The following is a 57671-nucleotide window of genomic DNA, read 5'->3' on the forward strand; positions in this document are numbered from 1 at the left end:
GCAAGGTAGACAACACCGCAATCAAGAGAAAAAGCCGGGTTGAGATCTTAAAGTTTTTCATCTGCAGTCCTGGGTAACTCGATAAGGTTTCGGAGTCCACGGTCGCTGTCTTTCCAATCATGGGTGAAGGAATGGCTGTTCAAGGTGGACAAAAATGACAAAAGCTTCCCAATCAGAGTGGGATACAGCCTCGGAATTTACCAAGGAGAAATATGGTACGGCAGTGTATCTTAATGAAATGTCTTAATCAAGATGACGTCATTTGGTAATGAAAAATTGGTACTCATGAATACGATAATGTGGCACACTGTATTAAATTTTAACCAATAACCGTTTTGGAGAGCCATTTCATGCGCGGACCAGCAGCGTCTATAAAACAAGCCAACATGGCAGTCGATATCAGTGGCAAGGATGACAGCATTGTCGTCAAGAGCTGGTTCGTTGTAGGATGTGGCTTTCTGATCTTCATGGCCTACGTTGCCTACCAATGGGTGACAGCGCCCGGTTTCGGTCCCACGCAACTGCCTCCTGGCGTGGACGTGCCAACTCAGTTCAAGATTGGTGTCAGGGCCGTCGAAGTCGGCATGAGCTTGGTGTGGCTGTATTTCATCTACACGCAGTTGGTGAAGCCGATTCGCCAGACGGGGCAGCCCAATACGCTTGGCCTCTGCGGCATCGGTTTTTTCTTCGCCATTTTCTGGGATCCGTCAATGAACTGGATCCAGCAAGGGTGCGTGTACAACCCCTATGCGTTTAACCTGGGCTTTCTTTCCAACCACATTCCTGGCTGGATGAGTCCGCGCGCGGAATTGCTACCCGAGCCTTTGGTCGCCTGGTCCGGCGGCTACCCAGGCTTTCTGGTCTGGGGATGCCTGTTTGGTTTGGCGGCGATGCGCTGGGTCAAGGCCAAGTTCCCCGGCATCAACAACCTCAAACTTTCCATTGCTGGCGTTCTTGCCGTCATGGTTTTCGACATGGTTCTGGAGAGTTTTCTGATCCGTTTCACCGGCATTTACGCGTACCCGGGCTCGATTCGTGCCCTAAGTCTCTGGGGTGGGCATTGGTATCAGTTCCCGATTTATGAAGCCATCTTTTTTGGCGGCTGGTGGGGCTTGTGCGCGGTTCTGCTGTACTTCAAGGACGACAAGGGGCTGACCTGGGTGGAGCGCGGTGTTGAAAAAATCGACATGTGCAAGCGCTCCAATTTCAAGAAGGGCATGATGCGCGCGATCGCCGTGATTGGCTTCTGTCAGACCGTCGAACTTTTCATCTACGTGCTGCCCATGCCGCTGATCACCGCCAATGCCGATCCATTTCCCGATGACACCCCCGCCTTCTTCACCGTCGGTACCGGCATGTGTGGGCCGGGTACCGGTCTGGCCTGCCCGCGCCCGGATCTGCCAATCATGCGCCGCAACGATCTGAAAAAATTTGAAGATTCACCTCGTTTTTCTGATGAGCAGGCGATGCAGCGTGTTGAAGAGAACAACAGCAAAAAGTAATCGTACCCCTGGCTATTGTGAAAACAGGAAGTTCAATGATGAATGCCGAGAATAAGCCGTTGCCGCCCGGACAGTTCGAATTTCCCTCATTTGACCGTTTCGGGCTCGGTCTGTTTGCCAAACGCTTTCCCGCGAATCCCGATTCAATTGCGTTCACCATTGGTGGCGATGTTGGCCAGTCCATCAAAGTTGGCAAGGAGTTTGCAGCCCTTCCGCGTGTCGAGCAGATGTCGGATTTTCACTGCGTTACCACTTGGTCGGTGCTTTCCGTGCGATGGAGCGGCGTGCGCTTTTCAGACTTTTATCAGCAGGTGGTAGTGCCGTTGGCGAAGCCTCAGGGCGGCGCAAATTTTGTTGTATTTCGCGGAGAGGACGGCTTCTCCGTCAGTATGCCGTTGGACGACCTGATGGCATCGGACGTGTTGCTGGCCGACAGTCTGGACGGTCACGGGCTGGGCATCGAACACGGTGCACCGTTGCGCCTGGTGGCGCCTGCCCACTATGGCTACAAGAATGCCAAGCACATCAGCGCCATTGAGTTCTGGTGCAACCCGCGCAACTACCGCTTTCCATTTCCCTATCCGAAGTTGATGGATCATCCGCGAGGGCGGGTGGCCTTGGAGGAGCGCGCCCGCTTTTTGCCACTGTGGCTCATTCGTCCCCTCTATCGGGCGCTGATGCCGTTAGCGAGATACAAGATGCGCAAGTCGCTGGAGACGTATCGGGCCAAGGGCGGCCGCGGCGCATAAGGCAAGATCCGCTGCCGTCAATGGGTCTGCCTTCGTATTTCGGTTGAAATTAATCTGCAGCACTAATCTTCTATGTGCTTGCAAAACATCTGCTCCCCAATTCCGTTGATCCACATCAAAGGAACTTGAGTTGCTTCGTTTGAGGGGCGAATTCCATCCTTTTGATGGGGGCCGCATCTTTCCAATCTCTATAAATTCAGCAACAAGGCTGCCCTGCACAGACAAAAAGTGCAGGCATAACTTCAACCTGATAGGAGACAAAAAATGCGAAGTTCACATGTCAAGAATATAGAGGAGTACCTGAATCCTGCGCTTGCCAGCTGGAGGAAGATCCCGGCCAAGGCCCTGGATTTGATTCCCACACCACTTGGGATGCAACCGACGGAGTACATCCAGAAATCGTGGGAAGCGCGGCCGTATGGGAAAGCCAAGACGGTGCATGTGGCGAGCGTGCACGATGGACGCACCTGGGCGATGAGAGCCAGTTGGGCGGGCGTATCTCCGGCGGGGACGGACTTTCCCGACGCCCTGGCGGTGGCCTTGCCGGTGCGCGGCAAGCCGGCGCTGGTTCTGATGGGCGCACCGGATGCCCCCATTCATTTCCTGCGTTGGGCGGCGAACAAGGAGGGGGTACGTTCGCTGCTCGCGACCGGAATTGGCCAAAGCGGACCCGGTCCAGAGATCAAATGCAACGCCCAGGCTCACGCCGACGGGGATATCTGGAGCGTCGTCATCACTCGGGCGCTGGGTAGTGGCAAAGACGTCGCCCCACTGCTGGCTGGCAAGAAGACCGGCATCGGGTTTGCCGTCTGGCACGGAGGAAATGACGAACGGGCCGGCATCAAGGCCTTCTCGATTGACTGGGCCGAACTGGTCCTTGAGGCCTAAGGAGCGCGAAGATGAGTAAACGTCAAATCGCCATGGTCATGGACCTCAACAAGTGCCTCGGCTGCCAGACCTGCACCGTCGCCTGCAAGCGACTGTGGACCAAACGGGACGGCATGGCCCACATGTTGTGGAACACCGTCAGCACCCAGCCCGGCACCGGTACGCCGCATGGATTTGAAGCCATGGGCGGTGGTTTTCGCGACGGCGTGGCCCAGCCTGGCCACCGTCCCAGCGTCGACGAGTTTGGCAAGGCCTGGGACTTCAATCACCAGGAAGTCGCCTTTGGGGGCAATCCCGATGTCTCACTCGTGGCCGACGGTGGTCATGCCGGCAAGGGCCCCAACTGGGACGAAGACATTGGTGGCGGCGAATACCCCAATAGCCACTACTTCTACTTGCCACGAATCTGCAACCACTGCACTCACCCCGCCTGTCTTGAAGCTTGCCCGCGCAAGGCGATCAGCAAGCGCGAGGACAACGGTATCGTCCTTATTGATGAAGACCGCTGCCGTGGCCACCGTTTCTGCCAGGAAGCCTGCCCCTACAAAAAAATCTATTACAACGAAGTCGAAGAAGTCTCCCAGAAATGCATCTTCTGCTTTCCGCGCATCGATGAAGGCGTCACCACGGCATGTTCGCGGCAATGCCCCGGGCGGGTGCGCTTTGTTGGGTACCTGGACGACCCGGCCGGTCCGATTCACAAGCTCGTTAGCCAGTACAAAGTGGCCTTGCCGCTGCATGCTGAATACGGCACCCAGCCCAACGTTTTCTACGTCCCCCCGATGTCACCGCCGCGCCTGGACGCGGAGGGCAATCCGACTGACGAACCTCGAATTCCCACCGACTATCTGGTCTCCCTGTTCGGGCCGAAGGTGGTCGACGTGCTGGACACGCTCAAGCGTGAACGCGAGCGTGTGCAGATGGGGGAGACTTCCGACTTGATGGACTTGTTGATTTCGCGTAAGTGGCAGGATCTGTTCGGCCCCTTCACCAAGCACCCGCGTGAAGTTGCCCAGACGCCAATCAAGTTCTACAAGAAGGGGGAACGGCCATGAGCGTCAATTTTGATCGTCGCAGCTTTCTCAAGTTAGCCGCCGCATCCGCTAGCGGCCTGGCGTTGCCGAATTTCATTGTCGAGGCGGCGGAGGTGCTGGTCGGCAAGAATATCCCTGCCTATGTCTCCTGGAAGGACGTCTACCGCAGCCAGTGGACTTGGGACAAGGTGGTGCGCTCAACCCACCATCTGAATTGCTGGTACCAGGCGCACTGCTCGTGGGACGTCTATGTGAAGGACGGATTGGTGTATCGGGAAGAGCAGGCGGCAGAGTACCCGCAGGTCAATGCCAAGCTACCGGACTTCAACCCGCGCGGTTGTCAGAAGGGCGGCTGCTTCAGCGAGCGGATGTACGACCCGACCCGGATCACCCATCCGCTGCGCCGGGTGGGCCCGCGCGGTGGCGGCAAGTGGGAGCGCGTGACCTGGAAAGAAGCCCTTGACGACATCGCCGACGCCTATCTTGACGTCACCGTCAAGGAAGGAACCGATGTCACTATTTGGGATCTGGGGCCCGGGATTGATCTCGGCGTTTCGATGGCCGCCCAGGCGCGCTTCAGCCAGCTGACCCAATCCATCAGCCTCGACATGGATGGCGAAATCGGAGATTCCCGACGCGGCACCCTGGAAACCTTCGGGAAAATCGTATTCGAGCGTTCGGCTGACGACTACTTCAATTCAGACCTGATTCTGTTTTGGGGTGGCAATCCCGTTTACACGCAGATTCCACAAGCGCATTTCTACATCGAAGCGAAATACAACGGAACGAAGATCATCTCCATTTCGCCCGACTACAACCCCTCGGCCACCAAGGCAGACCTCTGGGTTCCGATCAAGTCCGGCACGGATGCTGCGCTGGCACTGGCAATATGCCACCTGATCGTTGCAGAAAACCAGCTCAACCAAGCCTTCGTCAAGGAACAGACCGACCTGCCACTGTTGGTGCGCAGCGATACGCGTATGTTTCTCAAGCAGGCTGATGTTGAGATCGCGGGGCACGACAGTCATCACATGCTCTGGGATGAGAAAACGGACACGCTTAAGTCCGCCCCTTTTCGCAGTTTGGCGCTGGACGGTCTCGACCCGGCACTGGACGTGAAGCGGACCGTGACGCTCAAAGACGGCGCCCGTGTCGAGGTGCGCAGCGTGTATTCCTTGCTGCGCGACCGCCTGGCCGACTACACCCCTGAGAATGCTTCGAAGATGTGCGGCGTATCGGTCAAGATGATCCGGCGCCTGACACAGGAAATTGTCCGCGCCAAGGCGGTGTCGAGCATCGCCCAGACGTCCATGTGCAAATACTTTCATGGGAATCTGGCCGAACGCAGTGTGGCACTGGTGTTTGCGTTGACCGGCAATATAGGTCGAAAGGGCGCAGGTTTTGCCGGCTTCCCACTGTTGACGATGGACGGTGCCGACAAGTTTGGACTCCCGCCTTCGCTGAAGGAGGCCGAGCAATACTTCTCTGTCCTGCAGCCGATGATCGACAAGCGCGTGGCCGATGGCGACACCCAGGAGATGATTGTTACCAGTCTGGGTCGTCTGCTTTACATGCCGGGAAATGGCGTCCTGCGCACCCCGGTGTGGACTTCGGGGACGCTGTTCTGGTCCGTTCATGGTGGCATTGGTGAACTGTCGAAGCACGCGGAGTCCTGGCAGCTTGGAAACAAGCGACCGATCGCCGACTATCTGGACGAATCGCTGAGCAAGAAGTGGCAGCCGCTGTCCCCACCGCCAGGCAAGGATCCGCGGATCATGATTTCACTGGTCAGCAACCCGCTACGCCGCGCCCGCGGCAGCGAGAAACTGCTGGAGGTTTTGTGGCCGAAGTTGAAGAAGATTGTTGTGCTCGACTGGCGTATCAATTCCACCGCCCGCCATGCTGACATCGTCTTGCCGTCCGCGCCGTGGTACGAACACACCAATTTGAAATGGGTAACGCCGCTTTCTCCGTACCTGACCACCACCGACCAGGCAACACCGCCCTTGGGCGAGTCGAAAAGCGATTGGGACATCATCGTCCTGCTTTCCAAGCATATTCAGGAACGCGCCATAGCCCGCAAGATTGGCACCGTCAAGAGTCCGCAGGGCCTGGATGTCAAGCTCAACACCCTCTACGACGATCTCACGATGGACGGCGAGTTCAAGGAAGGCGATGACGACAAGGTGGCCAAGGCGATCTACGACATGAGTACCTCGCACAAAAAACTCACCTGGGAAGAGGTCAAGCAGAAAGGCTTCGCCCGGTTCGAGAAGCTCCCCGAAGACCCGGCGTCTATCGGCAACATGTGCGACTTCCCCGAGAATGACACCATTGTTCCTTTGACATTTCATGTCCGCGACAAGGTGCCGTATCCCACCGCAAGCCGGCGCATCCAGTTCTACATCGACCATCCACTCTATGACGAACTCGATGAACTCTTGCCGCGTTTCAAGGAGCCGCCGTTGATCGGCGGCAACTATCCGCTGATGATGAATGGCGGCAAGACTCGGCAAAGCATTCACTCGACCTGGCGCGATAGCCCGCTTATGATGCGTCTGGACCGCCCCGAGCCTTACATGCTGGTCTCCATGATCGATGCCAGCAAGCGTGGCATCCAGGATGGCGACATGGTGCGTGCCTTCAATGACGTGGGATCGTTCAACGTCAGTGTCAAGGTTTCGCCGAGCCTGCGTCCGGGACAGACCCTGATGTATCACGCGTGGGAGCAATATCAGTTTCACGGCAAGGGAGACATGAACAGCGTTTCTCCGTCACCCTTGAACCCAGTGGAGCTCGCGGGCGGACACCCGCATTTGACGGCCGGAATACTGCAAGGTCAGTCCTCGGTATTCGACCGGGATACGCGCATTGAGATTCAGCTCCTTCATGAGAAAGCGAGTGCCTGACTATGGGAATCAATATGGAATTTTCAGCTGTGCGCAGCTCGGTCTACCGTACCTTGGCCGAGGCATTTACTTATACGAGGGCTGGAGCGGGTCCGTTCGGGATCAGCAGCGCCGACTACAACGAAGCCTTCGACCCCTCCCTGAGTCCGCAGGCTTGTTCACTTCGTGAGCGAGCCCACGCGCAGGAGGACCAGAGCTCCATCTTTGAGGAGCTCATGCGTTTCTACGAGTTTTTTGGCCTCAAGCGGGACGAAAACGCCGAAATGCCGGACCACCTCGGCGTGGAACTTGAATTCATGCATTTTCTGACCCACCTGGAGAGTCCGGTGGCGGATCAGCCCGATGACTTGGCATCAATACGTCGGGCGCAGCATGATTTCCTTACCCGCCATCTGGGGCGTCTGGTGAAGGGTGTGCATGGTGGGCTAAAAAGCCAGAACCCGCAATGTTTGGAGCTTGTCGAGACGACGTTCGACTTTATCAACACCGAGCTTGCCCTTGTCAAGGAGCGTGCGCAGGCTTGAGTCGGGTATTCATCTGCCGGCCTTTGCCGCAGCGAAAAAACTATAACGAGGAGATATGCATGAAAGTTGTTGTGATTGGTGGCGGTCCTGCGGGCTGTGCCGCGGCCTACATCTTGAAGAAGAATGGCCATGAGGTCCGACTTTTCGAGGCCACGGATTGCGTCGGTGGACGCACGAAACAGCTCAAGCGGGATGGCTTCAGTCTCGCCACGGGCGCACTATTTTTGATGGGGGGAATTTATCCCCGCACGTCGGCACTGCTCAGGGAGATGGGCCGCTATCAGGAACTTGTCCCCTGGGGGGGAGCGGCCCAGTTGGCCGACAAGGACAACGCGCGGTATCCAGTGAGCTTTGTTTCGCTGCCGAGCTACCTGCGCATCCCCGTCCTCAGCCTGGGTGACAAGTTTCGCGTGGCCATGGCGGGCATACGACTTCTTCTCAGCCCCGGTGTGAAGAATCCTTTCAATGGCAGTGAACTGTCGGCTTTCGACAAGGGCGAAAACCTGGAAGACTGGTCGCGCAAGCACCTGGGGGACCGCGCCTACGAATACATCATGCGTCCACTGATGGACTTCCTGTATGCCGTCCCGGCAAGTTGGCTTTCCACGCCGTTTCCTCTGGCGATCATTCAACAGGCCCATAAAATGCAACTGTCGGTACCTCCGGGTGGCGTCGGCCAAGTGAGCGAATGGTTCATCCAGGGCAGCCCAGGTGTGCAAGTTCACCTCTCAAGCCGCGTTGAACGCGTCGAGCGCAATGGCAAGGCCTATACGGTTTTTGCCAAGGGTGAGAGTTATGAAGCAGATGGGCTGGTCATCGCGACGGAGGCTTTCGTGGCGGCAGACCTGCTCAAACAACTGATTCCTGCCGACGCGGCCCAGAAACTGCTCAAGACGCCTTACACCGATTACGCCCATGTGGCGATTGGCTATCAAAAGAACCCCTGGCCCGACTTTCCGGCGGATCTGGTGTTGCCGGTGGGGGTGCGCGAGGTGCGCAAGGTCGGCGCCATTGTTCTGCACAGCCGCCGTCACCCCAGTTCTGTGCCGAAGGGGGGCGAAGTGGCCGGGGTGTACTTCAACACCCCGCCGCTGGCCACCATGAGCGACGATGACATCAAGCGTGACGCGCTAGCGGCAGTGGCGCAGTCCTTTGGTTCGGCGCCACCCCCGTCCTTCGTGCATCTTTTTCGCTACGATCGCGGCCTGACCATTGCGGGCCCCGGTCACTACGGCACGCTGGATTCTGTCCACAAGGAAATGCCCAAGGGGGTTTACCTGGCGGGTGATTACTTCTCGCAAGCCGGTGTCGAGGCCGCCGTGTTCAGCGGCGAGCGCGCCGCCCTGATGCTGCACAACTCGCGCGGATAGCCTAAGCGATGCAAGTTGCGCTCAACACTCCCGCCGCGAATTCGGGACACCCTTACTACCTACCCAGTGCCAACGAAGTCGACGTGTTTCGCGCCGCCTACCGGCAACAGCTGCCACTCATGCTCAAAGGACCGACGGGCTGCGGCAAGACACGCTTTGTTGAGCACATGGCCCATGCGCTCAAGGTGCCGCTGATAACCATTGCCTGTCACGAAGACATCACGGCTGCCGACCTCGTGGGGCGCTATCTATTGACCGGTGGTGAAACAGTCTGGCTCGATGGGCCGCTGACACGCGCGGTGCGCGAAGGGGCGATCTGCTATCTGGATGAGATCATCGAAGCCCGCGCTGACACCACCGTCGTCATCCATCCCCTTGCCGACCATCGACGCGAACTGCACATCGAGCGTTTGGGCGAGTCCCTGTGTGCCCCAGACGCCTTCATGCTGGTTGTTTCCTACAATCCGGGCTACCAGAGCGTGCTCAAGGATCTCAAGCAGTCGACCCGACAGCGTATGGTCGCCATCGAGATGAACTACCCGGTTGCGGAAAAAGAAATCGAGATCGTGATGCAGGAGTCGGGCATCGACAAGCCGCGTGCGACCGATCTGGTCAAACTGGCTAACGCCATCCGCAAGCTCGATGCGAGCAGCCTGCCCGAGGTATCGTCGACCCGCACGCTGGTCAGCGCCGCGCGATTGATGACAGAAGGATTGTCGCCCCGCGCGGCCGCCAACGCCGCGATATTGTTGCCACTCACCGACGATCGCGAAATCACGCGCGGCTTGGGAGAGATCATTGCCACCTACCTCCGGAATTGAAGCGCTACCGGCAATCAGCACCTTGGTCGCGCAGAGCCATCCGCTTCGGCTGCTGGCCGGCGCTGTGGTGGGCTACCCGGTCGCCATCACTTATTTGTTGCAGGACGGCGCGCGCAGCTATACCGACGGCGAGCGGATCTATCTGGCAGCCCACGAAGGCGTCGAGGACCGGCGTCTGGAGTTGATGGTGCAGGGCGCTTTAATCTGCGGGCGGGCGCTGGGTGGCAAACAGCTGCGCGCCATCGTCGGCCGGATCGAGTTGCGCCAACGCTATCTGGTGCTGGAGGTCGAGCGTTGCTGCAAGGCAATCGAGGACCGGCTGCCGTGTTTCTTCCTGGCGCAACTGGCGCATTACCGTACTGGCTTTTCTCCGCAAAGTCCGCAGGAGTCGCTGACCATCGCGCGCGGGATGCGCCGCCTGCCGGATCCGCCCGCGTGGTACGGCACACTGCAGGCCTGGAAAGTATTGCGCAAGGGATTGCCAGGCGATGGGCGAGGTCTGACCGACAACAGGCTGGCCCAACTCGAGGCGCAACTGGCGAAAGTAGAGGCAGACGGGGATGACGAGGAAGACGATTCGCTGAGCAAGAGTTCCTTCTGGAAATTTCTCTCATCCCCGTTTGGACGCGACAATTTCTTTTCGCGCTTCATGCAGGAAATTCTTGACATGAAGTCGTCACCCGACAAGGATGCGGCCGATTCGGGCATCGAAGGTTCGTCCGAGTTGGTCAGTGGACGCATTTCAAAGCACATTCGCGATATTACCCAGGCCGTCCGTTCCAACATGCCGGTATGGATTCCCAGCAGCTTTGTCCAGTCGGAAACGGGTGCTCACAGCTATTGCGAGTGGGACTGCGTCGCAAAACGCTATCGGCAGAATTGGGTGAGTGTGGAAGAGGTCGATCCGCACGCGGAAGAACCCAATTTCGAGGCCGGTACCTTGCATACCGGCGGCGATCGCGCTTTTCAGCGCGCTCTGGCCAGCCTGTGTCTTGGTTTTCAGCGGCATAGTGGGCAGCCCCAGGGCGATGATTTGGTACTCGACCGGATGATTCGGCTCGCCGTCGATCTGCGCTCCGGGCACAGCGGCGACGATCGTGTCTATTCAGCCAACCTGCGCATGCGGCGTGATCTGGGGGTTCAGATTTTGCTCGACGCCTCCAGTTCGACGCTGGAGCGCGGTGCCGACGGAACGCGCGTTTTTGACCTGCAGGTCCAGGCGGGATGGCAACTGTGTCGCGCGCTGGCCTTGCTGGGCGACCGCGTGGCGATGCACGGTTTCAATTCCTGGGGGCGCACCCTGGTGCGGTTCCAGACTCTGAAGACTTTCGATGAACCGATCGGAGCCCAACTTGAGCAGCGTTTGCGGCGGCTGGCGGTGGCCGGCTATACCCGCTGTGGCGCGGCGATACGGCACGCCACGGATCACCTAAATGTGAATTCCGGCACGCCGTTCAAGCTGCTGGTTTTGATCTCGGATGGTTATCCTTACGACGACCAGTACGAGGGCAAGTATGCGATCGAGGATACGCGAAAGGCGATTGAAGAAGCCCGGACAAAAGGTATTGCCTGCATCTGCATCAGCGTCGGCGGCGATGCTGACGCGGAGCGACTCGAACAAGTGTACGGCGCTGCCAACTACCTGGCGATCAATCAGACCGAGCAGATGACCACGCGCCTGCGTTACCTGATGGAGAGCGCCATCGGCTCGACCGCCCGAGGCGCATCTGCGGCCCGGAAACCGTATGGGCGCAACCCCTAGTCAAATTTGGAAACTCAGTTTTTCGGCAGAAGCTTTGCCGCGCTCCAGATCAAAAGCAACGCAAAGAAAATACTGATGGCCGAGCAGAGCGTGACAAGCGTTGGCGAGGGCTTGTCAAGATGCAGGGAAATGATGAGAGGCGCGCCGGCGCCGAAGTTGACCAGATAAAAGGTACAAGGGAATATCACAAATAAGCCAAGCAGGGGCACTGTGCCACTGGTGCGCCGGCGCAACTCCGAGGCGGCGAGGCTGAAGCAGATGACCTGAGCCGATTCGAGTACGCCGACCGCAAGGGGGTAATCAAAGATGCGAAAAGCGTGGGGCCCCCAGTACGCATAGGCGTCACCCTGAATGCCGATGATTTCGAAGGCGACAGACATCAGCAAGGCGAGGCCCGCCCAGCCATAGAGGCCCTTGGGTGTCAACCCCTTCTGTATTTGTTCGCAGATGAACATCGCCGTGCCGGTATAGAGCACGACGTAGCCGCTGTAGGCCCAAACCGGCTGCGGAATACCGAACGCCGAAAACGTGCTCCAGATGCCTGGCACGTAAAACAACAGCATGAAGCCTACATCGTAAAGTGGTTCAGCCAAGGCGCCGACCATGCCGGCAAGAATGAGAAAGGAGAAAAATGGACGGCGGTAGCGAACATCCTTTTTCACGGCAATGGCGAATAGCACCGCCGTCAATGCCCAGCTTCCATAAGTAAGTACGGCCTGGGTCGTGAGGTTAAGCGGGTGATCGTAGGGTGCGGTGAGCATAAAGTTTTGTCTCGCAAAAAACGGGTTTCCTCGCTTCCAGGCTCTGGCGCATTTGGTCGCAGGACTGCCGGTGTCCGGGTCAACAACATTCAATGTTAAAAATGTTGTACAGTAGTGTATCTTAATAAGATGTATATATCGTCCGGGCGTTAAGCTCGTTCATTTTGGAAGGCAAATCTTCATGACTACCCCATCATCCATCCGTTTCGAAATGCAGGGGGGGCTGGCCATCGTCAGCTTGGCGCAGCCAACGCGCGGAAACCCGTTTGACGGTGATTTTTCGCGAGACTTCAAGCAAGTATTCTCAGAACTCTGGGATACCCCGAATTTACGCGCGGTGCTGCTGCGCGCAGACGGTGATAACTTCAGTTTCGGTGGCGACTTGAAGACCTTCTATCCGTTGCGCGCCAACCTGGCGCCCTTGGTGCGGCGCTGGACCGCCGACCTGCACATGGGCCTGCAGCGCGCCTGGCAGTTGCCCGTTCCCGTTGTGGCTGCCGTGCAGGGCTGGGCAATGGGGGGGGCTGCCGCCTTGCTGGCCGGTTGTGATGTGGTGCTGGCTGGGGAATCAACCCGCATCGGATCCGCTTTTGCCAAGATAGGGTTCAGCTGCGATTCAGGTTCCAGCGCCACCTTGACGGCGCGCATGGGCCCTGCGCGTGCTCGCCGCTTCGTGCTTTTGGGCGAGGTATTGAGCAGCCAGGAGGCGCAGCAAGCCGGTCTGATAGACCGCATCGTGCCGGACACTGAACTGCAAGCTCATGCGATGGCTTTGGCCCTGGAGCTGGCTGAAGGTCCGACCGTTGCCTACGGCGAAATCAAACGCCTGTTTTTGCGGGCGGGGTCTGCGCACTTGGAGTCCCAGCTTGAAGACGAGGCGCTGACGCTTGCGCGGGTGTCGGCTACCGCTGATGCCCAAGAGGGCATTGCCGCGCAAGTCGAGCGTCGCAAACCGGTGTTTCGCGGCTGCTGAGTAAGCGCTCGTCACTGGGCAGCATGCGTGCCATTTATTAACTATTCCTGAGACACCCCCATGACCGACCTGTCCGCCGACTTCAAGGCGCTCGCCAACTACCGCCCTGTCAACAAGGTGCGTTTTGTCACCGCCGCCAGCCTGTTTGACGGACACGATGCCGCCATCAACATCATGCGCCGCATCCTGCAGGGCATGGGCGCCGAGGTGATTCACCTGGGCCACAACCGCAGCGTCGACGAAGTGGTGACGGCCGCCCTGCAGGAAGACGCGCAGGGCATCGCCATCAGCTCCTACCAGGGCGGCCATGTGGAGTACTTCAAGTACATGGTGGACTTGCTGAAAGAACGCGGCGGCGCCCACATCCAGGTGTTTGGCGGCGGCGGCGGCGTCATCGTCGGGCCGGAAATCCGGGAGCTGCAGGCCTATGGCGTGGCGCGCATCTTCAGCCCGGAAGACGGCCAGCGCATGGGCCTGGCCGGCATGATTGGCGAGATGGTGATGCGCTGCGACCAGGACCTGTCCAGCTACGCCCCGACCGACATCAGCGCCATCCAGGGCCACTCCGAGATGAGCTGGCGCGCGCTGGCGCAGCTGATCACGGCGCTGGAGAACGAAAAAGCCTCCGGTGAGGCCAAGGCCGCACCGTCCGAACAATTAACGGCGCTGACCCAGGAGATACGGGCGCTGGCTGCTACCAAAAAGATACCGGTGCTGGGCATCACAGGCACCGGTGGCGCCGGCAAATCGTCCCTGACCGACGAGCTGATCCGCCGCCTGCGGCTGGACCAGGACGACAGCCTGCGCGTGGCCGTGATCTCCATCGACCCGTCAAGGCGCAAGAGTGGTGGCGCCTTGCTGGGCGACCGCATCCGCATGAACGCCATCAGCCCCTGGAGCCAGGGTCCGCGTGTCTTCATGCGCTCGCTGGCAACACGCGATTTCGGCAGCGAGATCAGCGCCGCCCTGCCCGACGTGATTGCGGCCTGCAAGGTGGCCGGTTTCGACCTGATCGTGGTGGAAACCTCGGGTATTGGCCAGGGTGACGCCGCCATCGTGCCGCATGTCGATGTGCCGCTGTACGTGATGACGCCGGAGTTTGGCGCCGCCAGCCAGCTGGAAAAAATCGACATGCTGGACTTTGCCGAGTTTGTCGCCATCAACAAATTCGACCGCAAGGGCGCGCTCGACGCCCTGCGCGACGTCGCCAAGCAGGTGCAGCGCAACAAGGAGGCCTGGACCACGCCGGCCGATCAAATGCCGGTGTTCGGCACCATGGCGGCGCGTTTCAACGACGACGGCGTCACCGCCCTGTACCAGGCCTTGAAAGCCCGGCTCGCCGAGCTGGGCATGAAGGTGGCTGAAGCGGGTCAGTTGCCGAGCGTGTCGGTGCGCCACAGCACCAATCAGACCCCGGTGGTGCCCCCGGCGCGCACCCGCTACCTGGCCGAAATCAGCGACACCGTGCGGGCTTACAAAAAGCGCGCCCGCAGCCAGGCCCGGCTGGCGCGCGAAATCCAGCAGCTGCGCGAATCCGGCCGCATGCTGCAGGAGGACGACGCCAACAAGGTCAATGCCTGCCAGGCGGTGCTGGACCTGGCGGCGCAACGCGAAGCGCATCTGGGCGCGGCGGAAAAGAAGCTGCTGGCGCAATGGCCGCACATGCAGGCCGCCTACGCCGGCGACGAATACGTGGTCAAGATGCGCGACAAGGAGATCCGCACGGCGCTGACCTCCAAGTCTTTAAGCGGCACCACCATCCGCAAGGTGGCGCTGCCCACTTTCGAAGACCACGGCGAGATCCTGAAATGGCTGACCCTGGACAACGTGCCCGGCAGTTACCCCTACACCGCCGGCACCTTCGCCTTCAAGCGCGAAGGCGAAGACCCGACCCGCATGTTTGCGGGCGAGGGCGATGCCTTTCGCACCAACACCCGTTTCAAGCTGCTGAGCTCGGGCATGGCGGCGAAACGCCTGTCCACCGCCTTTGATTCGGTCACGCTGTATGGCAACGACCCCGATCCGCGGCCCGACATTTACGGCAAGGTCGGCAACTCCGGCGTGAGCATTGCCACCTTGGACGACATGAAGGTGCTGTACGGCGGCTTTGACCTGTGCAGCCCATCGACCAGCGTCAGCATGACCATCAACGGCCCGGCGCCCAGCATCCTGGCCATGTTCATGAACACCGCCATCGACCAGAACATCGACAAATTCAAAGCGGACAATGGCCGCGAGCCGACCGACACCGAGCTGGAAAAGCTCCGCGAGTGGGTGCAGGAGAACGTGCGCGGCACGGTGCAGGCCGACATCCTGAAGGAAGACCAGGGCCAGAACACCTGCATCTTTTCGACCGAATTCAGCCTGAAGGTGATGGGCGACATCGCCGAGTACTTCGTGCACAACCGGGTGCGCAACTTCTACTCGGTCTCGATCAGCGGCTACCACATCGCCGAGGCCGGCGCCAATCCGATCAGCCAGCTGGCCTTCACGCTCAGCAACGGCTTTACCTTTGTCGAGGCCTATCTGGCGCGCGGCATGCACATTGACGACTTCGCGCCGAACCTGAGCTTCTTCTTCTCCAACGGCATGGACCCGGAATACACCGTGATGGGCCGGGTCGCGCGCCGCATCTGGGCCGTCGCCATGAAGGAGAAATACGGCGCCAACGAGCGCAGCCAGAAGCTCAAATACCACATCCAGACCAGTGGCCGCAGCCTGCACGCGCAGGAGATCCAGTTCAACGACATCCGCACCACCTTGCAGGCGCTGATCGCGATCTACGACAACTGCAACAGCCTGCACACCAACGCCTTCGACGAAGCCATCACCACGCCGACCGAGGACTCGGTGCGCCGCGCCATGGCGATCCAGCTCATCATCAACCGCGAATGGGGCCTGGCCAAGAACGAAAACCCGAGCCAGGGCGCCTTCATCATCGAGGAGCTGACCGAGCTGCTGGAAGAAGCCGTGCTGCTGGAGTTCGAGCGCATCGCCGAGCGCGGCGGCGTGCTCGGCGCCATGGAAACCGGCTACCAGCGCGGCCGGATTCAGGACGAGTCCATGCACTACGAGATGCTGAAACACACCGGCGAGCTGCCCATCATCGGCGTCAACACCTTCCGCAACCCGCACGGCGACGCGGTGCTGGACAAGCTGGAACTGGCGCGCTCCACCGACGAGGAAAAGCAGAACCAGCTCAAACGCCTGGCTGACTTCCACGCGCTGCACGCGAAGGAGTCGCCGGCCATGCTGAAACGGCTGCAGCAGGCGGTGATCGAGAACCAGAATGTGTTCGAGGTGCTGATGGATGCCGTGCGCGTCTGCTCGCTGGGCCAGATCACCAATGCCTTGTTTGAAGTCGGCGGGCAGTATCGGCGCAATATGTAGGGGTGGTGATGATGTCCAGACAGGCAATCCGACAGATGAAACGCGTGGTGACGCAGGGCCGCCATTCCGAGGCAAACGAGGCGTCGATCGGCTTGGCCAAAGAAGCGTCTGTACGCCTTCTGGAGCGAAGCATACGATTTGGCCACACGCGCCTGTCAGTGCTAAGACTGGCCATGGCAGCGCAGTCCGGCGCCGAGATTCCTCATGAATGTTGGGATTTTTGCCGACGGATTGCGTCTGCAAGCAAGGACGCGAACACCCAGGCCTTATTTATGGAAGCTGTTCGGACCACGAGCACTTCCAAGTCGATATCAGCTGAATCAAGCACTCAGATGGGCTAAGTCGGTCAGCGGCGTCCGGCACACCCCGACCACTGAAAAAACACGGGTAAACCCCCGTTACTAGAGCAATTATCAACGGTAAGATAAAAACAATTCATTTTGTTTGTTTTGTTATTCGTGTACATGAAATCCCAAAGCGTGACGCCAATGTGGCCTCAATTGGCGATCTCGCGAGCCATCTGCCGCACCTTAGTCGATGCCAAAGTTTTGTTGATATAGGACCTTCACTCGATCATGTATCGAGGTGAATCCGTCGTGATGAGTTTTTTCCTGGGGTGATTGCCTGCTTCGCGTCACTTCAACCAGATACCCAGTCAAATTAACCTAACAGGAGTGAGTAGATGAGAAAGAATCGGACAGGAACTAAAAATTCCCCGTTGTTGCTCGCGAGAAAGGTCCAGTCCTTGCCGCGGCATGTCATGTTGTGTTCGCTGCTCGGGGTGAGTGGCCTTTATGCGGGTTCGGCCGCAGCGGGCGAAATCTCGCTTGATAACGGAATAGAGGGAAACTGGTCGCTCAACATGTCGATAGGAACCAGTACCCGGGCCAATGACGCTGACCCTAAACTGATCATGAAGGGTAACGGGGGCACGGCGGGAACCAGCCACGACGATGGCAATCTCAACTACAAAGAAGGCGACACTTTTTCCACGATTGCCAAGGTCGTGGGCGAGCTTTCCCTGAAAAAGGAAAATGTCGGCGTCTTCGTGCGGGCCAAGGGCTGGCATGACTTTGAATTGTCGAATAGCGGCGTTCCCCACGGTAGCTCGGCCAACGCCTTTCAGTCCGGCGCCAAACTGAATGACAGCGATTTTGACCGGCTTTCCAAGTTTTCTGGGATTGAACTCCTGGATGCCTATGCCTTCATCAACAGCAATCTGGGTGACAGCCATCCACTGACCGTCAAGGTGGGTAATCAGGTAGTGAACTGGGGTGAGAGCCTCTTTATTCCCGGGGTGAATCAATTTGGCGCTTTCGACATTTCAGCCTCTCGTCGGCCGGGCGCGCAGGTCAAGGAAATTTTGCTGCCGATTCCCCAGATAACGGCCAATGTAGGACTGACGGACAACCTTAGTGTTGAAGGCTTTTATCAGTTCGCCTGGAAGAAGAATATTCTCGACGGCTGCGGCACCTATTGGTCGATTTCCGACGTTTACAACTGTTCGAACAAGGGTGTGAACGTACCGGCTGGACCGCTGGCGAATCTGACCGACGCATTTATCTTCGCAAATGGCTCTGGCATCATGGCCAACGCGGGTGATTTGAATCCCAAGGACTCCGGTCAGTGGGGTTTGGCTCTGCGCTACTTCGCCCCTGTCATCGCGACCGAGTTTGGTGCTTATTTCGCGAACTATCACCAGCGTTCCCCGACCCTCAGTGTCAGGTTTGACGGTAGCCCGGCGCCCTCCGCTTTTTCGGCGGGGAATAATCGTCTCCAGTACGCTTGGGATTGGTCTGCGGAAAACATCAACGTCCTGGGCCTGAGCTTCTCCACCGGGATCGCCGGGTGGTCTGTGTTTGGTGAACTCAGCCATACGAAGGATCTGCCGGTTCAACTCAATGGCGTGGATCTGCTGCGTGGCGCGGCGTCGGGGGTGGGTCCATTGGGTTCTCTGCAGGCAACGCCACGGAACGTCGGTAGCCTCTTTCGAGGCTATGACCTGAAGGACAAAGACCAGATTCAGGTGTCTGCCCTGAAAATATTTCCACGCGTCCTTGCTGCGGAATCCGTGAGCCTGATCGGCGAGGTGGCCTACCAGCATTGGTCCGGCATTGGTGACCCCAATACCGATCGCCGCTACGGCCGAGCCTTCGTTTTTGGTCAAGCCACGACTTCAACGCTGACCAATTGCACGGCCGGTGGCGCCGCCGGTGCGGGCAATGCCAGCGCTGATTATTGTGAGAACAAGGGCTTTGCAACCTCCAGTGCGTGGGGCTATCGCCTGCAGGCGGAGTTGAGCTACCCCAACCTTTTTGCGGGCGTTAACGTGAAACCCCGGATTTTCTGGTCCCACGATGTCAAGGGCTACTCTGCGGACGCGCTCTTCCTGGAGGACCGGCAGATTCTCGGGCTGGGCGCCCGCTTCGATTACCTGAACAAGTACTACGCCGACATCAGCTACAACCGCTTCAACCAGAACGCGAAGTACGACGTTTTTCATGACCGGGACTACTACTCGGCAGTCGTTGGCGTTAATTTTTGATCAAAAAATAACAGGAGAAATTAATCATGAATTCTGGATATCGACTCAGTAACTCTCTTGTTTCGGCGGCCGTGATTTGCCTGACCGCAATGATGGGCACGGCCTCGGCTGAAATGACGGTGGATGACGCTAGCCGTCTGGGCAAGGTGCTAACCCCGGTGGGCGCGGAACGCGCCGGTAACAAGGACGCCAGCATTCCGGCGTGGGAGGGGGGCATTACCACGCCACCCGCCGGCTTTGACCGGACCAAGGGCTATCTCAACCCCTATGCCGCGGACAAGCCTCTTTATACGATCACGGGCGCCAACGCCGAGCAATACAAGGACAAGCTGGCACCTGGTCAGATCGAGATGCTCAAGCGCTTTCCCACGTTCAAGATGAACGTGTATCCAAGCCGTCGGACGGCGGCCTACCCGAAAAGCGTCTACGACCTCGCCAAGAGCGAAGGTATGAAGACCACGCTGGCAGAGGGCGGGAACGGCATTTTGAACATGGAAAAAGGCACCGTGCCGTTCCCGATACCGAAGAGCGGCCTGGAAGTTCAGTGGAACCATCAGGCACGTTTCTATGGCGGCACCTGGACCCGCTATAACGCGGAGTTTCCGGTGCAGACCAACGGTTCTTTTACCCCGGTGACCCGTGACGAAACCTTTGCCGCGCCGTGGGCGATGGAGAAGGGTGACCCGAACCGCCTGTATTACTATTTGTCCAAGCTGACCGGTCCTTCGAATGTGGCCGGTGACGGCATTCTGGTCCACGAGCCCCTTGACCAGGTGAAAGAACCTCGCCTGGCCTGGGTCTACAACCCCGGGACCCGTCGGGTGCTGCGGGCGCCGCAGGTGGCCTACGATGCCCCCGGGAGTGGCTCTGACGGCCTGCGCACCATTGATGACTACCTGGGTTTCAGCGGCGCGCCGGATCGCTTCGAGTGGAAGCTGGTGGGGAAGAAGGAAATGATTATTTCCTACAACAATTTCACACTCAGCGACAAGAGTCTCAAGTACAAGACCATCATTCAACCGAACCACATGAACGCCGACCTGGTGCGCTATGAGCCGCATCGCGTCTGGGTGCTGGAGGCCACGTTGAAAACAGGTATGCGTCATATCTACGCCAAGCGCGTGTTCTATGTCGACGAGGACTCCTGGTCCATCGCCCACGTGGATCAATACGACGGCCGTGGTGAACTGTGGCGGGTGCGCGACGTGCATCTAATGCCGTTCTATGACCAGCCCATGACCTGGGGCATCGCCGAAGTGTTGTACGACCTGCAGGCACGTCGCTATATCGCATCTGGCATGATGAACGAGGAAAAACCGATGAAGTTTGGCGAAAAGCTGACCGTCAACTTCTTCGCGCCGGAAGCGATGCGGCGTCAAGGAAACTGACCCGCTCCAAAGCAACGGCAAGACCGATGCCCGATGCATCAGTCTTGCCGTTCTTCAATGCCGCCAAGCCCCGCTGGCATTGAGTACAACCGGGCAGTCGAGCCCCTTTCATTCCCATGCTATCCATCCCTATGCGTAACTTCTTTGACTCGACTTTGCGCCGCCCGTTGCTGGCCGCGCTGTTAATGGGCGTGGCCGCCATCGCTTGTCTGCCTACGCCGGCCGCCGCGGCGATGGACCTCCTCGATCAGCCCGCATTTCAGTCGGGCAGGGCCGCCAAAAGCATGCTGCTGACCATCGCGCGCGCCGGCGAGCGGCTAGTGGCCGCTGGCGAACGGGGTGTCATCGTTTACTCGGACGACCAGGGCACAAGCTGGACGCAAGCCAATGTACCCGTTTCGGTCACCCTCACTACCTTATGCTTTGTCTCCCGCGACGCAGGATGGGCTGCCGGTCATGATGGTGTGATCCTGAAAACTGCCGATGGTGGCAAGACATGGCACAAACAGTTCGATGGCAATAGCGCCAATACCCTGGTACTTGCAGGCCTTGAAGCCCGCGTCAAAGAAACTCGGAGCGCGCTTGAAACCGCCCCGGAAAAATCCCGCGCGACGGCCGCCGCAAGCCTGGAAAGCTTGCAGAATTCCCTGCAGGACGCGAAAGCCAGTACCAGTTTTGGCCCATCAATGCCGCTCTTCGGGCTTTGGTTTCGGGATGCCACCGAAGGGCTGGTGATTGGGGCCTTTGGGCAATTTTTTCATACCCGTGATGGAGGCAAAACCTGGGAGTCCTGGAGCGGGCGGATTGCCAATCCGGAGGGCTTGCATTTCAACAGCATTGCGCAGCTGGCCAATGGCAACCTGATGATTACCGGCGAAGCCGGAAAGTTGAGGCGATCCCGGGATGAGGGGGTGACGTGGGAGACATTGGACACCGGCTACCCGGGTCATCTCTACGGCACCCTGGCACTACCCGACAGTCCGGTACTGCTGACTTACGGTTTTGCCGGCAACGTTTATAAATCCAGCGACGACGGTCGGACCTGGAAAGCCTTGCCGAAGCTGACGAACAAACCCATTGTGGCCGGGATGACACTGCCAAACGGCAGCATTCTCCTGGTCGCCGGTGACGGGCGCGTGCTGACCAGCCGCGATCAGGGGGGCAGCTTTGTGCTGTCCACGACACCTTCCGGTCGCCCGGTCGCCGCGGTGCTCCCGCAACTTCTCCCCAACAACAAGCTGCTTCTTGTTGGCACTGGCGGGCCGCGACTCGTGAATGTCAACATCAACGCACACTGAGACGCTATGACAAACCAGAACGAAAACAGCGACCCGGTGGGCGATGCTGATCTCAAGCATCACAACAAGCTCTGGAGTTTTGAAAAATTTTTTGAGCGTTATTTTGTCCGGGTTCGCGCGCCGGCGCTGGCCTTCTTTCTCCTGTTGACGGTTGCCTTTGCCTATCAGGCGGCTCAGTTGCAGCCGGATGCGAGTTTCCAGAAGATGGTGCCGATATCGCATCCCTACATTGCCAACTATCTGAAGTTCGAAAATGAGCTCAGACCCCTTGGTAACGTCATTCGTGTGGCGGTAGAGAACACGCAGGGCGATATTTACGACAAGGCCTTCCTGGAAACGCTGAAAAACATCACCGACGAGGTGTTTTACATCCCCGGGGTAGACCGGGGCGCGCTGAAGTCCCTCTGGACGCCGAACGTATTGTGGATAGAAGTGACGGAGGAGGGCCTGACCGCCGGGCAAATCATTCCCCAGGGCTTCAACGGCACGCCGGAGACCATTGACAGTGTGCGTACCAACGTGGCTCGCTCCAGCATCGTCGGCACCCTGGTGGCGAGCGACCATCGATCCGCCATCATCCTCGCGCCCTTGCTGGAGGTGGATCCGCAGACCGGAGAACGACTCGATTACGGCAAGCTCTCGCAGCGGCTTGAGGAGCTGGTGCGCAGCAAGTACCAGAACGAACAGACCAGGATTCACATCACCGGCTTTGCCAAGATCGTGGGGGATCTTATTGAAGGTGCCCGTGCCATTGGCATCTTCTTTGCCATCACCTTCGTCCTGACGGTACTGGTTCTATTGCTTTACTCGCGTTGCTGGCGCAGCACCTTTGCTACGGTTTTTTGCTGCAGTCTGGCCGTCATCTGGCAATTGGGTATCGTGCGCCTGATGGGCTTCGGGCTTGACCCCTACTCGATTCTGGTGCCGTTTCTGACTTTTGCCATTGGTGTCAGTCATGCCGTCCAAAACATCAGCACCATGGCCACGGAGCGGGTTCTGGGTCGCTCCAACATCGAGGCGGCCAAGGCCACCTTTCGGGTCTTGTTCATCCCGGGTACGGTTGCCTTGCTGTGTGACGCGGTCGGCTTTTCCACCCTGCTGGTGATCGACATCGGCGTGATTCGCGAACTGGCGATCAGTGCCAGCGTTGGCGTGGCGGTCATCATCCTGACCAAGATGTTCCTGTTGCCAATCCTGATGTCCTACATGGGCATCAGCCCCGCCGGACTGCGTCACCAAGAGAAGCGGATGCAGAGTCAATACACCTGGGCGCACCAGTTATCCCGTTTTGCGGAACCCAAAATGGCATGGGTCGCCGTCGGCTTGTCGGTGGCAATTTTTGCCGCGGGCTTCGTCATGAGCCGGGATTTGAAGATCGGTGACCTGGACCCCGGTGCGCCCGAACTGCGGGTGGAGTCCCGCTACAACCGGGACAACGCCTATATTGCCGCCCACTACGCCACCAGTCCCGATGTGTTCGTGGTGATGGTGACCACGCCGAAGGGGGAATGTGGGGCCTACCCGGTGGCGGCCACGGTGGATCAGTTTCAGTTGCGGATGGAAAATCTGCCGGGTGTGGAGTCCACCTCATCCCTGTTCACGGCCATGAAGCGTGTCCTGGCCGGCCAAAATGGCGGCGACATGCGCTGGCAGTCGGTGACGCGTAACCGATTCAGCTCCAACGCGGCCCACCGCATGCTCCCCTCGGAGTTGTACAACAGCGAGTGCTCCATGGTGCCGGTCCTGATTTTTCTCCAGGATCACAAGGCCGAGACCCTGACGACGGTCGTCAAGGCGGTTGAGGAATTCGCCGCTGCGCACAATGACGAGAATGTCAAGTTCGAACTCGCCGCCGGTAACGCGGGCATCGACGCGGCCACCAACATGGTCATCAAGCAATCAGAGCCCCTGATGCTGGCGCTGGTCTATGGCATCGTTGCTCTGCTGGTCTTGTGGGAGTTCAAGTCCTGGCGGGTAACCCTTTGCATCATGGCCCCTCTGTACATCACGTCGGTGCTGTGCGAAGGCATCATGGCCCAGCTGGGTCTGGGGGTCAAAGTGGCCACCTTGCCGGTCATTGCGCTGGGGATCGGGATCGGTGTGGATTACGGGATCTACATCTACAACAAGCTGGAGTTCTATCTTGAACAAGGCTTGGCGCTCAAGGAAGCCTACTTTGAAACACTCAAGACCACCGGGGTCGCCGTGGCCTTGACTGGGGTCATGCTGGCCCTTGGCGTGTCGACCTGGATCTTCTCGGATATCAAGTTCCAGGCCGATATGGGTCTGCTCCTTGCCTTCATGTTCCTGTGGAACATGTTTGGCGCGGTGGTGATGATCCCCGCCTTGTCGGCCTTGCTCCTGCCTATGAAGAGCCGCAGGGGTGTTGTCACGCTGGCCGCCCCACCGGTCGCCTGACACGGTAAGAAATTACCCTTAATACGGGTAAACCCCCTGACGCTCGATTTGATTTCGTTGATAAGATACAAACAAGCCAGTCGGTTTGTAACTGTTTAACCTGATAATCAAACTCCCGGAGTAACCATGAGCGATGTAAACTTTTTGAAATTACTGGATGTCGATCGCGACGCCGGGGTGTTTCGCGTGGCGCGCAAGTCTTTTGTGGACAATGATATTTTCCAGGCCGAGCGGTCGCAGATTTTTGACCGCTGCTGGCTGTACCTCGGGCACACCTCGGAGTTGCCCAAGAAAGGCTCATTTGTTACGCGCCCGGTGGGTGGGCGCAATGTCATTTTCAATCGCGATGTCGCGGGCACGGTTCACGCCTTTCTGAATTCGTGTCCACACCGGGGCGCAACGGTCTGCCGTGAGCCGGCCGGAAACGCCAAGAATTTCACCTGCAGTTACCACGGCTGGGTTTTTGGTGCCGATGGCAAGATGCGCGATCTGCCCGGTATCGAGTCATACAGCGAAGGCTTTAACGGCGGTGGCTGTGCTGACCTGGTGGCGGTCCCGCGCCTTGAGCAGTACCGTGATTTCTGGTTTGTCTGTTTCGACGCGGAGGCAGTGACCCTGGTTGAATACCTTGCGGGTGCCACCGAATACCTGGACCTGGTCGCGGACCAGTCAGAGGCGGGGATGGAAATCATCAGCGGCACGCAAGAGTATGCGATTCGGGCCAACTGGAAGCTGCTGGTCGAAAACAGCATTGATGGGTATCACGCCGTCTCGACCCATGCCACCTACTTCGATTACCTGAAGAACATGAATGGCGTGCTTGCGCAAAGCAATGTCGTGGGCTTTGCACGCGACCTGGGCAATGGTCACGCCGTGGTGGAGTACTCGGCGCCCTGGGGTCGTCCCGTTGCCAACTGGGTTCCGGCCTGGGGTGAGGAACGCAAGGGTGAAATCGATGCGGTGTTTGATCGGCTGGTCGCCAAGCACGGCGACCAGCGAGCGACACGCATCGCCAAAAACAGCCGCAACTTGTTGATATTTCCCAACCTGGTCATTGTTGACGGCATGTCGGTGACGCTGCGGACTTTTTACCCGAAGCAGCCCGACTACATGGAAGTCACGGCCTGGGCCATCGGACCTTCGGAAGAGAAGGACTGGTTGCGAAAGAATCGTTTGAACGGATTCCTTGAGTTTTTCGGCCCCGGAGGTTTTGCAACGCCGGACGACGTGGAGATGCTTGAGCATTGCCAGCGCGGCTATGCCAACGCACGCGAGGCGGCCTGGAACGACCTCTCACGCGGCATGAACAAAGCCGAGCCGGCGACTGTCGATGAACACCAGATTCGGACCTTCTGGTCGCGCTGGCATGCGCTGGTGCAGCAAGCCCCGCGCGTTATTCCGCTGCATGCCGGCTGAAATATTTCACAATCAATCTGGAGGGACTCATGGTTCCATTTCGCTACCGAAAACCTGGTTATGTTGCCCTCAACGTGACGAATGTTGATGCCTCTGTTGGCTTTTACCGCGACCTTGTCGGTCTTCAGCTTGAATCGCAACAGGGGTCTGATACGGCCTTCTTGCGCTGCAGCGAGGATCACCATAATCTCGTGCTCTACCGCTCCAGTGCGCCGGGTATCAAGCGCATGGCCTTTGAGCTGGAATCCGCCAGCGACCTCGAGCAGGCCGCGAACTACGTTGACCAGATGGGTTGGGCGCGACATGAGGTAGCCGCCGACGAGGCGAGTCAATTGCGGCAGGGCCGGACGTTTCGCTTTTGCATTCCAGAAAGCACCTTGACGTTCGAGTTTTATGCCCAGATGGGGCGTGGCAACGGGGACTATGTGCCCAGCGTTTCCAAAATTGAGCGATTGGGTCATGTGGTGATTCGCTGCGCGCAGCGCGACGCAGTGCTGCGCACCTTGACCGAAAAGCTGAACTTCAGGGTGTCGGACCATTTTGGGGATCAGGTGTCATTTCTGCGCTGCTTTCCCAATCCGCTTCATCACACCTTTGGCGTCAGCCGTGGCGATGTCGACGGCCTGCATCACGTCAATTTCATGGTGACAGATGTTGATGACGTGGGGCGCGCGATGAATCGCATGCGCAAGGCGGGCGTGGAGGTCGTGTATGGGCCGGGCCGGCACGACATTTCAAATTCAATATTCATCTATTTTCTCGATCCCGACGGATTGACAGTCGAATACAGCTTCGGGATGGAGGAGTTCCCCGAGGTGAGTCCGCGCGAGGCGCGTGAACTGCCGCTTCGTCCGGAAATCCTCGATAGCTGGGGCGGTGCGCCCGCGCCCAAGTTTGGCAAGGGCGGCGTCATCGAGTCCGCTGCATTCTGAGCGCCAGGGCTTATTACCAAGGAAATCACCATGATCGCAAACATCACACGCAACGATGTTGAAGAGTACCTTTACCGGGAGGCCGCCATGCTGGATCGCTGGCAGCTCGCGGAGTGGCTGGCGCTGTTCACCGACGATGCTGTCTACCATGTGCCAACGGTGGGGACCAGCCCGGACATCCAGCCGGACAACACCCTGTTTTACATCGCCGACGACCGTCAGCGCCTGCAAGAGCGGGTGGTGCGCTTGCTGAAGAAGTCGGCTCACGTTGAATGGCCGCGTTCGCGAACGCGCCATATGGTGACCAACATCCTTATTGAAAAGCGAAGCGATCAGGAGCTTGAAGTGTCCGCTGCCTTTGCCGTTCACCGCTTTAAAAATGGGGCCGCCGACGTGTATGTGGGGAGCTATCGCTATCGCCTGACAGGGGTCAACGGCCAGCTCAAGATCCGGGAGAAGCGTTCCATGCTCGACATGGACGCTCTGCGACCCCACGGTCGCGTCAGCATTATTCTTTGATCACGAACGAATGCCCTGACGATGAATAACCCCACTTTGCGACCCCTGTCGGGCCGCGCAAGATTCAGTGGCCAGGTTGCCGTGGTCACGGGTGCCGCCCGCGGTATTGGCTTGGCCATCGTCGAAGCCCTCGCCAGGGAGGGCGCTTCATTGGTGATGGCCGATATCGCCGACCATGAACTGCAGGCCGAGGCGCGGCGGATCGAGCATGAATATGAGGTCAAGGTGATTGGCGTGGCGGGGGATCTTTCGACCGAGGAGGGCGCGCAAGCACTGCTGGCGCAGACACAAAGCGCCTTCGGGGATGCCGCGATCCTGGTGAACAATGCCGGGGGCGGCGTGATTCTGCCCTTTCTCAGTCACACCGCCGAGACCCTGCGGATGACGATAGACCGCAACCTCTGGACCACCCTTTGGTGTACCCGCGCCTTTTTGCCCGGGATGCTGCGCCACACCTACGGGCGGATCGTCAACCTCGGGGCCGATTCGGTCCGCAACGGGCTGGCTGACCATGCTGCGTATAACGCGGCCAAGGGCGGGGTCCATGCCCTGACGACCGGCCTGGCGCGGGAGTTTGCGACCGCCGGGGTCACGGTCAATACGGTTGCACCCTGCGCTGTCAACAGTGATCAATTGCGCAAGTTCGTTCTGGAGAAACCCGAGGTTGCCAAGCAGTTCATGAGCGTCATCCCGATGGGGCGAGCGGCTGAACTGGAGGAGGTGGCTTCGATGGTCGTTTATCTCGCCTCGCGTGAGGCCGCGTTTATGACCGGTCAGGTTATCAGCGTCAATGGCGGGAGTACGATGTTGTGAATACATACCGTTGCTGCAATTATTCAGACCCCCAAGATGACAATACAAACTCTAGCCGATACAGTTGCGAAGCCGGTCAAGGTCCGGCGCACGCAAGCGGAACGGACCGAAGAAACACGCCGCCGCCTGCTCGATGCGGCAGTGGACGTGCTGGCAACCAAGGGCTACGCCGGGTTTCGAACAGCCGACGTGGCCGCGATTGCGGGCGTCTCGCGGGGCGCCCAGACGCACCATTTTCCGTCGAAGGACGAACTGGTGATGGCGGTCGTCGAGCATGTCTTCCAGCGTGCCGCCGAAGCGGGGCGCAAGCGGGCGCGGCGGGTCGGTTCCGTGGACGATGCGATCAAGGAACTGATCTCCGACAGTCAGGATTTCTTCTTCAGCGAGCTGTTTTTGATTGCCGTGGATTTGGCCATCCAGGGCCGCATGCGCGCCAGCGAGGAGAACCCGGTGAGCGATATATCGGCGGCGTCCCGGCTGCCCGTGGAGGCGAGTTGGCTGGCGGCATTGATCGAGTCCGGCGTGCCCCCATCCGTGGCCGAAGATCTCTTGTGGTTGACGATCAGCATCGTCCGCGGATTGGCCGTGCGGCGCCTCTGGCAGAACGACACACAACGCTTCAGTCGCCTCTTCAAGCTGTGGCGCAAGATGGTTGTCCTCTACCTGGAAACCCTGTAGCACTCCGCCACCCCGGACTACTTGATGGTTCTTGTGTAACCCCTCAAATGCAGGGGGGTTTGCCTCGGCACGGCCGATCGCGCCTTGCATCCCCCCATCTATCCCACTTGATACATCAAAGGAATACCTTATGAGCCTTTGGCTTGACTTTCTCGGAACCGAGGTTCGCTACGTCCAGACCCCGACCTTTGGCCGCATTCGCATCGCCGAGGCCGGCGTTGGCAACCAGGAAACCATCATCTTCCAGCACGGGATGAACGGGCATCTGGAGGCCTATGCCAAGAACCTGATGGCCCTGTCCACGCAGTTTCATGTGATTGCCTTCGACTATGTCGGTCACGGCCTGTCTAACAAGAAACTCGATGACTACACCCCCGCCGTGTTTGTCGAGCAGTTGCTGGAGTTGATGAATACGCTGCAGATTGACGCCGCCCATCTTTCCGGCGAGTCGCTTGGCGGTTGGGTCTCGGGCCTGTTCGCAGCCAAGTACCCGCAGCGCGTGCGTCGGCTGATGTTGAATACGGCTGGCGGCATCCCGGTGGTGTCAGACAAGGGCAAACAAGACATGCAGAACTTCATGGCCTTGAACAAGCGCAATGTCGATGCAGTGCCGAACCGCGAGTCTGTGACCGCCCGGATGCAGTGGTTGATGCACCCGAACAACCATCACCTGCTGAACGACGAGTTGATTGATTTGCGCCTGCGAATCTACCTCGCCCCCGAGACCCGGCGCGTGGCGCCCACGATCAACGCGCTGATTCAGCGGCATGACGAGTTCCTGATCCCGCTCGAATCGCTGAAGTGCGATACGCTGTTTCTCTGGACCCAGGACAATCCGATCCATGACGTGGAGGCCGCCCGCGCCGCGGCCGCCCGCGTACCCGGCAGCCTCTTTTACCTGATGCAGGCCGACGCCGCCCACTGGCCCCAATACGAATCGCCAGAAGAGTTCAATGCGGTGGCGTCACGCTACTTCGCCACCGGCAAACTGCCGGCGACTGCCCAGGGCTGATCGTGTCAGATCTGATTGATGTTCACACGCACGTCGTACCGGAAAATTTTCCTGCGTACATCGGACGGCATGTGGACGCGCCCTGGCCGTCGATGGTCGCTGCGCAGGCGTGCCATCGCCATGTGATGGTGTCCGGCGCCGTCTACCGCACGGTGTCGCACCCGTGCTGGGACTGTGCCGCCCGGCTGGTCGATATGGACCAGCGGCAGGTCGCGCGTCAGGTCTTATCGCCCATGCCCGAGCTCTTGTCCTACTGGCTGGACCCGGTGGACGGTGCGACGATGTCGCGTTACCTGAACGAGGTCATTGCCGAGATGGTGGCAAGCCATCCCACGCGTTTCGTGGGCCTGGGTGCGGTACCGCTGCAGGACGTGGCGACAGCGATTCACGAGCTTGATGTGGTGGTGCATCAGTTAGGCCTGGCCGGCGTTGAAATTGGCGGCAATATCAACGGCACGGTGATCGGCGACCCCCGTTTTTTCCCGTTCTTCGAAGCTGCCGCTGCATGGGGCGCTGCGGTGTTTGTGCATCCGCTCAAGCCGAGCGGCATGGACCGTCTGGCGGGTCCGGCTGTCCTGGAGCAGGTCTTGGCCTTTCCCGGCGAGACCGGTCTGGCCGCCGCCTCCATGATCACGGGTGGAACGCTGGCCCGCCTGCCAGGTCTGCGCATCGCCTTCAGCCACGGTGGCGGCTCGCTCAGCGCGTTGCTGCCGCGCTTGCAGCATGCCTGGCAGACCTTGCCCCAGGTCCGCGACAGCCTTGCTGGCGACCCCAGCCTCGCGGCGCGTCGGATGTACTACGACGACCTGGTGTACGACGCCGACACCATTCACCGGCTGATTCAGGTTTTTGGCAGCGGTCAGATCCTGGCCGGGTCCGACTATCCGTTTGTCATCATGGACGCCGACCCGGTCGCACGCTTGCAGTCGCTCGGCTTGTCGGACGATGTCTTGCGCCAATTGCGCTCGGGCAATGCCGAACGCTGGTTGGGTCTGGGCCCGCAGGCGAAGCACGACGATCAGGAGAAAAAATGAAACTCACGTCCTTTACGATCAATATTGCGGGCGGCGACACCCGCTATCTCAACGCCGAGGGCGACAACTTGCTGCGCGCGGGCTTGCGTGCCGGTATCGGCCTGCCTTACGAATGCAGCGCGGGCGGCTGTGGCTCCTGCAAGTTCGACGTCCTGAGCGGTGAGGTGGAAGAGATGTGGCCCGATGCGCCCGGTTTGAGCGCGAAAGACCGTGTCCGGGGTCGCCGCCTGGCCTGTCAGTGCCGACCGCTGTCGGATTGCGAAATCAAGATCCGCCCAGGCCCCGAGTATTTGTCGGCAACCGCCCCCGCGCGCTTCAAGACCCAGTACCTCGGCAGCCGCCAGGTCACCGTTGACATCCGTGAGTTCATGTTTCGGGCCGAGCAGCCGGCGCAATTTGTGCCCGGCCAATATGCCTTGCTTGATCTGCCCGGGGTCGGACAACTGCGTGCCTACTCGATGTCGAACCAGCCGAACGAAGCCGGCGACTGGCACTTCATGGTGCGCCAAGTGCCCAATGGACGGGTCAGTACCCTGATGTTTGATGCCTTGCAGCCAGGCGACAGCGTTGAGATTGACGGCCCTCTCGGTCTGGCCCAGTTGCGCGCGGAGTCACCGCGCGATGTGGTGTGCATTGCGGGCGGCTCCGGCCTGGCGCCGATGCTGTCGATCGTGAACGCCGTCGCCATGCAGCCTGCGCTGAACGAGCGTGCCATCTGGCTCTTTTACGGCGGCCGCAGCCCGGCCGATATCCCCACCTTTGCCGATTGGCTGCACAAGCCGGACCGCGTCCAGGTCACAGCCGCGGTATCGGCTGCGGCGCTGGCAGAAAGCGATGGCTGGCAGGGCGAGCGTGGCTTCGTCCATGAGCTGCTGGGCCGCAGTCTGAGTGGCGATCTCGCCGCCCATGAATACTACCTGGCAGGACCGCCGCCGATGATTGAAGTCGTGGTCCGGATGCTGATGATCGAGCACCGGGTGCCGGCCCAACAAATACATTACGACCGATTTTTTTGAGGAGGTTCGAGAATCATGGAGCAGAAAGACGTCACACTTTTAGCCGGCGAGCTGCGGCTGTGCCGCGTGGATGCCGTCGAGGACGGCGAGGCACTTCGGGTCGAGGTCGAGGGCCGGATGCCGTTGGCGGTCTATCACGTGGATGGGGAGTTCTATGTCACCGATGACACCTGCTCGCACGGAAACGCCTCGCTGTCCGAAGGCACGGTTGAAAACGGCCAGGTCGAATGCCCCTGGCACGTCGGGCGCTTCTGTCTGAAGACCGGGAGCGCACTCACTTTTCCGGCCGTAACCCCTATCCGCGCCTACAGGACCATCGTCAAGGATGGCGCAGTTTTCATTCATCCAGAGGACAGCAGTTCATGAACAATTTTCCAAGCGACGCGGTGCAACAGGCCGCGCTGGCGCTACGTCAAGCGCGCGCTGACCGCGCCCCGATTGCCCCCGTCTCCATCAGCTACGGCATCCAGGGTCTCGAAGCGGCCTACGCGGTGGCGGAAATCAACACCCGTGCCCAGATCGAGGCCGGGCGCCGCATGGTGGGCAAGAAAGTGGGCCTCACTTCCAAGGCGGTGCAACTGCAGCTCGGCGTCGATCAGCCCGATTTTGGCATTCTGTTCGACGACATGGAGTGTCTAAACGGGCAGGATGTGCCGACTTCGCGCCTGATGCAACCCAAGGTCGAAGCCGAAGTGGCCTTCGTGGTCGGCCGCGATCTCAGCGGCATCACTCCGAGCTGGGCCGAATTCATTGCCTGCATCGCCTATGCACTGCCGGCCCTCGAAATCGTGGACAGCGCCATTGCCGATTGGAAGATCAGCCTGGTGGACACCGTGGCGGACAACGCGTCTTGTGGTCTTTATGTGCTGGGCGACCAGCCGGTCGCACTGGGCAGCGTCGCTCTGGGTGATCTGGGCATGCAGATGAGCAAGAACGGGCAGGTCGTCTCGATCGGTACCGGCGCTGCTTGTCTTGGTCATCCGCTGCGCGCCGCCTACTGGCTGGCACGCACCATGGCCGAGCGCGGCCAGGGGCTGCGGGCCGGTGAAATCATCCTCTCGGGCGCCCTCGGCCCGATGGTGCCGGTGCTCGCCGGCGACCTGGTTCACGCCCAGATCGGCGCTCTTGGTTCCGTTAGCTGCCGCATGGCGTGAAGGAGGTGAACATGACACGCAAACTCAAGGCCGCCATCATTGGCAGCGGCAATATCGGCACGGATTTGATGATCAAAATCATGCGCCACGGAAATCACATCGAGATGGCGGCCATGGTCGGCATAGATCCCGCCTCCGACGGCCTGGCGCGTGCTGCTCGCCTGGGCGTGGCCATCACCCATGACGGTGTGGAGGGCCTGGCGCAGTTGCCGGTCTTCGCTGACATTGACATCGTGTTCGACGCCACCAGTGCCGCTGCCCACGTCAAGAACGATGCGTTTTTGCGCCGCCTCAAACCCGCCATCCGACTGGTGGACCTGACGCCGGCGGCCATCGGTCCGTACTGCATTCCGGTGGTGAATGGCGAGGCGCACCTGGATGCGCTGAACGTCAATATGGTCACCTGCGGTGGCCAGGCCACCATTCCGATGGTGGCCGCCGTCAGCCGGGTGGCCAAAGTGCACTATGGCGAAATTGTGGCCAGCATCTCCAGCAAGAGCGCGGGTCCGGGGACGCGTGCCAATATCGATGAATTCACCGAAACCACCTCGAAGGCCATTGAGGTGGTGGGTGGCGCCGCCAAGGGCAAGGCCATCATTGTGCTGAACCCGGCCGAGCCGCCGCTGATCATGCGCGACACGGTGTACACGCTCAGCGAGTTTGTCGATGAAGACGCGATTGCGGAATCGGTCGCGCGCATGGCCGCCGCCGTACAGGAATATGTGCCAGGCTACCGGCTCAAGCAGCAAGTGCAGTTTGACCGCATCGAAGCCAGCCAGCCGATCAATATTCCCGGTGTCGGCCCGCGCATGAGCGGCCTGAAGACCTCCATTTTCCTGGAAGTCGAAGGCGCGGCGCACTACTTGCCCGCCTATGCCGGCAACCTCGACATCATGACCAGCGCTGCATTGCGCACGGCTGAGCGCATCGCTGAAAAGCTGCTGGCGATCCCAAGCGTTTAGGCCCAGGAGAATTACGTGAACAAAGAAAAAATCTATATCTCGGACGTCACCTTGCGCGACGGCAGCCATGCCATCCGCCATCAGTACAGCGTCGCGCAGGCGATGCAGATCGCCCGCGCCCTGGATGAGGCCAAGGTCGATTCCATCGAAGTGGCCCATGGCGATGGCTTGCAGGGGGGGAGCTTCAACTATGGTTTCGGCGCCCACAGCGATGTGGAGTGGATCGAGGCGGTGGCCAGCGTGGTCAAGCACGCCAAGATCGCGACCCTGCTGCTGCCCGGCATTGGCACCGTGCACGATCTGCGTGCCGCCTACGACGCCGGTGCCCGCATCGTTCGCGTGGCAACGCACTGCACCGAGGCCGACATCTCCCGGCAGCACATCGAATATGCGCGCCACCTGGGCATGGAGGCGGTCGGCTTCCTGATGATGAGCCATATGCAGACGCCGCAAGGCCTGGCCGAGCAGGCCAAACTGATGGAAAGCTACGGCGCCACCTGCTGCTACGTGGTGGACTCCGGCGGCGCACTCAGCATGAACGACGTGCGCGACCGCTTTCGCGCCTTCAAGGCCGTGCTCAAGCCCGAAACGCAGACCGGCATGCATGCCCACCACAACCTGAGCCTGGGTGTGGCCAACAGCATCGTGGCGGTAGAAGAGGGGTGCGACCGGGTCGATGCCAGCCTGGCCGGCATGGGGGCGGGCGCCGGTAACGCACCGCTGGAGGTGTTCATCGCAGCGGCCGGGCGACTTGGCTGGGACCATGGCTGCGACCTGTACAAGCTGATGGACGCGGCGGACGATATCGTGCGCCCGCTGCAGGACCGGCCGGTGCGCGTAGACCGTGAGACGCTGGCGCTCGGCTATGCCGGTGTTTATTCCAGCTTCTTGCGGCACGCGGAAGTGGCGGCCAAGAAGTATGGCCTCAAGACCGTGGACATCCTGGTCGAATTGGGTCGTCGGCGCATGGTGGGTGGACAGGAGGACATGATCGTGGACATCGCCCTGGACTTGCTCAAGACCGCCGAGCACCAGCGCATTCACGCCCAGCCGGTGATGAGCGAGGCGGCATGAATGCCAACCCGCCATTAGCGACGTGGCCACCCGTAGCGAGATAGCCCCCGTCCATACACACATCTTCAAATGAACATGACCACTGACACCCCAAGCGCAAGCAGCGCCCGCACGAAGTTCATCCAGGCCCGCGACTTTTTGTTGCAGCACCGCAATGCGTATGAGGTCGCCTACCGCGATTTCCGCTGGCCCGAACTTGAAAACTTCAACTGGGCGCTGGACTACTTTGACGTGATGGCCCAGGACAACGACGCCCCGGCCCTGCTCATCGTTGGCGAGGACGGCAGCGAAGTGAAGCGTTCATTCAAGCAGATGGCCGAGCGCTCGTCACAGGTCGCCAACTACCTGCGCGGTCTGGGCGTCCAGCGCGGCGACCGCATTCTGCTGATGCTGGGCAACGAACTGGCGCTGTGGGAGCTGATGTTGGCCGCCATGAAGCTCGGCGCCGTTCTGATCCCCGCCACCGCATTGCTCACCGCTGACGACCTGCGTGACCGGATCGAGCGGGGCGAGGTGCGCCATGTCGCAGTCGCCAGTGAGCAGGTGCACAAGTTTGCGGCGCTTGCCGGCGACTTCACCCGCATCAGTGTGGGCGCACGCCAGCCCGGCTGGCAATGCCTTGAGGATGCGGCGGCCGTCCCGTTGGCCTTCAGCCCTGATGGGCTCACGCGCGCGACCGATCCCTTGCTCCTGTACTTCACCTCCGGCACAACGTCCAAGCCCAAGCTGGTCCTGCACACGCACCAGAGCTACCCGGTGGGCCATCTCTCGACGATGTACTGGATCGGGCTGCGGCCGGGTGATGTGCATCTGAATATCTCGTCGCCAGGTTGGGCCAAGCATGCCTGGTCTTGCTTTTTCGCGCCGTGGAACGCGGGTGCCTGCATCTTTATCTACAACTACGGCCGCTTCGACGCCCAGGGCATGCTGTCGGTGCTGGCGAAGCATTGTGTTACCAGCCTGTGCGCGCCGCCGACGGTCTGGCGGATGTTGATCCAGGAAGACTTGGCGGCCTACCGGGGCCGTTTGAGCCTGCGGGAACTGATCGGTGCCGGCGAGCCGTTGAATCCGGAGATCATCGAGCAGGTGCGCGCGGCCTGGGGTTTGACGCTGCGCGATGGCTTCGGTCAAACGGAGACCACGGCGCAGATCGGCAACACGCCCGGCCAACTGCTCAAGCCGGGTTCCATGGGGCGCCCGCTGCCCGGCTACCGCATCGCGCTGCTGGACGCCGATGGCCATGAGGCAGATGAAGGAGAGGTCTGTCTGGTGCTGTCACCGCGTCCGCTGGGCCTGATGGTGGGCTATCAGGACAGCGCGGAGAAAACCGAGGAGGCGATGCGTGATGGGCACTACCACACGGGTGACACGGCCGCGCGCAGTGCCGATGGCTACATCACGTTTGTGGGTCGCGCTGATGACGTGTTCAAAGCCTCCGACTACCGCATCAGTCCCTTTGAGCTGGAAAGCGCACTGATCGAGCACGAATCGGTGGCCGAAGTGGCCGTGGTGCCCAGCCCTGACCCGGTTCGTCTGGCCGTGCCCAAGGCCTACCTAATCCTGACGGCGGACGCCATGCCTGGCCCGGAACTGGCCGAGGCGATCTTTGCGTTTGCGCGCTCCCATCTGGCCCCTTACAAACGGGTGCGGCGGATTGAGTTCGTCGCTGAATTGCCCAAGACACTCTCTGGCAAGATTCGTCGCGTGCAATTACGGGCGCAGGAGCTTGAACGACGAGCCAATGCAACGCGTGGCGAATATGAGTATTTCGAGGAGGACTTTCCTGGACTAAAAGTGGGTGAATAACTGACCCACACGCTTCAAGTTGCGAATTTCAATCCCTGCGAAAATTCTAAGCCTGTCGCTGAACTCAGGCTGGATTGATTGATCTTTCTAAAGTAGTTCCGTCTTGACTATCAGCCGCAGCGGATGCACCATGAACAGGTGTTATCGATGCTGAAACTTTTGGTTGGCTGCGTGAATCCGCCCGTACCCTACATCCCCGCGTAGTTCGGTCCACCCCCGCCCTCGGGCGTGACCCAGACGATGTTCTGGGTCGGGTCCTTGATGTCGCAGGTCTTGCAATGCACGCAGTTCTGCGCGTTGATCTGCAGGCGATCCGTGTTGTCTTCGTTCTTGACAAACTCGTAGACCCCGGTCGGGCAATAACGCGCTTCCGGGCCGGCGTATTTCGCCAGATTGATCGCTACCGGAATCGAGGCGTCCTTGAGCGTCAGATGCGCCGGCTGCTGTTCTTCGTGGTTGGTGTTGCTGATGAACACGCTGCTGAGCCGGTCAAAGGTGAGCTTGCCGTCCGGTTTCGGGTAGGCGATCGGCTGGCATTCGGCGGCTGGCTTCAGGTAAGCGTGGTCCGGCTTGTCGCGCCGCAACGTCCAGGGCACGTTGCCTTTCAGGACGTACTGCTCCACGCCGGTCATCAAGGTGCCCACGGTCAGGCCTTTTTTGAACCAGGCCTTGAAGTTGCGTGATTTGTTGAGTTCGGTGTAGAGCCAGCTTTTTTCGAAGGCCTGCGGGTAGGCGCTCAATTCGTCATGTTGACGTCCGCCGATGACCGCTTCATACGCTGCCTCGGCCGCCAGCATGCCGGTCTTGATGGCGGTGTGGCTGCCCTTGATGCGGCTCACGTTCAGATAGCCGGCGTCGCAGCCGACCAGGGCACCACCGGGGAACACGGTTTTTGGCAGGGACAGCAGGCCGCCGGCGGTGATGGCGCGGGCGCCGTAACCCAGGCGTTTGGCGGGTTTGAGGCCCTGCTCCTGGCCTTCAAAATAATAGCGGATATTGGGATGGGTTTTCCAGCGCTGGAACTCTTCAAACGGGCTCAGGTAAGGGTTGGCGTAATCCAGCCCGGTGATGAAACCCAGGGCCACCTTGTTGTCTTCCATGTGGTACAGAAACGAGCCGCCATAGGTGCTGCTGTCCATCGGCCAGCCGGCGGTGTGCATAACAAAACCGGGCTGATGGCGGGCCGGGTCGATCTCCCACAACTCCTTGATGCCCAGGCCATAGGTCTGCGGGTCTTTGCCCTCGTCGAGCTGGTACTTGGCAATAATCTGTTTGCCCAGATGGCCGCGCGCGCCTTCGGCAAAGATGGTGTATTTGCCGTGCAGCTCCATGCCGATCTGGAAGTTCTCGCCCGGCTCGCCGTCCTTGCCGACGCCGAGGTTGCCGGTGGCGACGCCCTTGACGGATTCGTCATCGTTGTAGAGCACTTCAGCGGCGGCGAAGCCGGGGAAGATTTCCACGCCCAGGTTTTCAGCCTGCTGCGCCATCCAGCGCGTCACCGCGCCCAGGCTGACGATGTAATTGCCGTGGTTGTGGAAACATTCGGGCAGAAAAAACTTGGGTGTACGAAAACCGGTTTTTTCACCGAGAAACACCATGGCGTCGTCGGTCACTGGCTGGTTCAAGGGTGCACCCATGGCCTTCCAGTCGGGAAACAGCTCGTTCATGGCAATAGGGTCCATGATGGCGCCCGAGAGAATGTGGGCGCCCGGCTCGGAGCCTTTTTCCAGCACCACGACCGAGACATCGGTACCTTTTTCAGCCGCCAGTTGTTTGAGGCGGATGGCGGTGGCCAGGCCGCCCGGGCCGCCACCGACGACGACCACGTCGTATTCCATCGCTTCACGGGGGCCGAACTGGGCCAAGATTTCCTGGTTGGTCATGGTGTGTCTTATATGGATGCCTCCCGGATAGCAAGAAGAATTTGTGTCGTTCTGCGAAGAAGTCGGCTGCGTCCTTACATCCGGCCTTGATTGCGTGGTCCGCCTGGTTTCCCCGACTCGCCCGCTGGCCCCGATGCATATCCGCTGACAAGCGCCTCATCTCCTGGAGCGGACTGTTGATGTCCGACACACCATGCAGGTTTAGCTTGTCCCGGTCTGACCTGTTTCACATCACTTCACTCTTACTGCCTCACTACCCTACAAAGACTGGCCATATCCTTTCGTTTGGGTTGGTTGATGAATGGGCTCTCTTGCTGTCATGCCGCTTGCGGCCTGACGCTTTGAAAGCCCCGTTGGAAATCCTGCTGTTTGGCCGTTACCGCCCAAATCGTTCTGGCCATCTTGGCCGCCTGCGCCACGATCACCACATTGGCCGGGCGACGCTGCTTGATTTGATCAAGCCATGCGCCCGGCTCCTTGGCGTGGGTCAGCACACTTCGGGCGCCGTGAATCAGCAAGGTGCGCAAGTAGGTGTCGCCGCGCTTGGAGATGCCCCCAGTCGCACTTTGCCGCCGCTGCCGGTTTGCGTTGGCACCAGCCCCAGCCAGGCGCAGAACTCCCGGCCCGACTTGAAGGCGCTGGCCTCTCCCATGGTGGCAATGGCCGCTGTCGCCGTGAGCAGGCCCACGCCAGGGATCTGATTGATGCGCTGCATTTGCGGGTCTGTCTTGAGCTGCAGTGCCAGTCGCTTCTCTATGGCCTGCATGTCTTGGCTCAACGCCTTGATGCGCGCCACTTGCTCGTGCAAGCTATCCTTGACCATTTGTGGCAACTGTGCGCAAAGGTCCTCCAGCGCTTGTTCCACCTCTTTGAATAATGCCTTGCGCCCCTTGGCAAAGGTGGCACCGAATTCGTACAGCAGCCCGCGCAGTGCGTTGGTCTGCATGGTGCGCATCTTCATCAGGAGTTCGCGCTGGCGGTGCAGCGTCAGTGTGGCTTGCTGAGCCGCCGTTTTGATGCCCACAAACTTGACGCCGGGCTGTTGTACGGCCAGCCAGATGGCTCGCGCGTCAGTCGCATCGGTCTTGTTGCCTGAGACGAACGGACGGACGGCCTTGGCGTGCAGCAGGCGCACGCTGTGGCCCAGCGCCGTGAGTTCGCGTGCCCAGTGGTGCGCGCCACCACAGGCCTCCATGGCGATCAGGCAAGTCGGCTTGTTCACAAAGTGCGCCAGCACACGGGCGTGCTTGATCTGCATGTTGACTATTTCTCCCGTCCCCATGTCCACCGTGTGCATCTGAAACACGTGTTTGGCTATGTCCAGGCCAACAACTTGTTGCCCGTTCATGGTGCCGATGATTTGTCCGGCGTTCATTCCTGTATTACGATTCATGGCGGATCCTCTATGGTGTTTGTGAAGACCGTGGTCTATCACGCCTTGGGCACTTTGATGCCGTATCCATCAGAGGATCCGCCTCGATTACTCGGGCTTTTCTTCCTGATAGACGGCTGTTCATCTCAGCGCTCCAGTTTCCTGCCCCGTAAGGAGGGAGGCATCCATAGCATCTCGTTTGAGCTTGTTGCTTTTCTTGAATCATGCGAATGGACGGTGGCGCCTCTAAATCATTCGATCGCCTTGCCCATGTCTTCCACGACTTTCTTGGCATCACCGAACACCATCATGGTCTTGTCCAGGTAGAACAGCTCGTTGTCGAGACCGGCGTAACCGGCAGCCATGGAGCGCTTGTTGACGATGATGGTCTTGGCCTTGTAGGCCTCCAGAATCGGCATGCCGTAGATGGCACTGCCCTTCACATGCGCGGCCGGATTGACCACATCGTTGGCGCCCAGGATGATGGCCACATCGACCTGGCCGAACTCGCCGTTGATGTCTTCCATCTCGAACACCTGGTCGTAGGGCACCTCGGCCTCGGCCAGCAACACGTTCATGTGGCCCGGCATGCGACCGGCCACCGGGTGGATCGCGTACTTGACGGTGATGCCCTTGTCGGTGAGCTTCTGCGCCAGCTCCTTGACCGCATGCTGGGCCCGCGCCACCGCCAGGCCGTAGCCGGGCACGATCACCACCGTCTCGGCATTGCCCAGCACAAAAGCGGCATCGTCGGCGCTGCCGCTCTTCACCGCGCGCTGCACCGCCGCGCCGGCGACTGCCGTGCTGGCCTCGCCGCCGAAGCCGCCCAGGATCACATTGAAGAAGGAGCGGTTCATGGCCTTGCACATGATGTAGCTCAGGATCGCGCCGGAGGAGCCGACCAAGGAGCCGGCCACGATCAGCATGGCGTTGTTCAGGCTGAAGCCAATGCCGGCGGCGGCCCAGCCGGAGTAGCTGTTCAGCATGCTGACGACCACCGGCATGTCGGCGCCGCCGATCGGGATGATGATCAGCACGCCCATGACGAAGGCCAGCAGCGTGGCCACGGCAAAGTAAGTGGGCTCACCGGTGAAGGTGAACAGCAGCACCGCGCCCAGCATCAGCAGTCCCAGCACCAGGTTAATCTGGTGCTGGCCGGCGAACTGCACCGGCGCGCCCTGGAACAGGCGGAACTTGTAGCGCCCGGACAGCTTGCCAAAGGCAATCACCGAGCCGCTGAAGGTGATGGCGCCAATCGCCGCGCCCAGCGCCAGCTCGAGCCGGTTGCCAGCCGGAATCGCCGCCCCCTTGGCGACGATGCCGAAGGCCCAGGGCTCGACCACGGCGGCGATGGCGATGAACACCGCGGCCAGGCCGATCATGCTGTGGAAGAAGGCCACCAACTCGGGCATTTGCGTCATCTCCACGGTCCTGGCGCGGTAAGCACCGTAGCCGCCGCCGAGCACCAGGCCGAGCAGCACCCAGGCCATGCCGGCCAGATGGCCGTCGGCCAGCTTGAGGATCAGCGCGGCGGTGGTGACTATCGCCACCGCCATGCCGATCATGCCAAACAGGTTGCCGCGGATCGAGGTGGTGGGGTGGCTCAAGCCCTTGAGCGCCTGGATGAAGCAGACGCTGGCGAAGAGATACAGCAGGGTGACGAGGTTCAAACTCATTGGGCACCTTCCTTGACAGCCACTTTTTTATCCTTCTTCTTGAACATTTCCAGCATGCGCCGGGTGACCATGAAGCCGCCGAACACATTGACGGCGGCCAGGGCCACCGCCAGCACGCCCATGCTCTTGCCCAGGGTGGTCTCGGTCAGCGCGGCGGCCAGCATGGCGCCGACGATGACGATGGCCGAGATGGCGTTGGTCACGGCCATCAAGGGCGTGTGCAGGGCCGGCGTGACGGTCCACACGACGTGGTAACCCACGTAAATGGCCAGCACGAAGATGATCAGGTTGGTGATCGTGGGGGACAAAATATCCATACTTATCTTCTCCAGTTGGGAACAGCGCTTGGCGCGAGGGCTGCGGTCGGTCCCGCAGGGGGTGCGAAGCATGCTAGAGAGTGACATCGGGGGGATCTTTTGACAGAGAAATGGGAAAACGATTGTTGTGTGATTTGCATTAATGCAGCTGGACTTGGGGTAGGAGTCGAACAGGCACGGCAACGAACTCAGTGCCTGTGCGTTATGCGCCAGCCCCGACCGCGCAATTTATGTCGGGTGCTGGGCGCAATGCAACTCTCGGAGCCTGTCCTTGGCACGCTACTGGTGCCGCCATTTTTTACCTGAAATGCTAGTTCGTGGCGCCAACAATTGGGAGAGACTCTTGCAACAATGCGGGGTGCCGCCGCCAAGTTTACGGGGGAGTTATTTGTGAGTTCACTTTTCTAGGTGGAATGCTAAAACCACCAGTTACGATCAACAATAGGAGTATATACTTATCTATATGGTATGCATGATTACTATTTGCAATGGTTGCGTAGTACGGATAATTACTTGTTGCAGGGATGAATACGTTCTGCTTTTGTTGCACTTGACGCAATGACCCGCAAGCTGTCTTTTGTTTTTCCGAACAAGTTGACTTCACGCGCAATACTGAAAGTAGCGGTGGTGCTCCATCGCGTATGAAAACACAGAGACGAGAAATAGATGAATAATGAAATCGAAGGCGCCCTACGCCCCAGTGTCATGGTGGATGCTGACCATCCTGCCGTGATCGCCTTTGCCAGAGCCGCAACGGCGGGCACCCGTACAGCGCGTGAACGCGCCGTCAAGCTGTACTACGCGGTGCGGGATGACTTTCGCTATGACCCGTACAAGGTGGACTTGTCGGTTGAGGGTTTGAAGGCCAGCCGCGTCCTGTCGGACGGCTACGGCTGGTGCATCCCCAAGGCAGTGCTGCTGGCTGCGGCCTGCCGCGTTGTCGGCGTGCCGGCCCGGCTCGGCCTGGCTGATGTACGCAACCACCTCTCGACCCCACGGCTGCGCGAGGCCATGGGGACCGACATGTTTTATCGCCACGGCTACACCGCTATTCACCTGGACGGCAAGTGGCTGAAAGCGACGCCCGCTTTCAATTTGGCGCTGTGCCACAAAATGCGACTGCATCCGCTGGAATTTGACGGCACCGGCGATTCGATTTACCACCCCTTCGATCTGGATGGGCAGCGCCACATGGAATATGTCACGATGCACGGCGAATTCGATGACGTGCCACGCGACGACCTGCTACAGGTATTCGCCAAGCATTACGCGGGCCTGCCCCGACTGGACCAGGCGAACTGGGACGAGGACATTCAGTCCGAGGTACGCCAGGGCTGAGGCCCTGATTCGGCGCCTGGGGATCTCTGGCCGCCCTGAACATCCAGGGTCGGCCAGAGATCAAGTTAGCCAGCCTGGATGTCAGCTTTCGACATGCGACGGCGAATGTCTTTAATCATGAAGTACGAAGCCACGAGGCACCACACCAGCCAGGCTGCATACGGAATGTAGAAGCCCACGAGTCCATTCCAGGCAAACGGCCCGGTCTTGAAATACAGTGTCAGGCTTGCGGGCACAAAGCTCAGTCCGCACCAGATACTCAGAAAGCAGACCCAACGCGGGAACAGCGGCGTTTCCCTCTTGTCGGCGAGACCGACCAATGCCATGGCGAACATCTGTACCGTTGTGATGGCCCATTGCAGTTCAAGCGACTCCCAACCGATATCGTGGAGGGTTTGAATAATGGCGGGGTCACGCTCCGGGCGAAAGCATGCGACGGCCCAACACAGCATGCCGAAACTGACAACGAAGACTGTCAGTGCCCCGGTGATCAACTGCAGGTAGGTCATCACTCGCGAGTGCTTTTCGATATGCCTCATATGCTCGCTGATTTGCGCCGACCACGGCAGGTAGAGAGAAATGAATACCAGGCTGATGACCCATCCAAGGCGCAAGTCAGAAAGGTTGCGCACATAGTGGGCTCCAATCTCCGCCGGACTCAATGTCGGCGAAACGGGGCCAGGCAAGTTGTGCCCCAAAACCCCAAATGACATCACAAAGATCAACACAAACAGTGGTCCACACCACGCACTGATCATTTCGTAATTGAGACTTGTCCGTTTATCCATCGTCGTTACTCCTATTTAGTGGCAAGAAATTTTTAGCCTGTTGGTTAAGTGCTGGACTATTCATCGGCCTGCAGCGTGATGCCTCCGGTATCCAGGGAGAGGATCGCCTTTTGCATGAGTGCGTTGAGCGTGATGAATTCTTGGGGAGTCAGTCCTGAGAAGGCCTTCAACAACGGCTCCATCATTTTCGGAACCGCTTCAGAAGCAATTTTTCGACCTTTCGGGGTGATCCGAATAACGTGTCTCCTCGCATCCATCGACTCCAGGGTTCGGGAAACCAAACCGTCGCTGATCAGCTGCTCCAAGATACGGCTCATGTTGGCTTTGCTTGTTCCAACCAACTCAGTCAACTCACCCGGCGACGCTTGACCGTCATCGGCGGCCATGAGCAGGCAGAGTACGTGGAAGACGCTTTCCGTTAGCCCGATACTGCGAAACACCGGGTCAAAATAGGCCGTCATGGTGGACGCCAGTATCCGTACCAAGCGGACCATGACCGCTTCGGGCATGGGCAAGTTCGGTAGGGCCGCTGCCATTGACGGTGTGCTGCGTTTCACGGAAGCCAATTTCAGTACGCCGCGCATAATTAGTTACCTAATGGTTCATTAGTGAACTAATTATAGTGATCAAATGGCACGAAGCAACGAATTCAAATGAATAGCTGCAACAGGTAGTAGTTACTCACCTAATTGGACCTGAAGACGCTATGTGGGACGACTCAATTGGCAAGGATTGGGACCCAGCGCATGCCAGTTCTCGCGGTCGACTTCGATGATGACCTCTGGGCAACACCCGACGGAATTGATCGACTGGTCGGCCAGTTGGTGAACTGCAACGTGGAATGGCGGCAGGTGATTGTCGCGGCCATCAGGCGCAGGCAGGCCAGTACATCAACTTCGGTGCTGGAGCGCCGCCATGCACTGGCTAGGTCGTGCATGGCTCAGAGCTAAATTCGACAAGTGGGCGATTTGGTGTCGAATTTAAGGGGCAAGCGCAAATATTCTCGCCTGCATGGCGATGGTGCCTTCGTCCAGTGGGCGCCGGTGACCTGGGTTAAGCGCTTTGCGATGTAATGCGACATGCGCGCGCTTTCGCCGGGCGCCAGGAAGGCGCGCCCAGTAGGCTTGCCGTTCAGCGCTCTTTCGTGTTGGACAAGTTGGTGAAGCAGGCCGTCGGTTTCAAATTCGAACTGCGCCGGAATTTTCTAAGTGACTTCAGGGATGGTAATTAGTTTGGGCAAAAGAAAAGACCCCGAAGGGTCTTTTCTGCCAAGCAACAGTGTCGCTTAAGAATATTATTTCTTGGCTGCAGGCTTTATCGCCTTCTTTGGCGCTGCGACTTTAGGAGCCGGCTTTGCCTTTGCCTTTGCCTTTGCCTTTGCCTTTGCCTTTGCCTTCGGCGCTGCGGGCGCAGCAGCCAGTGGAACAACCTTCAGCGCAGTACGTTGATCACGCAGGTCTTTGATTTCTGCATTGATCTTGTCTTTGCGTTCGGTCAGCTTCGCGATGCTTGCGCTAAGTTTTGCAGTGGCCTTGGCCGTTTTGGAAACGGGAGCCTTCGTTGCCGATGCCTTGGCTACGGGTTTCACCGCTTGCGCAGGAGCCGTTACCTTCTTTGGAATTGCCGCAGCCTTTGGGGCTGTTTTTTTCGCAGTTGCCATTTTAAATTTCCTTTTTCATTTAACTGGTTTAGATATTTCACCGGCAGCGTATTGTCGCCAATATTCTTCATTTTTTATAGCCTCGTCTGCGCCATGGCTCCACCGGAATCATGTCGCATGCCACAACGCTTGCCTCACTGCTGACCATGTGGTTAGACGGGATCGCCCAACATGAACCACCGTTTGACGCAGCGCCGACCCGAACCGCCACCGGGTACGGGATCTGCGTCTGCTTACAGCGCCAGTGACGGCTGCGAATTTGACTGGGCAACAGCCAGTTTCAGCTTGCCATCTTGATCTGTAGTGATGCGCTCGATTTCATTCAACTTCTTGATGGCCGCCGTCATGGAACCCAGGGGAATACCCGTCTCCTGAGCCGCCACAGTCTGGCTTACTGCCGTAAACTCATTCGCGTTCAGGGTGCGCTCGAAATAGGAAAACAGTTTGGCAGGGTTGCCGCTGAGAACCGTCGTTGTGTCTGAAGTCGCCGCCGCCTTGGACTTTTTCACCTTGGCTTTGGGCGCCGCCGCCTTTTTATTTGACTTGAGCACTACATCGGTAGGTGCCAAATCAGCCGGATTCGCCATGTCTTGGTGGGCGGGAGTCTTGGCTGCGGTTCCTGTAGTTCTCACCGGCTTGGCTACTTTCTCCTTTGCGCTGACCTTCACCGTCGCAGGCGTGACCTCAACCGGTTTGGCCGCACCCTGGCGGCCGCTGCGCCTTGGCGCCACCAGCACAGGTGTCTCGCCCACGTCGGCGGGCTCGGCGTCGGCCAATTCCGATGCGACCTGGAAAACTTTCTTGAGTTCTTCTTCGATACCCACCAGCGTTTGCGACAATCGCGCCATCATTTTCCAGTTCTCGATCAGGGTGTCGTTGCCCAGGTCGTACGGAGTCCGGGTCACCGCGGCATTGACGCGCTCAGCATAGAGAGTGACATCTTTTCTGAGCTTTTGATCGGCAGCAAAGGCGGCGGCGCCAACTTTTTGAATGGCGGTGAGGGTGGCGCTGGAAAGTGACATCGGGGGGATCCTTGACAGAGAAATGGGAAAACGAACGTTGTGCTGCTTGCTTCTATACAGCTGGACTTGGGGTAGGCACCGAACAGGCAAGGCAACGAACTCAGGGCCCGTATTGCGTATTCCGGCGATAGTGACCGCTGATTCCGGTCGATCGTGACCGGTGGCGCAGCGTGCGGTGTTGCGCATCTAAATTGTAGGGGTCTCGGTCACGATGGTTCTGGATTGACCTCCTTTTTGCTTGATTTTGGTTTCTGGCGGAGGGACTCGCCCGTCAGGGTGAAACGGTGATTCCTTTGCATCACGCGATCCAGAATGGCATCGGCAATGGTGGCATCACCCACCCAGGCATGCCAATGCTCAATCGGTAATTGACTGGTGATGATGGTGGCCTTATTGGCGGCCCGGTCATCGATGATCTCCAGCAAGTCAGCACGGGTCTGGCGGTCGATCCCGGCCATGCCCCAATCGTCGAGCAGCAACACATCCGTCCTGGCCAACTGAATCAACCACTTGCCAAAGGTCCCGTTGCCATGGCGAATGCGCAGCTCTTCACTCAGCCGGGGCACCCGTTGGTAATACGCAGAGTGCCCCCGGCGGCAGGCGTACTGGGCCAGTGCACAGGCCAGCCAGGACTTACCCGCCCCAGTGGGGCCAGTGATCAACACACTGTGGCCACTCTCAATCCAGTCACCCAATGCCAGGCTCATCACCGCCTTGCGATCCAGACCGCGCCCGGCGCGGGTGTCCAAATCCTCGATGCTGGCCTGGCCGTACTTCAACTTGGCATCTTTGAGCAGTCGGGTCTGGCGTTTGTCATTGCGCCAGTGAACTTCACGGTCCACCAGCAGCGCAATGCGCTCCTCAAAGCTGATGGCTGTCATGCCAGCCTGGGAGAGTTGCTCTTCCAATCCCGAGGCCATGCCGGCCAGGCGCAGACCGCGCAGTTGTTCAATCGTCGTGTTCATCATCATGGGGATTCCTGTGGTCGTGTCGTTTGTTGCTGTTGTCATTGGTAGTAGCCAGGGCCGCGCACATGCACATGCTGCGGACTGGTCCACTCAGGCTGGGTGGGCGGCACCTGATCACGCCCGTTAACCAGGATGTCGCGCACATGGGTGCTGTTGGTGGTGCCCAACTCCAACGCCACTACACAGGCAGCCTCCAGCCGTGGCCTGGTAAAGCGTTTGGCCAATGCCAGCAAGCCCAGACAGGCCCGGTAGCCGTGCTCGGGGTGTTTGCGTGTTTCCAGCAGGCGTGCCACCAACGCGCCGGTGGCCACGCCAATGCTGTTGCCCCAGTGGATCAGCCTCTCTGGCGTCCATTCCAGATGAGCTCGGTGCGCTGCGGACAAGTGTTCGGGCACCGTGGTGAAACCACCCTTGTGCGCGCAGCGCAGGTGGGACGCCACACGTTGCCCCCGGTGCAGCAATTCCACCGTGCGTGCCGTCACGCGCGCCTCCAGCACTTGACCGACCAGCGACTGCGGGACGCTGTAACGGTGCCCTTCAAATTCAACGTGCTGATCAATGTGCACTCGAACTGATCTGTAAACGGCCAACTCCCAGGTTTGCGCCGGCAAGGGCTGCAGTGCTGGGGCATCGAGCTGTGCAAATGCACTGGCGCGACTTCCCGGCAGCTTCTGAAACGCCTTGGCATTGAGTTGTTCCAAGAGCGGCACAATGGCCTCATTGACTTCATCGACCGTGGCAAACCGCTGGTGGCGTAGCCGCATCAGTATCCAGCGCTCCACCACCTGCACGGCCGATTCCACCTTGCCTTTGTCTTGCGGGTGGTAGGGACGCGCTGGCAGGAACGAGGTTCCATAGTGCCGTCCAAAGTCATGCACCGTTTCATTGGCTCTGGGCTCGTACCGATCCGCATTGGCAATCAGTGCCTTGGGGTTGTCGGGCACGATGAGCTGCGGCACCCCGCCAAAGAAGCGCAGGGCCTGGGCCGTCGCACCCAGCCAATCGGCCATGGTCTCGCGAGGTGTGGCGCAGGCATAGGTGTAGCTCGATGCGCCCAGAGCGGCGACAAAGATATGGGCGCGACTGCCATCGGTCAGTTCAACCGTGGGACCGGCGTAATCGATGAACAGCTTCTCACCGGCGCGGTGGATCTGGCGCATGGAGCGTTTAAGGCTCTTGGCATAGCGGCGGTAGTTCTCGCAAAACTGGGAGTAACTGTGGGTGGTTTGGCCTGAATGCTGAGCGCCATGTTCCTCCCAAAGCAGCATCAGCGTCATGCCTTTGCATCGCAACTCCTGGTGAATGCGGCCATAGTCCGGCTGCACGAAACCGCTGGCACGCTGGGGCGTGCCCAGCAAGCGGTTGTGCAGTGCGGTGTCATCGAGTGCCTGAATTTGCGCCCAGTCAAGGCCAGCCGCATTCGCCAGGCTGGCGTATTTGGTGACCACGCCTTTGGAGATGTGCAGCGCGGCGGCGGTTCGCTCGTGGGAAAGCTGGGCTTCAAGTTTGAGACGTAGGACGTCCCGTATCTTGCGCATATTGATCCTTCGGGTATCGGGCATGCCCACTCCAGCAAAGCCGAAGAGGCTACCCGCACGGGTTATCGAAATATGCGCAACATCACACGCTGCGTTAGACGATTCCGGTATCGTGACCGAACATTCCGGCGTCGTGACCGGTCATTCCGGTTAACCCCCCAAATCGGTCACGATCGACCGGAATCAGTGTTCACGACAAACCAGAATCGTCGGTCAAGATCCGCCGGAATCACCGGTCACGGTCTCCCGGAATACCCACGTATTTTATGCGTCGGCCCCGACGCGGCAATTTATGGCTGGTGCCGGGCGTGAGCGCTACACGCTTGGCTGGTCTTGGTTACGCGACTCGCCCCACCGATTCCTGATGTGAAACAGTCGTTGGTGACGCCAACAACGGCGAGAAATGTTTGCAACAACCGGGAGCTCCGCCGCCAATATTGCCGGCAAACGTAATGGGACATTCGTGAATTCCTGAGTAGACGCAGGTTCGCAGGAGAGGCCGCGACCTTATCGTGTAGAAGTCCACTTGAGGGCATCAAGAGCCTTTGTTTTGGATTAAATGCAACGCCAGGCCAAAGCGCCCGTCCTGACGGCTGGCCAAGCGCATCAACAGGCGTTTGTAAATCAGGCATCGGACGACAAAATCGCAACAGATTGGGATTCAAGAGTCTCGGGCAACATATTTCTAAAGGATGGGACAAGATATCCGAGCAAGTGACCCTAATAGGGCATTTGCTCGGACGGTTTTGAGGTTCAGGTGGTGAAAATTATCTCAGTTGCCGGGCTGAGTTACTCAGAAGTTTCCGGGGTTGTATGGGGTTGACAAATCGAACTCCACGCCTTTGGTTTACCAATGTGAAGCACGGCCGCTATTTAAACCACCTGGAGCACGTGAATATGGATCCTCAAAACCCCGATGTCGACAATGGTCGGCTGCCTGTCTCACTAAGGCTGGCTGCACATGAAGGCAGACTTCATGATCACAATAAAAGTTCGTCTGAGTTCAAGTTCAAGGTGAATGAGCAGGAAAATATTCCGCTATTTGATTCATTTGGGGATGGCAATCGCGAGCCATTACTGGGGGAGAACGACTTTGAAAAATCACGTACTACAAACGAGTTGCTCGATGCCAACGCAGTCATTCTGCGTGTTGATCGGGAGGTCCTGGTGCACGAGTCCACTCTGGGTGAACTTAAATATGTGAGCGGCGCATTTTGTGATCTTAATTGGGCCGCCCTTGATGGTTTGGCACGGGCCATTGGTTCACTAATTCCAACGATGCTGTCTATCAATAAGGCGGATATCATGTTTCGTAGCGGCTTCATCGTCGGTAAAGATCGACTCTGCCCGGCGGCGCAGTTTTCCTTGAGTAATGAGGTGCGTGGAATTATTGGTCACGAGCAGCTGATAGACACCATTCAACAATGTGTTGACCAATTAAAGGATCAACGTCTGTGGGACTACGCCAAGCCGAGCCTAGAAGGAGAAGTGGAAAAAAAAGCCTGGGCCCTGGTCGAGGCTGCCAGAAAAGCGCGTCAGGAAATCCCGGGGAAGCAGCTTCCATTCACTTGTTCAGTGGTTTCTGCTGAATCAAGAAAGACGCTCAAAATTGGGCCCGATTTGGCTCGCGCCAAAGCCAAAACAACTGAGGAAAAAGATGATGGTGGCGTAGGCATTCTGACGGGCTACTGCACCCATGAACGGATCATAAAATTTAAGGCCAAGGGAACAAACAGCTCGATTGCGATCGGGTTCGATGAAGAAAAATTCTTGAATGACATTTACAATTTCAGCGGAAAAAACTCACACACAGTATGCGTCAAGTGGCTTAATGTTTTTGTTGATAGGGTTCTCTCGCACCGCATTCTTGTCGAACTTAATTCACTGGTTGCACCGCTTTTGTAGATCCAATAGGTAATCCCCCAGCTTTGCCGGGGTGACAGTAGGAGTTTGACGTTTGCGTGGGTATGGGTGTCCATCGCAGAAACTTCTAATCGTGAGCCGCCAAGCAAACGAAAGGAAAAAACTGGATGGACAAGATAGAAAGCCTAAACCACACGAAGTGGGACTGCAAGTACCACGTCGTATTCATACCGAAGAATCGAAGAAAGGTGTTGTACGGTCAGCTGCGGATGCATATCGGAGAGGTGTTTCGCGGGTTGGCGCAGCGCAAGGAGAGCCGGATAGAGGAGGGGCATTTGATGGCCGATCATGTCCACATGATGATCTCGATACCGCCGAAATACGCGGTGTCGACCGTGGTTGGCTATATCAAGGGCAAAAGTGCGACTCACTTGGCTCGGGTTTATGCAGAGCACAAGCGGAACTTTACAGGGCAAAGCTTCTGGGCGCGGGGGTATTTTGTGTCGACCGTAGGCCGAGATGAGGAGGTAATCCGCAACCACATTCGGCATCAAGAGAAGGAAGACGAAAGATTGGAGCAGCTTGGACTGTGGAGATAAGTTGCCACCGATTCGGTGGCGCCAAGAGTTGGGGCCGCGTTAGCGACCCCGTTTAGCCGCTTTGAGCGGCTCACCATTTTGAAAACCCCCGGCTTTGCCGGGGGATGGTTATTTCAGGATAGCCTTTCCTTCTTTTCAAGATTGGTCAGCGGTTGTATCTTCGGGTGCACTGCTGATCGAGAATTTCCAGAGAATCCAGAGCAGGAGCAACTCATAGCTGCTGGCTAGCACGCCCTCACGGGTGACCACTGCTACAACGCGTTCTGGTGCGACTTTGCTTGTAGTGCCGAAGCGTGCAACATCTAACTGAAAAGTTGGACTCATTGTTTTCTTAGGCTCGATGAAACTGTCAAGTTTCCAAGTTTCTGCAAAATTTCTAATTTCTTTGTGTAGTGTATTTTTAGATATGAGTTGTACATCTTTTGATGTGAGACTCGTGGCCGCTAAAAACTGGGCCATGTATTTGAAATGATGTTCTTCAAACAAAATGATTTGGCGTGACGGGCCAACAGTGTCAAGCCAGTCCTGCATTGCCCGACAGGACAAACTTGGCAGTTTTACATTTTCAACTAGGCTCAACAGATGGTGAAACCTCGGCATAGGGATGGCAGCGAGAATCTGATAACTCTCATACCTGTTTTGGATTGGTGTGAGTTTGGCCGAGGCTGTATTCAGGGCTGATGTCAGCGCGGCAACTTCAACCGGAGTCAATTTTGAATTGTTTCCGGCTGAGCTCTCTGTTTGTCCAACGGCCAGTAGCCGCAGAAATCGCATCGCGCGCACAAGCGTGGGCTCGAGGAGCTCGGGTACTGCATCTTGCACGTTGAGATTGTGCGATAGGTAGTCACCGTTGACTTCAATGCGGTCCAGGTCAATCAGGTTGACAGGGCGAAGCAGTCCTGAGGGCAGTGGCCGATGCGCTATTGGCGGCAGCCACAGATGCATGCAGTTAATGTAGCTGCGCAATGTGACGCCCGGACCGCCGTGGCCGAGCAGTCGGGCAACGGCCCACAGCACCCGGCGGTCAATTCGTGGACTGCCGAGTAGAAGTTGGCGCGCATCTTCTGGCTCGACCGTGCTTGGTGTCATGCCAGGGCTGACAGGGAGTCCCTGCAGCAAGGCAAATATGCGCATGGCAAAGCCATGGCGCAGTGTGTGCAAGGTACTCCCTTCATGCCCAGTTATGTCCTTGATGTCAGTGAGCAGTCGGCTGCCGATGGCTCCCTTTTGAGCTCTGAAGGTTTCCTTTGAGATTCCGGCGAGCAGGGGCGACCTTGAATTGAGACCCTCACGGTGCGTCCACCGATTCATCACAACTTGGATCACTTCCAGTTCCACTGCAGTCAGCGCTTCAATGAGTGGCACCTTGCGTTTGGAGTGTGTGGTCTTCAAGGGTCTGACTGAATTGCTGGCCACCAGAACCATGATGGTTGATGCGATGTAAAGCCAATCCGACCTGAGCAGACCCACGGCTTCTCCCAGGCGCAAACCAAAACGGGCGCAAACCAGCAGCACAAACGCACCGGACAGGGAAAGATCGTCAAGCGCTGAAACTCTCCGCCTGTCGAGTTGTTTCGCCAGAACCGCCTCGTATTCCTCAATCGAGACCATCCCGGGTCGCCCAACCCCCACGGTGAGGTCCGAGGAAATCTCTGACCAGTCTGGGTCGGGTAGGCCATACGTTGACCTCGCAAAATCATGAAATTCGCGTAACTGAATCAAAGTCCGAAGGGGTGCGTCAGTATCCCCGGCCGAACCGGAATCATCTGAATCCTCTTCATCGCCCGTGTTTGTTGCACCGGAATCGGCGAGGTCGTCTGAACGGACCGCGGTCGGATCCATGGCTGCGACTATTTTTTCATACCATTCGGTGAGTTCATCCTCTTCGACATCAATCCAGTTTTCCCCGGCCGCGACCGACAGGAAGGCATTTTCAAGTGAGTACCAATATCGCTGTGCCGTGTTGGCGCGCAGGTACTCCCGTCCGCCACGCTTTGGCTTGCGCTTGAGAACATGAACTATGAAATGACACAGCATGAAGGGCGCATCACCGCGCGCAAAACCTGACGTTTTGACGGCACGTGCGATCTGCGCCGCGATCCTGGAATTGTCCTCTTTGGATTTCAGCAAATCCTTCACCTGATCAAACAACACCTTGCATCGGTCCATGGCTGGTTCGTCGCCGCGGCTGGCCGGAGCGTGATGGTTTCTGAAAAAAGTCTCCACGTTCATGTCGCCATCCGTTGGGTCGACACCGGATGACCTGGCCATGTCGCCTGAGAAGGTGGGTGCCGCGCGCTTGACGATGCGAATCCAATCGGCGTGGGGCAGGGCGGACGACGGTCTGCGTCCCGATAGATAGGCCGCCATGAAACCTCGGAGTCCGAGCGCATTCTTTTGTGATTGCAGCGCTACCAGCTCTCGGATCAACTCTGCGAGGGTGTGTTGTTTGGGATTCAGACGGGCGCACAAAGGACCCAAGGCGGCGGGCAGTGGGGGGACTGCGGACGATGATTTTCCTTTGATCGCCAAGGAAATCCAGTGAGCCGCCCGGTCTGTCACTTCGATGCGAACTGCGGGTTTGCCGTCCTGCCAGGGTGCCCCATGCCCCCATTCGAGCCAATACCTTGACTCAAAGCGCACCAGTTGAATGCCCTCGCCATTGCATAACAAGGTGCTCAGCATCGGAAAATTCGTCAGCCCAGAGTACAAAACCAAATCCATGGCCGCCAATGCCGCGGCCAACACCGGGCGTTCGGCCGTGAGCGTGCGCGCTTGAACCAGAGATTCAAAGCCTGCTGAGAAATCAGCCAGACGTTGGTGGGCCGTCAAAGCCTGCTCGGTAAAGCAGGCTCGCCCCTCTTTGATCAGGACATAGCGGCGCCTGAGTTTGGCGTGTCTGCCCTTGGCGCGCCACTCCGAAGACAAAAAGCTTTCCAGTGCTTCATAGCGCAGCGAACCCATGACATGCGGAAGGCCCAGCTTGCGCATGAGCATCTGCCTGCCAATTTGATCGAACTCATCGGAAGAGAGCTGATCGACGGTGCGACCGCCCAAGAAAGCCAGGACTTCTTCCTTGGCAATTGCCTGCACTGCCTGATGGAGTTTTTGACGGCGAATGGCGCGCGCCTCGCGGCCAAAAGGCCTGGTACTTTGCAGGATCTCCTTTTCCACCCTCAAGGGCGTGTCAATGTGAAGGGCGTATGGCGCATCATTGGGGAGGGTAAATCCGATGTCATCTTGAAGGCGATTGACCAGTGGGCGTGCAACCTCAAAGTCTTCCAGGGGAACCCGTCCGGAAAAGTCTCCATGGCTTTCGGCATCCCGCTCGGCATGACCCAGCAGCGCATCACGGATGTCGGCATGCAGGCCCAGGCGGCGCAGTTGAGTTGATGAGAAATGCCTGAAGAGATTCCAGGGCAAAGACCAGTTGAAACGACAGGTCAAGTCCAACTGGGATTCAGACACTTCCATCCAGTCAAAGGTGGGCTCTTGGCGAAGAAAAAAGAACAGGGGCAACTTGGCCTCTGGATCCGAGCGAAGTACCCGCTCTACCTCCTCCGAGAATTTGGGAGCATCCCCATGAAGCGCAGCACAAAGGCGCCCCAAATGTGGCAGGTAGATGTCCCGCAATAGCCTCTTGGCGAAGTCACTGAGGATGCAGATGCGGGAGCCCTGCGTCGGGCCAGCGACCTTATCCTGCACGTAGATCAGACCACGCTCCAGATCAATCCATGCCAAAGACTGAAAGGGCGAGTTCACCGGGCGAGTCCCGGTGCTGGACAACAACGCCAAAACGGTAAGTGCAGTCAGTAAGTTGTGATGCTCGCACCACAATTCAGGCCTTGCCGCCTTGTTGACTCGCTCAGTCAACTCAGCAATTGATCTTCTTAGCAACGGCAGGTTGACGTCTAGTTCGCTGCCCGCGGCGTTGCGCTGTTCATCAATTGGCGGCAGCACCATTTGAGCAAAATCAGTCGCAAGACACCCACCCAGCAGTCCCGCCACCTCAAATCCTCGGTAACTCCCATACGCGCAGGCAGAGGGCAACGCCGTTCGGTGATCCGACGCCAGAAGACGCGCACTTGCATGGTCTTGCGATTGTTGAAATACCTTCAGGGACAGACGGCTCGCAGTTGCGGGGCCGGAGAGCCGCGTCAAGGACTCTGAATTTGCAAAGACCGCGCCAAACCAGTTCGCCAGAGTTGCTTCAGGATTCAGACCTTGCCAGACGTCGTCCAGGTCGCCGGCTGACGGGCAGTTTCGCAATGCCTGGACTATGGGTTTGGCGATGATCCCCATCAGCTTGTATTCCCAGACTTCTGACAGTGGTGTCACCCATTGCTCGTGATCGCTTGTGGCGGGGGGCGCTTTCCAGCGCTTGCTGAAACGCGGGGCCAATTTGTGAATCGACTTGCCCGCGATGTTTAATCGCCAATCAATACTTGACTCGGCGCCGAAACGAATTTTGCTGGCGTCGTTTATGGACTGACCCGTCAACAACGCCAGGAGCGCCACTGCCGCGCCAAATCGGTCAACCTTGTTGTCTGCATTCAAAAATTCTTTCAGACGTGCGAAAACAAGTGCTTCTTCGTCGGAGGAGATGTGGTGCCATGAATGCGGCAGGAAGAGGTACTTCTCCAGCATTTCAAGGCGCAATTTTTCGCCATTGAACCGTCGTTTGCTGTCTGACTCTGCCGGGTCAGTTTCTTGAATGCTTTTGTCCGCGCTGGGCCGATTCCGCTCTTCTGCCCCTTCGAGCCCCGGCTCTTGGCTGAACTGGGCATGGGAGAATTGTTCAGAATCAAAGTGAAATGTTGAGTATGGGTCGAAGCTGCCGGCTCCGTGGACCGTAGATTTGACAGGAAGCTTTGACCACGGCCGGTGTTCAAGAATGGAAATCAGGGAGTTGAAAAAAGACCGGGCACTGGCCTCGCCAGTGTCGGCAAGTGCCGACCGGCACCGCATTAATGTTTCGCTTTCAAACTCAAAAAAGCTGGTTGAACTGCCGGCCAACTTGTCAATCCACGCGCGGCGCTCGTGCCCGGTGGTCTCGCTGACGTAGCGCAATGTCCGGCAAACGTCATGTAAATGAGCCTCCCTGGTGATTGACGATTCCAGGGCATCCAAGGCCCGAACCAAGACGTACAGGCGCAGAACCTGCAACCAGGTGGCCACTTCATCTGCGGGGAGGGCGCGTCGGCAAGCCGCCATGCTGGCAAGATATTGCTCCTCCATGTCCATGCGAAACATTTTTTCGACGCGTTGATCTGGCCCGAAAGGCCGGATTTGCGCGCCTAAATCGGTATCGTTCCAGCAAATCTGGGCCAACCGATGAAGGCCTGAGCAATGGATGTTGTCGGTAGACCAGTCGGACAAAATGCCGATGGATTCCCGACTGCTGATGAAAGTAATTACTGAAAATGGGAAGCGTGTATCGGTGGAATCGCAACAGAGCGACATGATTCGCGACAGCGTCGACTCTGCCTTGACGCTTCGTGAAAGCGCCCACAGGCTGTCCAATTTGGTTAGCTGTTGTACCAATGGTCCCAAATATTGCAATGCCGAAAGGGCGGGAGTCTTTTTTGAAATGGGGTCGACCGAGTTAAACAGGGCATTGACACCAATTCACACTGAGCGGATGATAACCACTAAGTCCTTGTTGGATAACGATTAATCTACAAATGGCAACTTCTAATCCTGACTTAGGTCTATAAACCGCAGTCGTCTCATAAAGATACGGGGCTTTCCCCGTAAGTAAACGCCAACTTTCGAGTTGGCGTTTTGCTTTGTGTCGAGGTCTGTGTCGTCACAGATTCTGCCGTTTCCAATTTAGACCATTGGGGTTGTGACGGTGTGATCCGTACGATTTCATATGCACCCAGTTTGCGTATGACAC

At 58.6% G+C, this 57671-nt stretch carries 45 protein-coding genes and 1 pseudogene (2 of these 46 cut by a window edge); 32 read left to right on the forward strand and 14 right to left on the reverse strand.

What is annotated here, in order from left to right:
- Positions 1–61, reverse strand: partial view of a methyl-accepting chemotaxis protein gene (locus C5P05_RS14600; RefSeq protein ID WP_114970629.1) — the 5' end (the start) only. It extends 1607 nt beyond the left edge of the window; only the first 61 of its 1668 coding nucleotides appear in the window; its start codon is at positions 59–61; the stop codon falls past the left edge of the window.
- Between the two features lie 325 nt (positions 62–386).
- Between C5P05_RS14600 and C5P05_RS14605 the strand changes: the two genes are divergently transcribed.
- From C5P05_RS14605 to C5P05_RS14645, 9 genes are all read left to right on the forward strand, one after another.
- Positions 387–1502: a spirocyclase AveC family protein gene (locus tag C5P05_RS14605; protein WP_157979332.1), complete on the forward strand. Its 1116-nt coding sequence runs from the start codon at positions 387–389 to the stop codon at positions 1500–1502.
- A 35-nt stretch (positions 1503–1537) separates the two neighbouring features.
- Positions 1538–2251 (forward strand): molybdopterin-dependent oxidoreductase, encoded by a 714-nt coding sequence (locus tag C5P05_RS14610; protein WP_114970585.1) that lies wholly within the window; start codon positions 1538–1540, stop codon positions 2249–2251.
- A 264-nt stretch (positions 2252–2515) separates the two neighbouring features.
- Positions 2516–3139: a hypothetical protein gene (locus C5P05_RS14615; protein WP_114970586.1), complete on the forward strand. Its 624-nt coding sequence runs from the start codon at positions 2516–2518 to the stop codon at positions 3137–3139.
- Between the two features lie 11 nt (positions 3140–3150).
- Positions 3151–4194, forward strand: a complete 1044-nt coding sequence (locus tag C5P05_RS14620) for a 4Fe-4S dicluster domain-containing protein (protein WP_198674725.1) — start codon at positions 3151–3153, stop codon at positions 4192–4194.
- Positions 4191–7082, forward strand: a complete 2892-nt coding sequence (locus tag C5P05_RS14625) for a molybdopterin-dependent oxidoreductase (protein WP_114970587.1) — start codon at positions 4191–4193, stop codon at positions 7080–7082. Before C5P05_RS14620 ends, C5P05_RS14625 begins: the two co-directional genes overlap by 4 nt.
- A gap of 14 nt (positions 7083–7096) precedes the next feature.
- Entirely contained in the window at positions 7097–7606 is a 510-nt protein-coding gene (locus C5P05_RS14630; RefSeq protein WP_232834499.1) for a molecular chaperone TorD family protein, read from the forward strand.
- Between the two features lie 59 nt (positions 7607–7665).
- Complete coding sequence (locus C5P05_RS14635) at positions 7666–8976, forward strand: protoporphyrinogen/coproporphyrinogen oxidase (protein ID WP_157979333.1); 1311 nt, start codon at positions 7666–7668, stop codon at positions 8974–8976.
- A gap of 8 nt (positions 8977–8984) precedes the next feature.
- Positions 8985–9797 (forward strand): CbbQ/NirQ/NorQ/GpvN family protein, encoded by an 813-nt coding sequence (locus C5P05_RS14640; RefSeq protein ID WP_114970590.1) that lies wholly within the window; start codon positions 8985–8987, stop codon positions 9795–9797.
- A complete protein-coding gene (locus C5P05_RS14645; protein ID WP_157979334.1) occupies positions 9775–11559 on the forward strand; it encodes a nitric oxide reductase activation protein NorD in 1785 nt (594 codons plus the stop codon). Before C5P05_RS14640 ends, C5P05_RS14645 begins: the two co-directional genes overlap by 23 nt.
- A gap of 14 nt (positions 11560–11573) precedes the next feature.
- Here the strand turns inward: C5P05_RS14645 and C5P05_RS14650 are convergent, their stop codons facing one another.
- Positions 11574–12320, reverse strand: coding sequence for a hypothetical protein (locus tag C5P05_RS14650; RefSeq protein ID WP_114970592.1), 747 nt, complete (start codon positions 12318–12320; stop codon positions 11574–11576).
- 181 nt (positions 12321–12501) lie between these two features.
- Between C5P05_RS14650 and C5P05_RS14655 the strand changes: the two genes are divergently transcribed.
- From C5P05_RS14655 to C5P05_RS14750, 19 genes are all read left to right on the forward strand, one after another.
- The gene (locus C5P05_RS14655) at positions 12502–13293 is read left to right on the forward strand and encodes an enoyl-CoA hydratase/isomerase family protein (protein WP_114970593.1); all 792 of its coding nucleotides are present in this window, start codon (positions 12502–12504) and stop codon (positions 13291–13293) included.
- A 60-nt stretch (positions 13294–13353) separates the two neighbouring features.
- Positions 13354–16683: a fused isobutyryl-CoA mutase/GTPase IcmF gene (icmF, locus tag C5P05_RS14660; RefSeq protein ID WP_114970594.1), complete on the forward strand. Its 3330-nt coding sequence runs from the start codon at positions 13354–13356 to the stop codon at positions 16681–16683.
- 682 nt (positions 16684–17365) lie between these two features.
- On the forward strand, positions 17366–19228 hold the full coding sequence (locus C5P05_RS14670; protein ID WP_114970596.1) for a DUF1302 domain-containing protein: 1863 nt from the start codon (positions 17366–17368) through the stop codon (positions 19226–19228).
- Positions 19229–19254: 26 nt separating this feature from the next.
- Complete coding sequence (locus C5P05_RS14675) at positions 19255–20616, forward strand: DUF1329 domain-containing protein (RefSeq protein WP_114970597.1); 1362 nt, start codon at positions 19255–19257, stop codon at positions 20614–20616.
- Between the two features lie 131 nt (positions 20617–20747).
- Positions 20748–21914 (forward strand): WD40/YVTN/BNR-like repeat-containing protein, encoded by a 1167-nt coding sequence (locus tag C5P05_RS14680; protein ID WP_198674726.1) that lies wholly within the window; start codon positions 20748–20750, stop codon positions 21912–21914.
- A 6-nt stretch (positions 21915–21920) separates the two neighbouring features.
- Complete coding sequence (locus C5P05_RS14685) at positions 21921–24332, forward strand: efflux RND transporter permease subunit (RefSeq protein ID WP_114970599.1); 2412 nt, start codon at positions 21921–21923, stop codon at positions 24330–24332.
- A 126-nt stretch (positions 24333–24458) separates the two neighbouring features.
- Entirely contained in the window at positions 24459–25748 is a 1290-nt protein-coding gene (locus tag C5P05_RS14690) for an aromatic ring-hydroxylating oxygenase subunit alpha (protein ID WP_114970600.1), read from the forward strand.
- 29 nt (positions 25749–25777) lie between these two features.
- Entirely contained in the window at positions 25778–26680 is a 903-nt protein-coding gene (locus C5P05_RS14695) for a VOC family protein (protein ID WP_114970601.1), read from the forward strand.
- Positions 26681–26710: 30 nt separating this feature from the next.
- A complete protein-coding gene (locus C5P05_RS14700) occupies positions 26711–27199 on the forward strand; it encodes an aromatic-ring-hydroxylating dioxygenase subunit beta (RefSeq protein ID WP_114970602.1) in 489 nt (162 codons plus the stop codon).
- Between the two features lie 21 nt (positions 27200–27220).
- The gene (locus C5P05_RS14705) at positions 27221–28012 is read left to right on the forward strand and encodes an SDR family oxidoreductase (protein WP_114970603.1); all 792 of its coding nucleotides are present in this window, start codon (positions 27221–27223) and stop codon (positions 28010–28012) included.
- 36 nt (positions 28013–28048) lie between these two features.
- Positions 28049–28690, forward strand: a complete 642-nt coding sequence (locus C5P05_RS14710; RefSeq protein ID WP_114970604.1) for a TetR/AcrR family transcriptional regulator — start codon at positions 28049–28051, stop codon at positions 28688–28690.
- Positions 28691–28820: 130 nt separating this feature from the next.
- Positions 28821–29702: an alpha/beta fold hydrolase gene (locus C5P05_RS14715; RefSeq protein WP_114970605.1), complete on the forward strand. Its 882-nt coding sequence runs from the start codon at positions 28821–28823 to the stop codon at positions 29700–29702.
- 2 nt (positions 29703–29704) lie between these two features.
- Positions 29705–30736 carry an amidohydrolase family protein gene (locus C5P05_RS14720; protein WP_232834500.1) on the forward strand — a complete coding sequence of 344 codons (1032 nt, stop codon included), beginning with the start codon at positions 29705–29707 and terminating at the stop codon, positions 30734–30736.
- A complete protein-coding gene (locus C5P05_RS14725; protein WP_114970607.1) occupies positions 30733–31752 on the forward strand; it encodes a 2Fe-2S iron-sulfur cluster-binding protein in 1020 nt (339 codons plus the stop codon). Before C5P05_RS14720 ends, C5P05_RS14725 begins: the two co-directional genes overlap by 4 nt.
- A gap of 15 nt (positions 31753–31767) precedes the next feature.
- Positions 31768–32118, forward strand: coding sequence for a bifunctional 3-phenylpropionate/cinnamic acid dioxygenase ferredoxin subunit (locus C5P05_RS14730; protein WP_114970608.1), 351 nt, complete (start codon positions 31768–31770; stop codon positions 32116–32118).
- Positions 32115–32906, forward strand: a complete 792-nt coding sequence (locus tag C5P05_RS14735; protein WP_114970609.1) for a 2-keto-4-pentenoate hydratase — start codon at positions 32115–32117, stop codon at positions 32904–32906. The genes C5P05_RS14730 and C5P05_RS14735 overlap by 4 nt, the downstream gene beginning before the upstream one ends.
- 11 nt (positions 32907–32917) lie before the next feature.
- Positions 32918–33868, forward strand: coding sequence for an acetaldehyde dehydrogenase (acetylating) (locus C5P05_RS14740; protein ID WP_114970610.1), 951 nt, complete (start codon positions 32918–32920; stop codon positions 33866–33868).
- A 15-nt stretch (positions 33869–33883) separates the two neighbouring features.
- Complete coding sequence (gene dmpG / locus C5P05_RS14745) at positions 33884–34942, forward strand: 4-hydroxy-2-oxovalerate aldolase (RefSeq protein ID WP_114970611.1); 1059 nt, start codon at positions 33884–33886, stop codon at positions 34940–34942.
- A gap of 75 nt (positions 34943–35017) precedes the next feature.
- Positions 35018–36748, forward strand: a complete 1731-nt coding sequence (locus tag C5P05_RS14750) for an AMP-binding protein (RefSeq protein WP_114970612.1) — start codon at positions 35018–35020, stop codon at positions 36746–36748.
- A gap of 188 nt (positions 36749–36936) precedes the next feature.
- Here the strand turns inward: C5P05_RS14750 and C5P05_RS14755 are convergent, their stop codons facing one another.
- From C5P05_RS14755 to C5P05_RS14770, 4 genes and pseudogenes are all read right to left on the reverse strand, one after another.
- Positions 36937–38631, reverse strand: coding sequence for an electron transfer flavoprotein-ubiquinone oxidoreductase (locus C5P05_RS14755; protein WP_114970613.1), 1695 nt, complete (start codon positions 38629–38631; stop codon positions 36937–36939).
- 317 nt (positions 38632–38948) lie between these two features.
- A pseudogene (locus tag C5P05_RS14760) lies at positions 38949–39979 on the reverse strand (IS110 family transposase).
- Positions 39980–40254: 275 nt separating this feature from the next.
- Entirely contained in the window at positions 40255–41679 is a 1425-nt protein-coding gene (locus C5P05_RS14765) for an NAD(P)(+) transhydrogenase (Re/Si-specific) subunit beta (RefSeq protein WP_114970614.1), read from the reverse strand.
- Entirely contained in the window at positions 41676–41996 is a 321-nt protein-coding gene (locus C5P05_RS14770) for an NAD(P) transhydrogenase subunit alpha (RefSeq protein WP_114969385.1), read from the reverse strand. Before C5P05_RS14770 ends, C5P05_RS14765 begins: the two co-directional genes overlap by 4 nt.
- A gap of 666 nt (positions 41997–42662) precedes the next feature.
- On the opposite strand from C5P05_RS14770, the gene C5P05_RS14775 reads away from it, so the two are divergent.
- Complete coding sequence (locus C5P05_RS14775; RefSeq protein WP_114970615.1) at positions 42663–43334, forward strand: transglutaminase-like domain-containing protein; 672 nt, start codon at positions 42663–42665, stop codon at positions 43332–43334.
- Positions 43335–43399: 65 nt separating this feature from the next.
- Here C5P05_RS14775 and C5P05_RS14780 read toward each other — a convergent pair whose 3' ends face one another.
- Together C5P05_RS14780 and C5P05_RS14785 are read right to left on the reverse strand one after the other, a co-directional pair.
- A complete protein-coding gene (locus C5P05_RS14780) occupies positions 43400–44122 on the reverse strand; it encodes a hypothetical protein (protein WP_114970616.1) in 723 nt (240 codons plus the stop codon).
- Between the two features lie 56 nt (positions 44123–44178).
- Entirely contained in the window at positions 44179–44706 is a 528-nt protein-coding gene (locus C5P05_RS14785; protein ID WP_114970617.1) for a MarR family winged helix-turn-helix transcriptional regulator, read from the reverse strand.
- Positions 44707–44868: 162 nt separating this feature from the next.
- On the opposite strand from C5P05_RS14785, the gene C5P05_RS14790 reads away from it, so the two are divergent.
- Positions 44869–45072 (forward strand): hypothetical protein, encoded by a 204-nt coding sequence (locus tag C5P05_RS14790; RefSeq protein WP_157979335.1) that lies wholly within the window; start codon positions 44869–44871, stop codon positions 45070–45072.
- A 344-nt stretch (positions 45073–45416) separates the two neighbouring features.
- On the opposite strand, the gene C5P05_RS33710 is transcribed toward C5P05_RS14790, so the two are convergent.
- From C5P05_RS33710 to istA, 4 genes are all read right to left on the reverse strand, one after another.
- Positions 45417–45782, reverse strand: a complete 366-nt coding sequence (locus C5P05_RS33710) for a histone protein (protein WP_157979336.1) — start codon at positions 45780–45782, stop codon at positions 45417–45419.
- Between the two features lie 233 nt (positions 45783–46015).
- Positions 46016–46990, reverse strand: a complete 975-nt coding sequence (locus C5P05_RS14795) for a hypothetical protein (protein ID WP_157979337.1) — start codon at positions 46988–46990, stop codon at positions 46016–46018.
- Between the two features lie 20 nt (positions 46991–47010).
- Positions 47011–47775, reverse strand: a complete 765-nt coding sequence (gene istB, locus C5P05_RS14800; protein ID WP_114970620.1) for an IS21-like element helper ATPase IstB — start codon at positions 47773–47775, stop codon at positions 47011–47013.
- A 35-nt stretch (positions 47776–47810) separates the two neighbouring features.
- A complete protein-coding gene (istA, locus tag C5P05_RS14805) occupies positions 47811–49334 on the reverse strand; it encodes an IS21 family transposase (RefSeq protein ID WP_114970621.1) in 1524 nt (507 codons plus the stop codon).
- Between the two features lie 873 nt (positions 49335–50207).
- On the opposite strand from istA, the gene C5P05_RS14810 reads away from it, so the two are divergent.
- Complete coding sequence (locus tag C5P05_RS14810; protein ID WP_114970622.1) at positions 50208–51215, forward strand: hypothetical protein; 1008 nt, start codon at positions 50208–50210, stop codon at positions 51213–51215.
- A 125-nt stretch (positions 51216–51340) separates the two neighbouring features.
- On the forward strand, positions 51341–51772 hold the full coding sequence (tnpA, locus tag C5P05_RS14815) for an IS200/IS605 family transposase (RefSeq protein ID WP_114970623.1): 432 nt from the start codon (positions 51341–51343) through the stop codon (positions 51770–51772).
- Positions 51773–51907: 135 nt separating this feature from the next.
- On the opposite strand, the gene C5P05_RS14820 is transcribed toward tnpA, so the two are convergent.
- Together C5P05_RS14820 and C5P05_RS14830 are read right to left on the reverse strand one after the other, a co-directional pair.
- Positions 51908–57295 (reverse strand): hypothetical protein, encoded by a 5388-nt coding sequence (locus tag C5P05_RS14820; protein ID WP_157979338.1) that lies wholly within the window; start codon positions 57293–57295, stop codon positions 51908–51910.
- Between the two features lie 286 nt (positions 57296–57581).
- A protein-coding gene (locus C5P05_RS14830) for a hypothetical protein (RefSeq protein ID WP_157979339.1) crosses the window boundary here: on the reverse strand, positions 57582–57671 show its end. The gene runs 477 nt beyond the window's last position; 90 of the gene's 567 nt are visible here — the last part of the coding sequence; its start codon lies off the right edge, out of view — the gene reads right to left on this strand; it ends in the stop codon at positions 57582–57584.

The sequence above is a fragment of the Rhodoferax ferrireducens genome, from assembly GCF_003347515.1.
Lineage (GTDB): Bacteria > Pseudomonadota > Gammaproteobacteria > Burkholderiales > Burkholderiaceae_C > Rhodoferax.

Coding starts and splice junctions, on each gene's coding strand:
- C5P05_RS14605 (WP_157979332.1), top strand. CDS start 387: ATGGCAGTCGATATCAGTGGCAAGGATGACAGCATTGTCGTCAAGAGC.
- C5P05_RS14610 (WP_114970585.1), top strand. CDS start 1,538: ATGATGAATGCCGAGAATAAGCCGTTGCCGCCCGGACAGTTCGAATTT.
- C5P05_RS14615 (WP_114970586.1), top strand. CDS start 2,516: ATGCGAAGTTCACATGTCAAGAATATAGAGGAGTACCTGAATCCTGCG.
- C5P05_RS14620 (WP_198674725.1), top strand. CDS start 3,151: ATGAGTAAACGTCAAATCGCCATGGTCATGGACCTCAACAAGTGCCTC.
- C5P05_RS14625 (WP_114970587.1), top strand. CDS start 4,191: ATGAGCGTCAATTTTGATCGTCGCAGCTTTCTCAAGTTAGCCGCCGCA.
- C5P05_RS14630 (WP_232834499.1), top strand. CDS start 7,097: ATGGAATTTTCAGCTGTGCGCAGCTCGGTCTACCGTACCTTGGCCGAG.
- C5P05_RS14635 (WP_157979333.1), top strand. CDS start 7,666: ATGAAAGTTGTTGTGATTGGTGGCGGTCCTGCGGGCTGTGCCGCGGCC.
- C5P05_RS14640 (WP_114970590.1), top strand. CDS start 8,985: ATGCAAGTTGCGCTCAACACTCCCGCCGCGAATTCGGGACACCCTTAC.
- C5P05_RS14650 (WP_114970592.1), bottom strand. CDS start 12,320: ATGCTCACCGCACCCTACGATCACCCGCTTAACCTCACGACCCAGGCC.
- C5P05_RS14655 (WP_114970593.1), top strand. CDS start 12,502: ATGACTACCCCATCATCCATCCGTTTCGAAATGCAGGGGGGGCTGGCC.
- icmF (WP_114970594.1), top strand. CDS start 13,354: ATGACCGACCTGTCCGCCGACTTCAAGGCGCTCGCCAACTACCGCCCT.
- C5P05_RS14670 (WP_114970596.1), top strand. CDS start 17,366: ATGAGAAAGAATCGGACAGGAACTAAAAATTCCCCGTTGTTGCTCGCG.
- C5P05_RS14675 (WP_114970597.1), top strand. CDS start 19,255: ATGAATTCTGGATATCGACTCAGTAACTCTCTTGTTTCGGCGGCCGTG.
- C5P05_RS14680 (WP_198674726.1), top strand. CDS start 20,748: ATGCGTAACTTCTTTGACTCGACTTTGCGCCGCCCGTTGCTGGCCGCG.
- C5P05_RS14685 (WP_114970599.1), top strand. CDS start 21,921: ATGACAAACCAGAACGAAAACAGCGACCCGGTGGGCGATGCTGATCTC.
- C5P05_RS14690 (WP_114970600.1), top strand. CDS start 24,459: ATGAGCGATGTAAACTTTTTGAAATTACTGGATGTCGATCGCGACGCC.
- C5P05_RS14695 (WP_114970601.1), top strand. CDS start 25,778: ATGGTTCCATTTCGCTACCGAAAACCTGGTTATGTTGCCCTCAACGTG.
- C5P05_RS14700 (WP_114970602.1), top strand. CDS start 26,711: ATGATCGCAAACATCACACGCAACGATGTTGAAGAGTACCTTTACCGG.
- C5P05_RS14705 (WP_114970603.1), top strand. CDS start 27,221: ATGAATAACCCCACTTTGCGACCCCTGTCGGGCCGCGCAAGATTCAGT.
- C5P05_RS14710 (WP_114970604.1), top strand. CDS start 28,049: ATGACAATACAAACTCTAGCCGATACAGTTGCGAAGCCGGTCAAGGTC.
- C5P05_RS14715 (WP_114970605.1), top strand. CDS start 28,821: ATGAGCCTTTGGCTTGACTTTCTCGGAACCGAGGTTCGCTACGTCCAG.
- C5P05_RS14725 (WP_114970607.1), top strand. CDS start 30,733: ATGAAACTCACGTCCTTTACGATCAATATTGCGGGCGGCGACACCCGC.
- C5P05_RS14730 (WP_114970608.1), top strand. CDS start 31,768: ATGGAGCAGAAAGACGTCACACTTTTAGCCGGCGAGCTGCGGCTGTGC.
- C5P05_RS14735 (WP_114970609.1), top strand. CDS start 32,115: ATGAACAATTTTCCAAGCGACGCGGTGCAACAGGCCGCGCTGGCGCTA.
- C5P05_RS14740 (WP_114970610.1), top strand. CDS start 32,918: ATGACACGCAAACTCAAGGCCGCCATCATTGGCAGCGGCAATATCGGC.
- C5P05_RS14750 (WP_114970612.1), top strand. CDS start 35,018: ATGACCACTGACACCCCAAGCGCAAGCAGCGCCCGCACGAAGTTCATC.
- C5P05_RS14755 (WP_114970613.1), bottom strand. CDS start 38,631: ATGACCAACCAGGAAATCTTGGCCCAGTTCGGCCCCCGTGAAGCGATG.
- C5P05_RS14765 (WP_114970614.1), bottom strand. CDS start 41,679: ATGAGTTTGAACCTCGTCACCCTGCTGTATCTCTTCGCCAGCGTCTGC.
- C5P05_RS14770 (WP_114969385.1), bottom strand. CDS start 41,996: ATGGATATTTTGTCCCCCACGATCACCAACCTGATCATCTTCGTGCTG.
- C5P05_RS14775 (WP_114970615.1), top strand. CDS start 42,663: ATGAATAATGAAATCGAAGGCGCCCTACGCCCCAGTGTCATGGTGGAT.
- C5P05_RS14780 (WP_114970616.1), bottom strand. CDS start 44,122: ATGGATAAACGGACAAGTCTCAATTACGAAATGATCAGTGCGTGGTGT.
- C5P05_RS14785 (WP_114970617.1), bottom strand. CDS start 44,706: ATGCGCGGCGTACTGAAATTGGCTTCCGTGAAACGCAGCACACCGTCA.
- C5P05_RS14790 (WP_157979335.1), top strand. CDS start 44,869: ATGCCAGTTCTCGCGGTCGACTTCGATGATGACCTCTGGGCAACACCC.
- C5P05_RS33710 (WP_157979336.1), bottom strand. CDS start 45,782: ATGGCAACTGCGAAAAAAACAGCCCCAAAGGCTGCGGCAATTCCAAAG.
- C5P05_RS14795 (WP_157979337.1), bottom strand. CDS start 46,990: ATGCGCAACACCGCACGCTGCGCCACCGGTCACGATCGACCGGAATCA.
- istB (WP_114970620.1), bottom strand. CDS start 47,775: ATGATGATGAACACGACGATTGAACAACTGCGCGGTCTGCGCCTGGCC.
- istA (WP_114970621.1), bottom strand. CDS start 49,334: ATGCCCGATACCCGAAGGATCAATATGCGCAAGATACGGGACGTCCTA.
- C5P05_RS14810 (WP_114970622.1), top strand. CDS start 50,208: ATGGATCCTCAAAACCCCGATGTCGACAATGGTCGGCTGCCTGTCTCA.
- tnpA (WP_114970623.1), top strand. CDS start 51,341: ATGGACAAGATAGAAAGCCTAAACCACACGAAGTGGGACTGCAAGTAC.